The organism is Paenibacillus sp. cl123 (assembly GCF_900101595.1).
In the GTDB taxonomy this organism is placed as follows: Bacteria; Bacillota; Bacilli; order Paenibacillales; family NBRC-103111; genus Paenibacillus_G.
This window is the reverse complement of the sequence record NZ_FMYY01000010.1, coordinates 57,672-115,342: the sequence shown is the minus strand read 5'-3', so window position 1 is coordinate 115,342 and position 57,671 is coordinate 57,672. Positions and strand designations below refer to the sequence as shown.

At 57.3% G+C, this 57,671-nt stretch carries 47 protein-coding genes and 1 pseudogene (2 of these 48 cut by a window edge); 13 read left to right on the top strand and 35 right to left on the bottom strand.

What is annotated here, in order from left to right; genetic code table 11:
- The 4 genes in view from BLR08_RS17375 to BLR08_RS17360 are tightly spaced (at most 53 nt apart) and all read left to right on the top strand, a layout consistent with a single transcriptional unit that may run on beyond the window.
- On the top strand, nt 1-417 hold the 3' end of the coding sequence (locus BLR08_RS17375) for an ABC transporter permease (protein WP_072333159.1). 441 nt of this gene lie to the left of the window's left edge; 417 of the gene's 858 nt are visible here — the last part of the coding sequence; its start codon lies beyond the left edge, outside the window; it ends in the stop codon at nt 415-417.
- Between the two features lie 46 nt (nt 418-463).
- Nucleotides 464-1,504 (top strand): ABC transporter substrate-binding protein, encoded by a 1,041-nt coding sequence (locus BLR08_RS17370; protein WP_072333162.1) that lies wholly within the window; start codon nt 464-466, stop codon nt 1,502-1,504.
- A 53-nt stretch (nt 1,505-1,557) separates the two neighbouring features.
- Nucleotides 1,558-3,171, top strand: coding sequence for an FAD-dependent oxidoreductase (locus tag BLR08_RS17365; RefSeq protein ID WP_072333165.1), 1,614 nt, complete (start codon nt 1,558-1,560; stop codon nt 3,169-3,171).
- Nucleotides 3,168-3,521: a 4Fe-4S dicluster domain-containing protein gene (locus BLR08_RS17360; RefSeq protein ID WP_072333168.1), complete on the top strand. Its 354-nt coding sequence runs from the start codon at nt 3,168-3,170 to the stop codon at nt 3,519-3,521. The genes BLR08_RS17365 and BLR08_RS17360 overlap by 4 nt, the downstream gene beginning before the upstream one ends.
- A gap of 585 nt (nt 3,522-4,106) precedes the next feature.
- Here the strand turns inward: BLR08_RS17360 and BLR08_RS17355 are convergent.
- Entirely contained in the window at nt 4,107-5,009 is a 903-nt protein-coding gene (locus tag BLR08_RS17355) for a LysR family transcriptional regulator (protein ID WP_072333171.1), read from the bottom strand.
- 105 nt (nt 5,010-5,114) lie between these two features.
- Here BLR08_RS17355 and BLR08_RS17350 point away from each other — a divergent pair, with 105 nt between their 5' ends.
- A complete protein-coding gene (locus BLR08_RS17350; protein WP_072333174.1) occupies nt 5,115-5,486 on the top strand; it encodes a CidA/LrgA family holin-like protein in 372 nt (123 codons plus the stop codon).
- A complete protein-coding gene (locus tag BLR08_RS17345) occupies nt 5,486-6,169 on the top strand; it encodes an LrgB family protein (protein WP_072333177.1) in 684 nt (227 codons plus the stop codon). Before BLR08_RS17350 ends, BLR08_RS17345 begins: the two co-directional genes overlap by 1 nt.
- 577 nt (nt 6,170-6,746) lie before the next feature.
- Here BLR08_RS17345 and BLR08_RS17340 read toward each other — a convergent pair.
- The 19 genes from BLR08_RS17340 to BLR08_RS17240 form a co-directional block, all read right to left on the bottom strand.
- Nucleotides 6,747-7,571, bottom strand: a complete 825-nt coding sequence (locus tag BLR08_RS17340; RefSeq protein ID WP_072333180.1) for a PPK2 family polyphosphate kinase — start codon at nt 7,569-7,571, stop codon at nt 6,747-6,749.
- Between the two features lie 209 nt (nt 7,572-7,780).
- Complete coding sequence (locus tag BLR08_RS17335; RefSeq protein ID WP_072333183.1) at nt 7,781-9,484, bottom strand: ribulokinase; 1,704 nt, start codon at nt 9,482-9,484, stop codon at nt 7,781-7,783.
- Between the two features lie 25 nt (nt 9,485-9,509).
- Nucleotides 9,510-11,297, bottom strand: a complete 1,788-nt coding sequence (locus BLR08_RS17330; protein WP_072333187.1) for an L-fucose isomerase — start codon at nt 11,295-11,297, stop codon at nt 9,510-9,512.
- A 107-nt stretch (nt 11,298-11,404) separates the two neighbouring features.
- Nucleotides 11,405-12,391 (bottom strand): LacI family DNA-binding transcriptional regulator, encoded by a 987-nt coding sequence (locus BLR08_RS17325; protein WP_072333190.1) that lies wholly within the window; start codon nt 12,389-12,391, stop codon nt 11,405-11,407.
- A 981-nt stretch (nt 12,392-13,372) separates the two neighbouring features.
- Nucleotides 13,373-14,326: an ABC transporter permease gene (locus BLR08_RS17315; protein WP_072333196.1), complete on the bottom strand. Its 954-nt coding sequence runs from the start codon at nt 14,324-14,326 to the stop codon at nt 13,373-13,375.
- Nucleotides 14,327-14,330: 4 nt separating this feature from the next.
- Nucleotides 14,331-15,404, bottom strand: coding sequence for an ABC transporter permease (locus tag BLR08_RS17310; protein ID WP_072333199.1), 1,074 nt, complete (start codon nt 15,402-15,404; stop codon nt 14,331-14,333).
- Complete coding sequence (locus BLR08_RS17305; RefSeq protein ID WP_072333202.1) at nt 15,401-16,924, bottom strand: ABC transporter ATP-binding protein; 1,524 nt, start codon at nt 16,922-16,924, stop codon at nt 15,401-15,403. The genes BLR08_RS17310 and BLR08_RS17305 overlap by 4 nt, the downstream gene beginning before the upstream one ends.
- A gap of 150 nt (nt 16,925-17,074) precedes the next feature.
- Complete coding sequence (locus BLR08_RS17300) at nt 17,075-18,187, bottom strand: BMP family lipoprotein (protein WP_072333205.1); 1,113 nt, start codon at nt 18,185-18,187, stop codon at nt 17,075-17,077.
- Between the two features lie 488 nt (nt 18,188-18,675).
- Nucleotides 18,676-19,014, bottom strand: coding sequence for a 4Fe-4S dicluster domain-containing protein (locus BLR08_RS17295; RefSeq protein ID WP_072333208.1), 339 nt, complete (start codon nt 19,012-19,014; stop codon nt 18,676-18,678).
- On the bottom strand, nt 19,011-20,648 hold the full coding sequence (locus tag BLR08_RS17290; RefSeq protein WP_072333213.1) for an FAD-dependent oxidoreductase: 1,638 nt from the start codon (nt 20,646-20,648) through the stop codon (nt 19,011-19,013). Before BLR08_RS17290 ends, BLR08_RS17295 begins: the two co-directional genes overlap by 4 nt.
- A 173-nt stretch (nt 20,649-20,821) precedes the next feature.
- A complete protein-coding gene (locus BLR08_RS17285; protein WP_083537333.1) occupies nt 20,822-22,192 on the bottom strand; it encodes an MFS transporter in 1,371 nt (456 codons plus the stop codon).
- A 286-nt stretch (nt 22,193-22,478) separates the two neighbouring features.
- The gene (locus BLR08_RS17280) at nt 22,479-23,720 is read right to left on the bottom strand and encodes an MFS transporter (protein ID WP_072333219.1); all 1,242 of its coding nucleotides are present in this window, start codon (nt 23,718-23,720) and stop codon (nt 22,479-22,481) included.
- A 4-nt stretch (nt 23,721-23,724) separates the two neighbouring features.
- On the bottom strand, nt 23,725-24,753 hold the full coding sequence (locus BLR08_RS17275; protein WP_083537347.1) for an ROK family protein: 1,029 nt from the start codon (nt 24,751-24,753) through the stop codon (nt 23,725-23,727).
- Nucleotides 24,754-25,213: 460 nt separating this feature from the next.
- Nucleotides 25,214-26,728: an extracellular solute-binding protein gene (locus BLR08_RS17265; RefSeq protein ID WP_072333225.1), complete on the bottom strand. Its 1,515-nt coding sequence runs from the start codon at nt 26,726-26,728 to the stop codon at nt 25,214-25,216.
- A gap of 67 nt (nt 26,729-26,795) precedes the next feature.
- Nucleotides 26,796-27,671 carry a carbohydrate ABC transporter permease gene (locus tag BLR08_RS17260; RefSeq protein WP_072333228.1) on the bottom strand — a complete coding sequence of 292 codons (876 nt, stop codon included), beginning with the start codon at nt 27,669-27,671 and terminating at the stop codon, nt 26,796-26,798.
- A gap of 12 nt (nt 27,672-27,683) precedes the next feature.
- On the bottom strand, nt 27,684-28,613 hold the full coding sequence (locus BLR08_RS17255) for an ABC transporter permease (protein WP_218131582.1): 930 nt from the start codon (nt 28,611-28,613) through the stop codon (nt 27,684-27,686).
- Nucleotides 28,614-28,924: 311 nt separating this feature from the next.
- Nucleotides 28,925-31,144 carry a helix-turn-helix domain-containing protein gene (locus BLR08_RS17250; protein ID WP_072333233.1) on the bottom strand — a complete coding sequence of 740 codons (2,220 nt, stop codon included), beginning with the start codon at nt 31,142-31,144 and terminating at the stop codon, nt 28,925-28,927.
- Between the two features lie 93 nt (nt 31,145-31,237).
- Complete coding sequence (locus BLR08_RS17245; protein WP_072333236.1) at nt 31,238-31,612, bottom strand: Rieske (2Fe-2S) protein; 375 nt, start codon at nt 31,610-31,612, stop codon at nt 31,238-31,240.
- Nucleotides 31,609-32,751, bottom strand: a complete 1,143-nt coding sequence (locus tag BLR08_RS17240; protein ID WP_072333239.1) for an amidohydrolase family protein — start codon at nt 32,749-32,751, stop codon at nt 31,609-31,611. The genes BLR08_RS17245 and BLR08_RS17240 overlap by 4 nt, the downstream gene beginning before the upstream one ends.
- 249 nt (nt 32,752-33,000) lie before the next feature.
- On the opposite strand from BLR08_RS17240, the gene BLR08_RS17235 reads away from it, so the two are divergent.
- The gene (locus BLR08_RS17235; RefSeq protein WP_072333241.1) at nt 33,001-33,807 is read left to right on the top strand and encodes a helix-turn-helix transcriptional regulator; all 807 of its coding nucleotides are present in this window, start codon (nt 33,001-33,003) and stop codon (nt 33,805-33,807) included.
- 790 nt (nt 33,808-34,597) lie between these two features.
- Here BLR08_RS17235 and BLR08_RS17230 read toward each other — a convergent pair.
- The 4 genes from BLR08_RS17230 to BLR08_RS17215 all read right to left on the bottom strand — a co-directional run bounded on the left by BLR08_RS17230 (nt 34,598) and on the right by BLR08_RS17215 (nt 37,846).
- Entirely contained in the window at nt 34,598-35,665 is a 1,068-nt protein-coding gene (locus BLR08_RS17230) for a vWA domain-containing protein (protein ID WP_256257705.1), read from the bottom strand.
- Between the two features lie 2 nt (nt 35,666-35,667).
- Nucleotides 35,668-36,819, bottom strand: a complete 1,152-nt coding sequence (locus BLR08_RS17225; RefSeq protein ID WP_072333243.1) for an AAA family ATPase — start codon at nt 36,817-36,819, stop codon at nt 35,668-35,670.
- Between the two features lie 28 nt (nt 36,820-36,847).
- Complete coding sequence (locus BLR08_RS17220) at nt 36,848-37,327, bottom strand: DUF6530 family protein (RefSeq protein WP_072333392.1); 480 nt, start codon at nt 37,325-37,327, stop codon at nt 36,848-36,850.
- Between the two features lie 333 nt (nt 37,328-37,660).
- Nucleotides 37,661-37,846, bottom strand: coding sequence for a hypothetical protein (locus BLR08_RS17215; RefSeq protein ID WP_072333246.1), 186 nt, complete (start codon nt 37,844-37,846; stop codon nt 37,661-37,663).
- 188 nt (nt 37,847-38,034) lie between these two features.
- Between BLR08_RS17215 and BLR08_RS17210 the strand changes: the two genes are divergently transcribed.
- Nucleotides 38,035-38,643, top strand: a complete 609-nt coding sequence (locus tag BLR08_RS17210; protein ID WP_072333396.1) for a P-loop nucleotide/nucleoside kinase family protein — start codon at nt 38,035-38,037, stop codon at nt 38,641-38,643.
- A 100-nt stretch (nt 38,644-38,743) separates the two neighbouring features.
- Here BLR08_RS17210 and BLR08_RS17205 read toward each other — a convergent pair whose 3' ends face one another.
- Together BLR08_RS17205 and BLR08_RS17200 are read right to left on the bottom strand one after the other, a co-directional pair.
- Nucleotides 38,744-39,322 carry an NUDIX hydrolase gene (locus BLR08_RS17205; RefSeq protein WP_072333249.1) on the bottom strand — a complete coding sequence of 193 codons (579 nt, stop codon included), beginning with the start codon at nt 39,320-39,322 and terminating at the stop codon, nt 38,744-38,746.
- Nucleotides 39,323-39,439: 117 nt separating this feature from the next.
- Nucleotides 39,440-40,327 (bottom strand): helix-turn-helix transcriptional regulator, encoded by an 888-nt coding sequence (locus BLR08_RS17200; RefSeq protein ID WP_072333252.1) that lies wholly within the window; start codon nt 40,325-40,327, stop codon nt 39,440-39,442.
- Between the two features lie 129 nt (nt 40,328-40,456).
- Here BLR08_RS17200 and BLR08_RS17195 point away from each other — a divergent pair, with 129 nt between their 5' ends.
- On the top strand, nt 40,457-42,415 hold the full coding sequence (locus BLR08_RS17195) for a glycoside hydrolase family 127 protein (protein ID WP_090586278.1): 1,959 nt from the start codon (nt 40,457-40,459) through the stop codon (nt 42,413-42,415).
- 52 nt (nt 42,416-42,467) lie between these two features.
- On the opposite strand, the gene BLR08_RS17190 is transcribed toward BLR08_RS17195, so the two are convergent.
- From BLR08_RS17190 to BLR08_RS17175, 4 genes and pseudogenes are all read right to left on the bottom strand, one after another.
- Complete coding sequence (locus BLR08_RS17190) at nt 42,468-43,199, bottom strand: DNA alkylation repair protein (RefSeq protein WP_256257706.1); 732 nt, start codon at nt 43,197-43,199, stop codon at nt 42,468-42,470.
- 295 nt (nt 43,200-43,494) lie between these two features.
- Nucleotides 43,495-46,080, bottom strand: a pseudogene (gene clpB, locus BLR08_RS17185) (ATP-dependent chaperone ClpB); the annotation flags it as partial.
- A 93-nt stretch (nt 46,081-46,173) separates the two neighbouring features.
- Nucleotides 46,174-47,166, bottom strand: coding sequence for a DnaJ C-terminal domain-containing protein (locus BLR08_RS17180; RefSeq protein ID WP_072333255.1), 993 nt, complete (start codon nt 47,164-47,166; stop codon nt 46,174-46,176).
- 115 nt (nt 47,167-47,281) lie between these two features.
- A complete protein-coding gene (locus tag BLR08_RS17175) occupies nt 47,282-47,725 on the bottom strand; it encodes an Hsp20/alpha crystallin family protein (protein WP_072333257.1) in 444 nt (147 codons plus the stop codon).
- A 262-nt stretch (nt 47,726-47,987) separates the two neighbouring features.
- Here BLR08_RS17175 and BLR08_RS17170 point away from each other — a divergent pair, with 262 nt between their 5' ends.
- The 4 genes from BLR08_RS17170 (at nt 47,988) to BLR08_RS17155 (ending at nt 50,969) form a co-directional block, all read left to right on the top strand.
- Entirely contained in the window at nt 47,988-48,818 is an 831-nt protein-coding gene (locus BLR08_RS17170; protein ID WP_072333259.1) for a hypothetical protein, read from the top strand.
- A gap of 232 nt (nt 48,819-49,050) precedes the next feature.
- Complete coding sequence (locus tag BLR08_RS17165; protein ID WP_072333261.1) at nt 49,051-49,632, top strand: bifunctional transcriptional activator/DNA repair enzyme AdaA; 582 nt, start codon at nt 49,051-49,053, stop codon at nt 49,630-49,632.
- Complete coding sequence (locus tag BLR08_RS17160) at nt 49,616-50,158, top strand: methylated-DNA--[protein]-cysteine S-methyltransferase (RefSeq protein ID WP_072333263.1); 543 nt, start codon at nt 49,616-49,618, stop codon at nt 50,156-50,158. The genes BLR08_RS17165 and BLR08_RS17160 overlap by 17 nt, the downstream gene beginning before the upstream one ends.
- Complete coding sequence (locus BLR08_RS17155) at nt 50,151-50,969, top strand: 2OG-Fe(II) oxygenase (protein ID WP_256257707.1); 819 nt, start codon at nt 50,151-50,153, stop codon at nt 50,967-50,969. The genes BLR08_RS17160 and BLR08_RS17155 overlap by 8 nt, the downstream gene beginning before the upstream one ends.
- 128 nt (nt 50,970-51,097) lie before the next feature.
- Here the strand turns inward: BLR08_RS17155 and BLR08_RS17150 are convergent, their stop codons facing one another.
- From BLR08_RS17150 to BLR08_RS17130, 5 genes are all read right to left on the bottom strand, one after another.
- On the bottom strand, nt 51,098-52,594 hold the full coding sequence (locus BLR08_RS17150; RefSeq protein WP_256257708.1) for a DHA2 family efflux MFS transporter permease subunit: 1,497 nt from the start codon (nt 52,592-52,594) through the stop codon (nt 51,098-51,100).
- 104 nt (nt 52,595-52,698) lie between these two features.
- Complete coding sequence (locus BLR08_RS17145; RefSeq protein WP_072333269.1) at nt 52,699-53,946, bottom strand: multidrug effflux MFS transporter; 1,248 nt, start codon at nt 53,944-53,946, stop codon at nt 52,699-52,701.
- Nucleotides 53,947-54,116: 170 nt separating this feature from the next.
- The gene (locus BLR08_RS17140) at nt 54,117-55,715 is read right to left on the bottom strand and encodes an ABC transporter substrate-binding protein (RefSeq protein ID WP_256257709.1); all 1,599 of its coding nucleotides are present in this window, start codon (nt 55,713-55,715) and stop codon (nt 54,117-54,119) included.
- A gap of 83 nt (nt 55,716-55,798) precedes the next feature.
- On the bottom strand, nt 55,799-56,692 hold the full coding sequence (locus BLR08_RS17135; protein ID WP_072333272.1) for a carbohydrate ABC transporter permease: 894 nt from the start codon (nt 56,690-56,692) through the stop codon (nt 55,799-55,801).
- 19 nt (nt 56,693-56,711) lie between these two features.
- Nucleotides 56,712-57,671: the 3' portion of an ABC transporter permease gene (locus tag BLR08_RS17130; protein WP_083537337.1), read on the bottom strand. The gene runs 15 nt beyond the window's last position; 960 of the gene's 975 nt are visible here — the last part of the coding sequence; the start codon falls outside the window, past its right edge; the stop codon is at nt 56,712-56,714.

The window sequence follows — 57,671 nt, the reverse complement described above, 5'->3', positions numbered from 1 at the left end:
GGCTTCGGCGAAACGTCCAAGCTTGTCATGATCGCGAGCGGTTCCTTTTTTCCGATGTATATCAATACGTTCCTGGGCATCCGCAGCGTGGATCAGAAGCTATTCGACGTGGCGAGAGTATTGAATTTCAACCGGGCGCAGCAAATTTTCCGTCTGATTTTGCCGGCAAGTCTGCCCGGTATTTTGCTCGGACTGCGATTGTCCGTGGCGATCTCATGGCTCGGACTGGTTGTGGCGGAGCTGATCGGTTCCCAAGCGGGGATCGGCTTTCTGATTAATTTCGGCAAGCAGACGTCGACGACCGAGCTTATTTTTGTAGGAGTCATCATCTTCGCCGTCATCGGCAAGCTGGTCGATTCGCTGGTCCGTCTGCTGGAGAGCAGGCTGCTGAGCTGGCGGGACAGTTTTCAAGGCTAATATCCATCACTCCATTGCAAAGATTCGAGAAAAGGGGAAATCATCCATGTCATCATCTATCGTCCAAAACCGGTTACGCAAAGGGCGCTTGTTCGGCAGTATTTTTGCCTTGGCGTTTGCAATGCTGCTCACCCAAGCATGCGGCACGTCCGCTGGCACTACCGCCTCCACGGGTACAGGGGCTGCTCCGGCCGGAACGACCAAGGCTGCGGTGCCGGCTGCGCTGAACTACGGGTATATCGGTACGAGCAAGCTCAATTTTCCCGGAGGGGCTGAGGGCTGGGGGTTCTATAAAGGCATCATTCAGGAAGAGCTGAAGAAGCACGGCATCACCGAGGTCAAGCTGACCGCTTTCCCGAACGGGCCGGATCTCAGCGAGTCGCTGATCAGCGGACGCCTCGATTTCGGCAGCCTCGGCGATACGCCCGCCATCCTGGCCAAGTCGACCGGTGCGAAGACGAGATTCATTACCCAGGGAGCTACGGACAGCATCGGTTATCTGATCGGCAGGAAAAATGGCCCCGCAACGCTCGCCGAGCTGAAGGGCAAGACGGTAACCACCCAAAAGGGCTCCTTCCATCACCGGTATTTGGCCGGATTGTTGAAGGAAAACAATATTACGGATGTAAAAATCGTCCATATGCTGCGGGTCGATGCCGAAGCCGCTCTGGCGCGCGGTGAGATCGATGCGATGACCAATACCGGCGTATTTGCCTTGAAGCAAATTGACCAAGGTTATCCGCTGATCGACGACGCGACGAAGCATCCGAATCTGCTCGGGACGAGCGCAACGGTAGTGAGCGAGGAATATTTGGCCAAAAATCCGGACTTTCCGAAAATCTGGAATGAAGCGCGCTTGAAAGCGCTGAGCGATCTGAAAACAAAGCCTGCCGAATATTATAAATTTCTCGCCGAGTTGAATAACTCCACCCCCGAGCTGATGGAGAAGGTCAGCCCGATCAGCGGCATCAAGGATGTGCCGTTCACCGACGAAGGCATCAAGCTGCTGGAAGGCACCAAGAAATTCCTCGTGGAGGAGAAGCTGGCTGAGAAGGATATCGATATCAACCAGTGGATTTTGAAATAGCCCGGATACTCGGGACTGACGTACAGGAATCCATTTACAGGGGGTAGACCTATATGCAGGCAACCGGAATTACTAAGCTGGAAGCGGATGTGCTCGTCATCGGCGGCGGGCCGGCCGGCGCCTGGGCCGCCTGGAGCGCAGCCAAGAACAACGCGAGAGTCGTCCTTGTCGACAAAGGTTATCTCGGCTCCAGCGGAGCGACCGCGCCGGGAGGAACCAATCTGCTGTACCTGCCGCCCGATCCGGAGCTGCGGGAGCAGGCTGTCCAGCAGCGATACAGAGAGAGCGGTTATTTGGCTGAGCCGGCCTGGATTCACCGCGTGCTGGATCAAGTGTATGAAAGTCTTGTGCTTGTAGAAAGCTGGGGGTATCCGTTCCGGCGCGATGAGGACGGCGTTCCTCTCCGGGATCATTTACAAGGACCGGAATATATGAAGCTGATGCGCCGCCAGGTGACTCGCTCCGGGGTACGTATCCTCGACCAGTCCCCGGCACTCGAGCTGCTGGTTGACGAGAACGGAGCCGGCGGCGCGCGCGGCATCTCCCGGCTGGACGGGGGTGAATGGGAGGTGCGCGCCAACGCCGTTGTCATTGCGACCGGAGGTTGCGCCTTCCTCAGCAAGGGGCTCGGCTGCAACGTGCTGACCGGCGACGGACTGCTGATGGCGGCGGAGCTGGGCGCGGAGCTGTCCGGGATGGAATTCACCCGGCAATATGCGCCAAGCGCAGCCTTCGGCACAAACACCCGCGGGCGGCTGCTGAATTGGGCGACCTACACGGCCGAGGACGGAACGGTGCTGCAGGCCGGAGGTCCGCGCGCCGGCGACTTCCTGCCGCGTATGCTGAGCCAGGGTCCCGTCTATGCGGTACTGAATCACGCGGATACGGAGGAAAAGCGGCAAATCTTGCGCAAGTCGCATGCGATTTTCTTCCTTCCCCTGGACCGGGCCGGCATCGATCCGTTCACCGAGCGCTTCCCGCTGACGCTGCGCTATGAAGGGACGGTCCGCGGCACCGGCGGCCTCCGGCTCGTGGGTGACGACTGCACAACGACCGTGCCGGGGCTGTACGCCGCAGGCGATGCCGCCACCCGTGAGCGCGTCACGGGGGCCAAGTCGGGCGGAGGCGCGTTCAACGCCTCCTGGGCGATCAGCTCCGGCACCTGGTCCGGAGCCGGAGCAGCCCGGCACGCGCTGGCCCAAGGCCGCAGCGCGACAAGCCGGAGCCTGCAGCCTGCCGGCCGGTACGGCCTGGAGGCAGGCTCCGGTGCGACGACGGCGGCGGCGGAGATCGATGCCGCCGCCGTCGTGCAAGCTGTCCAGCGGGAGGTATTCCCGCTGGATATCAATTATTTCCGCAGCGAGCCGGTGCTGCGGGGATCGCTCGAGCGGCTGCGCAGCGTCTGGACGGACGGCTTCCGCGGGACGGTCCGCCAGACCGTGCAAGCCCGCGTTCGAACCCGCGAAGCCGCTGCGATGACCGCCACGGCGCGCTGGATGTACACCGCTGCGCTGGGGCGCCGGGAAACGCGCGGCCTGCACGCGCTGACGGAATATCCCGATGCGGATCCCGCGCAGCAGCATCGCCTCATCGTCTCCGGCATCGAGGAAATCACGATCCGGCCGGAACAAACCCAATTCGCACGTCGGGAGGTCGTTGCCCCATGATAGAGCTTGTCAGCCCGGAGCGCTGCGTCTCCTGCAGCATGTGCGTACGCGTTTGCCCGACGAACGTATTTGACCAAGGAGAGGGCGGCATCCCGCTTATCGCGAGGCAGGAAGACTGCCAAACCTGCTTCATCTGCGAAGCCTATTGCCCGGTAGACGCGCTGTATGTAGCGCCCTATGCCGATCCGCTCGACGTCCCGCCTACCGAGAAGCAGCTCACAGAAGCCAATTTGCTTGGCAGCTGGCGCGCCACCATCGGCTGGGGCAAAGGCCGGACGCGGCTTGCTGAGCTGGATACAACGCCGTTTATCGACCGGATCCTGCCACCCCGCAAGGCCGCCACTTCCTGAACCTCTCAGTCCCAGAGCGAGCCGTTCGGGCTCTGGCAAAAGGTAACTGCTTAGGTCTCTCTTTCGAGAGAGACCCGGGTAGTTGCCGATGTTCCGCGTACAATTCGCCCGTGCTTGACCGCCTGTCGAGTGCGTTTATACGGTTTTTCGCACAACTCCTCTGCTTCTGACCGCCAGTCGGGCGCATTTATACGGTTTTTCGCACAACTCCTCTGCTTCTGACCCCCTGTCTGGCGCGTTTATACGGTTTTTCGCACAACTCCTCTGCTTCTACCCCCTGTCGGGCGCATTTATACGGTTTTTCGCACAACTCCTCTGCTTCTGACCGCCTATCGGGCGCGTTTATACGGTTTTCCGTACAATTCGCCTGCTTTTGACCGCCTGTCGGGCTCGTTTATACGGTTTTTCGCACAACTCCTCTGCTTCTGACCGCCTGTCGGGCTCGTTTATACGGTTTTTCGCACAACTCCTCTGCTTCTGACCGCCTGTCGGGCTCGTTTATACGGTTTTCCATTACTTTACTTCCTCCCCCTACTCAATGCCTCACTCAGCCCCTTCCCGCACACGCCCATCCATCCGCTCACTCTACCTCCCGTCCAGCTCCATTTCCTCAAAAGAGCTTTGCACAAAATGTATCCATGCCCGCGCCGCATGGGACAAATAGCTGTCGCGACGCCAGATCATCGCCAGATGCCACGGGATTCCCGGCTCGGCCAGCGGAATCTGGGTCACGTGAGCCGGGTCCAGCGAGTCGCAGATCGTCTCGGGCAGCAGCGCGACGCCAAGTCCGGCCGCCACCATCTCGCGGATAAAATCCCATTGGGAGCTTTCGTACATCACATTGGGGCGAAATCCTGCCCGCTCGCATTCCCCGATAATAATATCATGCAAAGCGAAATCCTCTCTAAACAAGATGAACGCCTCGTGCTCCAGCTCACGCAGCGCCGCCTGTTTCCGGCCCGCCAGCCTGTGCTTCGGATGTACAATAAGCTTAAGCTTTCGCCGGATGATCGAGTGAACCTCGAACTCCTCGTCATTAGCCGGCAGCACGATGACGCCCATATCCAGCGAGCCGGCTGCGACCTCCTTCTCGATCTTCCGCGCCCCGTCCTCCACCATCAGTATGGTCAGGCCCGGATAACGGTCCCGGAACCGGCTCATGACCCCGGCGAAGAAGCTGGAGCCGGCCATCGGCGGCAGACCGATCCGGATCGAGCCTTTGCTGAGGCCCGTCAAATCCTTCAGCGCCCGGTCCAGGTTATCGAAGGCTTGCACGATGCTCCGCCCTTGCTCGCAGATCAAAGCTCCCGCATCCGTCACCTCCACCCGCTTCCCGATGCGTACGAACAGATCGACGCCCAGCTCTTGCTCCAGGCTACGGATCATCTTGCTGAGCGTCGGCTGCGTAATATGCAGCGCCTCGGCCGCCTTGGTAAAACTACGCAAACGAGCTAGCTCAATCACATATTGCAGATCGCGGACTTCCATGCTACACCTCCTAACTATAGATAAATGGAATGAAAATCATGCGATAAATTCATTTTACCAATGATAAATTCGGTTGTATACTCCTGTTAAAAGGAGTGGATCGTGATGCTCGCATTTCTCAAAGGCGTGGCGCAGGTGTTGTTTTTCGTCCTGATCTCCAGCCTGATGAACGGACTGGCCGCCCTACTGAGGCTCCCCTTGCCCGGCAGCATTCTAGGCCTGCTGCTGGTGTTTCTCCTGCTCCAGCTCAAGCTGATCCGGCTGGAGTGGATCGATCTCGGGGCCAAATGGCTGCTGGCCGAGATGCTGCTGTTTTTCATTCCTCCAGCCGCCGGGATGCTGGAATATAAATCGCTGCTGTTGGTGAACGGTCCGCGCATGCTGCTCGTCGTTGTCTGCAGCACCGTCATTGTGATGAGCTGCACCGGCCTGTTCTCGGAGCATTTCGCCAAGATCAAAGAACGGAGGCCGTCCTGATGCTGCTCTATGCTATATGTCTGCTTGGAACGGTTGCCGTCTATTGGTCGGTCAAACGCCTGTACCGAATCTATCCAAGCCTGCTTTTGACTCCTCTGCTGCTTGCTCCGATTCTTATCGTAGCCGCCTTGCTCGGATCGGGGATTTCTTATGACACATATAAGACCGGCACCGCTTGGATCAGCGGTATGATCGGACCCGCCACCGTCGCTTTGGCCGTACCGCTGTACAAACATCTGCACGTGCTGAAAAAGCACGCCCGGGTCATCGGGATCAGCGTGCTGACCGGGGCTCTTCTTTCCGTGGTCACCTCCGTTTGGCTGGCGCAAACGCTGCAGCTAAGCGAGCAGCTGGTTGACAGCCTGGCTCCCCGGTCGGCCACTACTCCGGTCGCGCTCGCCGTATCCGGGATGAACGGAGGACTTCCCGCCGTCACCGCTCTGCTTGTCCTGCTGACCGGCTTGCTGGGCATGGTGCTTGGACCGCTGCTGATCCGCCTGCTCCGTATCCGTGGCGATATCGCCCGGGGGGTCATGCTGGGCACAAGCGCGCATACGGCCGGAACCGCCAAGGCGTTCGAATACGGCGAAGCGGCCGGGGCGATTTCCAGCATCGCGATGATTTTGACCGCTTTCGTCATTCTGTGCGCGGCTCCCTGGCTGCTCCATGGGCTGGGAGGCTAGGCAAACGCGAGCTATCCTGCTAAAGCGGAGCCTTTGTTCCGTTCCGGGGCGACGTCCTGATGTATAGACAGACAAGAGGTCGGTGGCGCGGAACGTTAACGGAACTCGCAGTCCCTTAAAGTCGCTTTTTTCATGAACTTGTCATTTTTCCGGAATTCAGCGACTTTTTGACGGGCAATACGAGCGAAATATGGACTATTAGCTCTCTAAGAGGCTCTGAATTCCGTTGCAAATTCAAACGGTTGATTTCATGCACTAAGGATTGCTGAGTTCCGGTAAACTCCGCCCCGCTGCAGACACCTTGCTTCTATGCCCGCTCCTCTGACGGGGTATGCGGCTATACGTTTTCGAAAAAAATTCCCCTTATGCTTTCGGTCTACTCCGAAAATTCGGACATGTACTGAACATAGCCCAAGCTCAGACTAGTCCCATTTTCATCACCTTTAGCGCCGCCCCGCGGCATTGATGTGGACATAGGATTTTCCTTACTCTCCAAAAAAAACACTGCGTCAACGAGCCCCCCCTTCTCCTCCCTGCTTGGAGAAAAGGATGCCGCACAATCGCAGTGTTTATTTCTTCAATGATTAAGGCTGACGCCCAGCTCGGCCGCCGCTTCCGCCGCGGCCCCGGACATCCTGGGGTAAGCCAGAGGCAGCTTGCGCAGCGCGTCCGTGATGATGCTTAAGACCAGATAGTCGCGAAACCAGCGGTTGTCCGAGGGCACGATATACCAAGGCGCCTGCTTGTCAGAGCAGTGGTTGAACACATCCTCGTAAGCCTGCTGGTACTCGTCCCAATATTTCCGCTCAGCCAGATCATTCGGATCGAACTTCCAGGCCTTGGCCGGATCTTCGAGCCGCTGGCGGATTTTCTGCATCTGGAACCCCTTGGAAATATGCAGAAACAGCTTTAGAACTACCGTATCGTGTCCGGCCAACAGCTCTTCGAAATGCCTGATCAATTCAAATCGCCGCTTCGCTTCCTTCTTATCGATCTGACCGTGTACCCGCGTAATGAGCACTTCCTCGTAATACGAACGGTTGAAAGCGGTGATGTAGCCGCGGGCCGGCGTCTGGCTATGCGTTCGCCACAAAAAGTCGTGAGCGGCCTCTTCCTCTGTCGGCTTCTTGAACGAAACAGCCCTGAAGCCTTGCGGGTTGATTCCGCTCAGCACCTTGCGGATCGTCCCGTCCTTCCCGCTGCAGTCCATGCCTTGAAATATGATCAGCAGCGAATACTGCTTCTGGGCGAACAACTGGCTTTGCAGCTCGCTCAGCTCCTCCTTCAGCTTGGAGGTATGCTCACGGACATCCTCTTTGCTTTTGATCAGGCAAGTATCGGTTGGACTGTAGTCGCTTAGCCGTTTTTCTTTGTCCGGTTTCCATAGATAGGACTTGATCATCTTGCTTCGCCTCCCTGGAGCTTGCCCTGCGGCAAGCTTATCTTTGGAGATTACCCAACAGCGGATAAGTTTAAACGCGCCGTGTCCTACTCCTCGGCAAACGGGGGTTTGTTCTGCCGATCTGAGGGAGCGGGCGGCATACGGACTGGGAAAGCCGACAGGCAGATCATGCCGTACGCTCGCTGAGTCAACCCACGTGCGGTCAAGCCTTAGGGCAGGCTCCCGCTTTCCGCCTGGCTTAGCGCCTTGAGCGTGCGCATCACGCCGCCAAGCGGGCCGCCGCCGAGTCCAAATGCTTCGTGGAGCAGCCGGTACTGCGTATACAGGCTGTCGAACGCTTGCCTGCTGCGCTCCTCCGGCACAAGCTCCTCCTCCCGAAGCCGTCCCATTGCTGTGACGGCCTCCGGCAGGCTGTCATAGCCGCCGGCCTCGGCCCCGGCTGCAGCTGCGCCGCAGATGGCTGCGCCCAGAGCGACCGGCTGGCTTGAAGCGGCCAGCTTGATCGGCTTGCCGGTCACATCGGAGAAGATGCGCATGAGCAGCTTGTTTTTCGGCGGAAGACCGCCGCAGGCATACAAGGCATCGATCGCAATGCCGGCCTCCTCGAAGCATTCGATGATGCGCCTGGTCCCGAAGGCCGCCGCTTCGAGCAACGCCCGGTAGATCTCCGCCTGAGTCGTATCCAGCCGCAGACCTACAAGCAGCCCCGACAGCCGTTCGTCCAGAATCGGCGACCGCCCCCCGTTCCACCAGTCCAGCGCGAGCAGCCCGGACTGGCCCGGCAGCAGCTTGGCCGCTTCGCGCTCCAGCCAGCCGTGGACGCTTATGCCCTCGGCCTCCGCTTGCCGGCCGGCTTCGCCGACGGCGATCCGCTCCACGAACCAGGCGAACATGTCCCCGACGGCAGGCTGTCCGGCCTCGTACCCGAACAGACCGGGGATGATCCCGTCCTCGACAACGCCATTTACGCCCGGGATCAGCTCCTCCCGGTCGCTCAGCGCCATATGGCACAGCGAGGTGCCCATCGCAAGGACCATGCTGCCGGGCTTGGTTACTCCGCAGCCCAACACGGCCGCATGGGCGTCGATAATCGCGGTTGCGACGGCCGTCCCCGGCGCAAGCCCGAGATCCGCCGCCAGCTGCGGCGTAAGTCCGCCTGCCCGGTGCCCGGCCGCGTCTACCCGGCCGGCCAGCTTGGTGGAATAAAGCCCCTCCAGCCGCGGGTCAAGCTGCTTCAGAAATTCGTCCGGCGGATAGCCCTCCGTCTTATGCCATATGCCCTTGTACCCGGCGCAGCAGCTGCTTCGGGACAACCCGCCGGACAGCTGCCAGACGATCCAGTCCGCCGCTTCCACGAAATAAGCGGCCTCCTCAAATACGGCCGGCGCCTCTTCGGCCGTCTCCAGCACCTTGGGCAGCAGCCACTCGGAGGAGATGGTGCCGCCGTAGCGGGCAAGGAAAACCTCGCCTCGCTCGCGGGCCACCGCATTCACCCGCTCCGCCTGCGGCGCTGCCGCATGATGCTTCCACAGCTTCACCCAGCTGTGGGGCTGATCGCGAAATTTCTCCAGCTTGCAGAGAGGCACTCCTTCAGCCGTTACCGGCAGCATGGTGCAGGCGGTAAAATCTACGCCGAGCCCGATCACCTCTTCCGGCTTCACGCCCGCCTTCCGCATAACGGCCGGAATGGAGGTGCGCAGCACCTCCAAATAATCGTCCGGATGCTGCAGCGCCCAATCGGCCGGCAGGCTTATGCCCGTACCGGGCAGCTTCCGCGAGATGACGCCGTGCGCATAAGGGGTCACATGCGCCGCGATCTCCTCGCCGTCCGCAGCATTCACCAGCAGCGCCCGGCCGCTCTCCGTGCCGTAATCTACGCCGATCACATAGCGGTTGCGTTGATGCTGAATCATCGATTATTTCCTCCCTCTCTTCCGATCACCCGTACAAAGGCCCAAATTGCGCGCAGGCGCGGTAGTCCGCTCCTTCGGGATCAGCCGTCCCGAATTGGCTCCAGGCGCTCGGCCGGAAAATTTGCTCCTCCGGCACATTGTGCATACTGACCGGGATGCGAAGCATGGACGCAAGCGTGATCAAGCTGGAGCCGATATGTCCGTAGCTGAGCGCGCAATGATTCGAGCCCCAGGCGTTCATCACCGAATATACGTCGCGGAACGGGCCGCCGCCTGTGAGGTTAGGGACGAACCAGGTCGTCGGCCAGGTCGGATTCGTTCTTTGATCCAGTATATCATGCATGTCCTGGGGCAGCTCAACCGTATATCCTTCCGCCAGTTGGAGGACAGGACCGAGTCTCTGCACAATATTGATGCGCGCCATCGTAACAGGCATCCCGTCGGCCGTCTGGTAATCGGTGGAAAAGCCGCCGCCGCGGAAGAAGTCTACCGCCGGGCACCAGGCCGTTGCTTCCAGGCACTCCTTGACTTCCTGCTCCGTAATGTCCCAGAACGGCTTCATCGCCGGCTTGCCTTCGCGCTTCTGACGACCCGTGCCGTCCAGAGCGGCGGGTCCGGAGTTGGTCAGATGGATGACGCCATGCTGCGCCTTGCCCGTCAGCTCTTGGCCCGTCACCCGCTTAACCGCCTCCGGACTCCAATAAGTCCGCACATCCGCGAATAACTGAGCGGCATCAGTCAGCAGATGGCCCAGCAGCATCGTTGCGGCGTTCAGCGTGTCGTTCTCCGTTGAGAGAATAAACGGCTCGCGGATTCCGTTCCAGTCGAACGAAGAGGTTAGTATCGCTTCCATGAAATCTCCGTTCGGGAAATGATCCGTCCACATCCGCTGCCCCTGGAAGCCCGCCGCGATCGCATTGCGCCCCAGCGCTTCCTCGCCATAGCCCATTTCCGCCAGCTTGGGGTTGCCGATCATCAAGTCCTTCGCAATCAACGTCATTTTCACGACGGTTTCCCAATCCTTGGCCTTCTCCTCGTCCGTCCGCTTCAGCGCTTCCGGATTCACGTCTTGGCCAAGCTTGCAATGCTCCCGGGTCCATTCCAGCGCCCGCTCATACTCGTCCTGATCGTAAATTCCGCGCTCCATCCGCCTGATGAACTCAGTCATATCGACATATTCATTGCGCATGCCCAGATAGCCGCCGAAGAAAGCTTCGTCCGCGATGCAGCCCGCGATTCCCATCGACACAGAACCCATGGACAAGTACGATTTTCCACGAATCGTCGCGACCGCAAGCCCCGCCTTGGCGAACTGCAGCAGCTTCGTCCGGACGTCCTCCGGTATGCCGGCATCGCCCATGTCCTGGACATCCCGGCCATAGATGCTGAATACCGGCAGCCCCTTCTGATTATGGGCCGAATTGGCCGCGGCCAAATAAACCGCTCCCGGACGCTCCGTGCCGTTGAACCCCCAGATCGCCTTGGGCCAATGAGGCGTCGTATCGATCGTCTCCAGCGGATAACACCACGAAGGCGTGACGGTGATGGACACGCCTACTCCCGCCCGCTCGAACTTGGCTGCCGCCTGGGCGGCCTCCGCCGTTCCTCCGATGCATGTATCGGCGATAACGCATTCCACGGGCAGGCCGTTGGCATGCTTCAATTCAGCGCTGAGCAGCTCCGAGACGGTCTGGGCCATCTGCATCGTCACGCCCTCCAGCGATTCGCGGATGCCTCCCCTGCGACCGTCGATAACAGGGCGTATGCCTATTTTCGGCATATCGCCGACCAGCCGGTTGATACCTTGTGCCATTCCAATCATTCCTTCCTTAAAATGATAAGATCAGTGCTCGTTTTTATGGTAACGTTAACACATAGTTCAGTTTGTGTTAACGTTTACACATCGAATAAAAAAACGCGCTATGAGAATTTCTCAAATCGCGGAACAAACAATCGTTTCTCTCGGCCGGTCGCATCCTGCTCCAGCCGTTTGAATATAATCTCGGTCAAAGCTTCGCCGATCTGCTCAGGCTGCTGTACGATGACAGACAGCTTGTTGGCGAATAAAGCAGCCGCATCCAGCTGTCCGAACGACACGACCTCAAGCGCGTCGAGTCGCAACCCTCTTTCTCTCAGCCCGCAATAGAAGCCGTAGGTCATCTCGTTGTTCGCGGAGAAAATCGCCTCCGGCGGCTGCTGCATGCTCATGAAATAATCGCATGCCCGCATGCCCGAGGCCCGCGAATAATCGCCGGTATACACCCATTCCTCAGCCAGGCTTCTTCCTGACCGCTCATAGGCGTTCCGCACGCCCCGCAGCCGCTCGCCGGCCGTGCTAATAGTCGAAGGCCCGCCGATAATGCCGATCCGCTCGCCGTATTTGCCGAGCAGATAAGCTGCCCCTTCCTCAGCGGCCGACACATTGTCTTCGACCACCTGATCGGCATGCACGCCGGGAATGATGCGGTCCAGCAAAATTACCGTCAGCCCCGATTGCATAAGCAGCTGCAGCAGCTCTCCGTTATGCCCGGTTCCTGCCAGGATCAAGGCTTCGATTCTCATGCCTTGCAGCAGCCGGATCGCCTCCAGCTCCTTCTGCGAGTCTTCCGCCGAATCCATGTAAATCAGATGATAGCCGCGCTCCAGCAGCCGCTGCTGCGCTTGACGGCTTACCGACATGAAGTAGGGATTCGTCATATCCGGCAAGATCATCCCGACCGTACGCGTCCGCTCCTGCTTCAAGCTGCGCGCCAGCGCATTCGGCTGATAGTTAAGCTCGGCCATCACCCGCTCCACCTGCATCCGCACCGTTTCGCTGACATACCCGTTGCGGTTCATCACGCGCGAGACCGTAGCCGTAGATACGCCCGCTGCGGCCGCCACATCCTTGATCGTTATCGAGCCCATAAGTACTCCTCAATCTATAAAAACTAATAGTATAACGTTTACATATCCAAAATACCACAGCCTGCCGGAATACTCAATTCTTTTTAAAATTCCCTCGCCTGCCTGTTAGGGAGCGCAGCTGGAGTATATTGCTCTGCTAAGGCTTAACTCAGAGTCTCCCTCACAAGAGGCCCTTCAAGCAATAGCCGAAAAATCGTACAATATGCGCCAGATTGGCGATTAATATAAAGGATTTATACGAAAAAACGTACACTTGGGCCCTGCTGACGGCCAAAAACAGGAAATTTGTGCGAAAAATCGTATAGATACGTTCTACAGACGGTCAAAAGGGTGAAATGTACACGGAAAATCGTATAAGCGCGTCTAGTTGCTGAATACGCGCAGCCTAGTCCCTCTTTGATGAGACTTGTGCCGACGAAGAACTCGGCGTTCCGGCATACCCTGACGGCTTCACCGCTTCTCTTTGCCGCGAGCTCTCTTGCGAGATTTTCTGCTGTCTTTGTTCTTCATGCGAACGCATCGGTTTCCTCTCTCTTTCCGGTTCAGCCCTTCCGGTTTCTGACGTCCCATACTCCCGCACTATGGCCTCTGCTGACTCCTGTAGGTTCAGCGCGGCTTCTTTGCCGCGGTTACGAAATGATTTCGTGTGTCCCACAGCCTCCCCAGATAAGAACGTTATCTTTCTGCCCCCGACCACCCAAGTCTACAGAATTGGCCCTTGGCGGCTTTGGATTTCGTCATGTATGGGTGACTCATTCGGCTAATCCTGCCTCAAATTGGGTTCGTGTACCTTGGCCCGTGCATTTGCCTCCGGCTTCCTTCGGATTCCACCTCGCGGTGGACACCCTTGCCCTTGGCTATGGTAGGCGCTCGCCAGCCCCCTTTTGGGACTTTCACCCTAGAGATGACGCCCATGCTGGGCGTACCACGACCAAAAGCCGCCTGCAAACTCGCAGACGGCTCTTTCAGTCTTCAGCTCGCTTATCGCTTGCCCGAATCGAACACTTCCCCCGCAGCTTTAGGCGCCTGAGACGACTTCGAGAAGACGATCAGCGCGATCAAGGTCACCGCATAAGGGAATACCTTCAAAATAAACGGCGGGATGACCGCTAGCGAAGGAATCACCTGGGATACATTCGCCAGCGTGCTGGCAAAGCCGAAAAACAGCGTCGCCGCGAGCACGCCGAGCGGCCTCCACTGGCCGAAGATCAGCGCGGCCAGCGCGAGGAAGCCGAGACCGGCTACATTGCCGGTAAATTCGCCGGCGATGGTTACCATCAGGATGCCGCCGCCCAGCGCGGCGAACGCCCCTGAGATCATGACGCCGATATACCGCATCTTGCGCACGTTCACCCCGGCGGCCTCTGCCGCTTGCGGGTATTCTCCGCAGGCGCGAAGCCGCAGCCCGAACGCCGTCTTTTTCAGCGCAAACCCGCTTAATAGCACGACAGCCAGGATGATCCAGGTGGTCAGATAGGTTTTCGTAAAAAACAGCGGTCCGAGCACTGGTATATCCATCAGCCAAGGCACATCGATCGGCGGCAGACCGTTCTGGATGCGAATGTTGCCGCTGCCTGTCATATTCCGGGCCAGGAACACGGTGAGCGCGCCTGCGATCATGTTGATGGCCGTACCGCTGATAACCTGATTGGCGCTCAGATTGATGCTCGCGAAGGCATGAAGCAGCGAGAACAAGATGCCGGCCAGCACCGCCGCCAGCAAGCCGAACCAGGCGACATGCGGATTATGCGGGTAGACCTCGTTAAGCTTGACGATGACGAACGCAGTGACAAAGGATCCCACGACCATGAGGCCCTCAAGGCCGATATTGACGATCCCGCTTCGTTCGCTGAACAGGCCGCCCAGCGCCGTGATCAGGAGGGGAATTGTAAACATGATCGCATAGGGGAAAATTTGCTGAATCGTTGTCCACATGCGGCTACTCTCCCTTCCCTTTGGCTGCGGCCGCCGCGGCGGGCTTCCGCTCCCTGGCGATAAACCAGCGGATCAGCCGGTCCATCAGCACGCTGGTTGCCGCAAAGTAAATAATAATCGCGATAATCGAATCCGCAATCTCCGGCGGAATCTCCGTCATCGCGTTCATAAAGCCGCGGCCCGAATACAGCAGTCCGAAGAACAGCGCGGCCAGCATGACGCCTACCGGAGCGTTCGCGCCCAGCAGAGCGACGGCGATTCCGTCGTAGCCTTGCGACGGCAGCTGCCCGATCTGGATGCTCGAAGCATTGCCCGCATAATGCGCCACGCCTGCGAGACCGGCCAAACCGCCGGCGATAACCATCGACAGCACGACGCTGCGGTTGACCGCAATCCCGGCATATTCGGCTGCGTGTTTATTAAAGCCGACCGCCTTCAATTCGTAGCCCAGCGTCGTCTTATTGATAATGAAGGCAATGACGATCACGGTGATTACGGCCAGAAATAAGCCGAGATTCACATAAGAGCCGCCGAACATCTCCGACAGCACCGGTACGCGGAGCGTGGCCGCCTCAGGCAGCGTTTTCGACTCCGTTTCCAGAAATTCTGCCTTCAGGTAGGCCGGAACCGCATAATACACAGTCCAATAAGCGATCCAGTTCATCATGATTGTGGATACGACCTCATGGACGTTATATTTGGCCTTCAGCAGCCCCGGAATCCAAGCCCACAGCATCCCGCCGATCATGCCCGCGATCACCATAAGCAGTAGCAGCAGCGGTCTGGCCACGTCGAGATTCAAACCGACAGCCGTCGCGCAAAGGCCGCCGAACAGCATTTGACCGGCTGCTCCGATATTGAACAGCCCCGTCCGGAACGCAAACGCCACCGACAGCCCCGTAAAGATCAGCGGCGTCCCCGTAGCCAGCGTATTGCCGAAGCGCTCCAGATTTTTCAAGCCGCCTTCAAACAGAAATTTATAGCCTAGCATCGGATTATGGCCCGTCGCCAGCATCAGCACGGCGCCGGCCAGCAAGCCGAACACAACGGCCATCAGCGATATGGCGGTATTTCTCATGCCGTCTCCCCCCGTTTAACGCCAGCCATCATCAGGCCCATTTCATTTTCATTCGTTTCCTCCGCAAGCACGGTGTCCACCAGCTCGCCGTTGTTCACTACCGCCACCCGGTCGGAAACGTTCAAAATTTCATCCAGCTCAAGGGAGATGAGCAGCACGGCATTGCCTTTGTCCCGATGCTCGATCAGCCGCTTGTGAATGTACTCGATCGAGCCCACATCGAGTCCCCGGGTCGGCTGAACGGCAATCAGCAGCGTAGGATTCAGCTCGATCTCCCGCCCGATGATCGCCTTCTGCTGGTTCCCCCCGGAGAGCGAACGGGTGACGGAGGCGGCTCCTTGACCGGAGCGCACATCGTAGCCCGACAGGATCGACTCCGTATAGGACCGGATCTTCGATTTGTTCAAGATGCCGTTCTTCGAGAACGGCTCCCGGTTATAAATTTCCAGCACCATATTTTCTTCCAGCGTGTAATCAAGCACAAGACCGCGCTTCTGCCGATCCTCGGGAATATGTCCGATACCGCTTTCAATGCGCTTTCGGATCGATAGCTCCGCTATGCTCGCACCCTTGAATTCGATCAAGCCCGACTCGATCCTGCGCAGCCCGGTGATCGCTTCGACCAGTTCGGACTGTCCGTTCCCGTCCACGCCGGCGATGCCGACGATTTCGCCGGCCCGCACCTCCAGCGAGAAGGACTTGAGGCCCGGCACGTTTTTGGCCTTGTTCACGGTCAGACGATCGACTTTCAACACGACCTCTCCGGGCCTGGCCGGCGCCTTGTCCACCTTGAAGGTCACCTTCCGGCCGACCATCATCTCCGCCATCGTCTGCTCGCTCGTCGTCGCCACATCGACCGTGCCGATCGTCTTGCCCCGGCGGATGACTGTGCAGCGGTGAGCGGCCGCCTTGATTTCCTTCAGCTTGTGCGTGATGATAATGATGGATTTGCCTTCGGCGATCAGGCTGCGCATGATGTGGACCAGCTCTTGAATCTCCTGGGGAGTGAGGACAGCCGTAGGCTCGTCCAGGATAAGCACCTCGGCGTCGCGGTACAGCATCTTCAGAATTTCCACCCGCTGCTGCATCCCTACCGAAATATCTTCAATCTTGGCATAGGGATCTACATTAAGCCCGTAACGCTTGGACAGCTCCTCGATGCGCTTCGCCGCGGAAGCCAAGTCCAGCACAAGCCCCCTGCGCAGCTCGTTGCCAAGTATAATATTCTCCGTTACCGTAAAGTTGCTGACCAGCTTGAAATGCTGGTGGACCATCCCGATTCCCAGCTTGCCCGCTACATTCGGATTGGCGATCTTCGTTTCTTGCCCGCCAACCTTGATCACTCCGAGGTCAGGCTGGTACATGCCGAAGAGGATGCTCATCAGGGTCGATTTGCCCGCCCCGTTCTCACCGAGGAGGGCATGGATCTCGCCCTTTTTCAATTGAAGGGTAATATCGTCATTGGCTACGATTCCCGTAAATTCCTTGCGGATACCGAGCATTTCGACCACATATTCCATCGTTGCTACTCCTTCCCGGCTCTAGTTCAACTCCCCGAATCCATGGCTGGCGATGTTTTCCCTGCCCGCGGACAGATCCGGTCGAGGAAAAAAAGAGACGGTTTGTCCCGTCTCTTCGGTTGATTCACTGACTTTTGCGCAGCTATCGGATTATTTGATCAAGTCGCCTTTTTCGCCGGCAACTTTGATTTCGCCGCTTTTCAGCTTGGCGGCAAGATCCTTCACCTTGGCAACCGTATCGTCGCTCAGGTTCGGGTTTTTCTCAGGAATGCCTACGCCGTCGTTTTTCGCATCGAAGGTAAGCGTTTTGCCGCCAGGGAACTGGCCGTCCTTCTCTGCTTTGACCATGTCATACGCCGCATGGTCGATTTTCTTCATCGCGGACGTCAGGATGATCGACTTGCCGTCTTTGTATACGCCGTCTGCGAACTGATCGACGTCAACGCCGACAATCCATGCGGTTTTCCCGGCATTCGCGCGCGTTTTGGCTTCGTTGATCGCTCCTACGCCGACGCCGCCGGCCGCCGTGAACACGACTTTGACGCCTTTGTCGAACATTTGTGCCGCCAGCTGCGAGCCGGCCGCCACGTTATCGAAGCTGCCTTGGTAGATGACGTTCTCAGGCTTTATCGTCAGCTTCGTGCCCAGCTTCTCGTTGGCATATTTGACGCCTTGCTGGAAGCCCCAGTTGAACTTCTGAACCGCAGGAATTTCCATCCCTCCGATGAAGCCCGCTTCGCCTTCCTTCAGCTGCAGAGCCGTTGCCGCTCCCGCGAGGAAGCCAGACTCATGCTCGGCGAAGAAAATCGCGACCGTATTTTCCTTAACAACCGGCTTGTTGTCGCCGGCATGCGGAGCGCCGTCCAGAATGATGAACTTCGCGTCCTTGTATTTGTCTTGCGCTTTAAACACAGCCGTTTCGAACTTGAAGCCAGGCGTTGCGATAAATTTGAATCCGGCATCGTACAGATTGCCGATTTCCTTCAGATAGTCCGCTTCCGTAGTTCCTGCAGGCTTCAAATATTTGGTCGTCAGGCTGAACTCCTTGCCGGCCTTCTGAAGTCCTTCCCAAGTGCCTTGGTTAAACGATTTGTCGTCGATTGTACCCGCGTCGGTCACCATGCCCACTTGAAACTTCGCACCCGCAGCCGGAGCGGTCGACCCGCCTGCCGCCGGCTCCTTGGCGGCGTTATTGCTGCCGCATCCGACAACTGCCGACATCATGGCACTTACGATGGCTAATGAGATTATTCCTTTTTTCATGCGCTCTTACCCCTTTTTTCTTCATAATATTTGCAGCTTTTGCTCTCTTGCAGCTGTTGGCCCTGGTGCACCTTTATAAATTTACTCCAAAACCGTGAGCTTGTACAACCCCTGTCAACCGGATATTTTGAACATTGTTCAAAAGCCGCAGGGCACTCCGCCAATTGGAGCGGCTACATTAAATTAAATATAAGTGGAACCGCAAATTTTGTAAATAATTAGTTCCTTTGTTTCACACACTCTTCTTTTCTTACCCCTTGAAGCACAGTTGTTAAACTCAGGAAAGATCAACGGCGCTCCCAAGAGGACCCATGAGCCGCTCAAAAGCTTGAGTGAACTCCCTGCAAAGGTATTGTTCTCCATTTGCGCATTTTTTACACAGCAAACACGCCTTCCCCCAAAAATCAGGAAAGGCGTGCCTAACATAAAGCCTGTTATGAGCGGGAGGAGGCATCAACCATCCTCCCCGTCTTTTTCCGCGGACTGTGTTAGTGGGAAGCTCTCATCCGCTGGAAGATGATATAAGAGCCGTCTGCCGAGGCTGTGGACTTGCGCCCCTTGCCCCAGCCGAGATTTTCCCGGTAGCTGCCGAGCAGACCACGATCGATCAGCTCGCTTTCATCGACCCGGGTTTGTTCATCCGCCAGCGGAGCCACATACAGCGCATCGGTGGGGCAATACAGCTCGCACATGAAGCAGCTCTGGCAGTCGGATTGCCTCGCGATGACCGGGATGCCGTCTGTGGTGCGCTCGAATACATTGGTCGGGCAAACCGACACGCATTGATTGCAGCTGATGCAGCGTTCCTTGCTTAATAGCTCGATCATAGGTTAACCACCTCCGCTTCTTGGATGCCGCCCGCGCCGTCCTGCCGTCCCGGTTGTCCCTGCTGCCCTAAAGGCTTCGCCCAAGGCTGCTCCAGTCCCCCGCTCACGATGCGGTAATGCTGACTGGCATCCTGCGCCGGGAAATCCTCCCGACGGTGCATGCCCCGCGTTTCCCTGCGCTCCAGCCCGCTGGCGAACATCCACCTGGCGGTCGCCGTCATCGCCGCCGCCTCGCGGATGCGAACGACATTGCCGTCGCTTGCGCCGAGCCCCTGCTTGACCTCCCGCCACACCCGTTCGAGCCGGTTCAGCCCCTGCTGCAGCCCGGCGCCGCTGCGGAACCAGTTCCGGTCGTAAGGAAACACCTCGTTCTGCACGGCCTTGACGATCTCATGGGCATCGGATTTGCCTGCTGCCGGAGACGGCCCTGTCGGCACACCGCTCGCTTCCGACAGCCCCTTAGCCCCGCGCCCCGCCGCCTGCGCCCCTTGCTTGAGCGCATAGCCGGCAGCGCCTTCCCCGGCCCAATAGCCCGAAGACATGGCCCAAGCCGCATTGTGGCTGCCTCCGCCGGTAAAGCCGCCGCAGATCAGCTCCCTTGTTGCCGCATCGCCTGCCGCGTACAGACCCGGCACCTTCGTAGCGCAGCTCTCATCGACGATGTGAATGCCGCCCGTACCGCGGACCGTACCTTCGTATCGCAGCGTCACGGGAAATTTCTGAGTAAACGGGTCTATGCCGAGGCGATCAAACGACAAGAAGAAGTTAGGCTGCGCCTGGCGCATCGCCTTCTTGACGACGTCATCCGCCTTGTCGAGGCGGGCGTAGACCGGCTCCTTCAGCAGCGTGCGGGCAATAACGGAACGACCACGCTGGGAGCCCGCGCCCTCAATCACCCGGCCGTCCTCATAGTAGAAGGTCGCCCACACATAAAACGCCGACTTGGTCACGGGCGAGAAAGCAGGAGCCAGCGAATAGGCCGTCGAAAATTCCATGCCCGAAAAATCCGCTCCCGCTTCCGCGGCGAGCAAATATCCGTCCCCCGTCAGCACATTGGTCCCGAGCGCCTTGCTCAGAAAGGCGCAGCCGCCGGTTGCGATGACAACTGCCGCCGCCTCGACCTTCCACGTCGCTTTTGTTTGACTGTTGACGCCAGCCGCTCCGGCTACGCCATGCTGATCAGCCAGCAGCTCCAGCGCCGGACTGTGATCGAGGATGCGAACGCCCGCCCTCTGCACCTTTTTCCGCATCAGCTTCATATATTCGGGCCCCTGAACGCTCCGGCGGTGAGGCTGTCCCGTCTCGTCTACGGGGAACGGATATCCCCACGCAGCGAGGCTGTTGATGTTGGCATACGTCCGGTCCAGCACGCGCTTCATCCAGCCCCGGTCGGCCAAATACCCGCCGAGCCCTTCCCTGCTCGCCATCGCTTCCTCCCGGGCCTGCTCATCGGGCTTCACATACCAGACGCCCGTCCCCGACGGTGCCGTCGCGCCGCTTGTTCCGCAGTAACCTTTGTCGACCAGCACAACCTTGGCTCCCCGCCCGGCTGCCGTCAGCGCCGCCCAAGCGCCCGCCGGACCTCCGCCGATAATCAGCACATCCGCCTGTAAATGTATGTCGGTTGGACTCATCTCATTATGCCTCCTTCATTAATATCCGAATGTCCGCTGAAAACAAAAAGACTTCCGCTCTCCTGCGCACGCGCAAAAGATGGAAGTCTCCTTTGAAAAGGTCGACCTATACTACAACTATTCATAGTAAAATACTTGGATAAAATGAATTCTAGCATCGATCCGGTCTGCCGTCAAGGCTTAACCGTCCCGGCCCGTGCGGGCAGCAGCAGCGACAGCCATAGGATCAGCCCCCCGATAACCGCGCAGGCGACAGCCAATCCGTGCAGCTTGTCTGTCGTAATGCCATGACCGAATACGGCGCCGAGCAGACTCGAGGACAAAATCGTCCCCATGAAACGGCTTGTCATAAACAAGCCCGAGGCAATCCCGGTCTCCGCCTTCGCAACGGAAGCGAACAAGGCCGTCTGCAAACCTAGATTATGGAAGCCTGAGCTGATGCCGAGTACGGCAAGCACAAGGAATATCCAGGCGGACGGACTGTCGTCCTGCAGCGTAAGCAGCAGCAGCGTGCCCGTCAGCACGATGAGCGAGCCCATGATGAGCGGAATCTTCGAGCCGGCCCGGTCGATCCAGCGGCCTACCAGCGGCGTCACGAACACGCCGAAGCCGGATATGGCGAGCATCAGCAGCCCGACATGCTGGGAATCGAACTCCCTGACCTGCTGCAGATAGGACGGGATGCCGAACATCACGGAATAAAACACAATATTTACAAGGATAAATTGAATGTAGACCCGGGTCACCTGACGATTGCCCGCCAAAAACCGCACGTCGACAAACGGAAAACGCCGCCTGGCCTCGAACGCATAAAAGCCTGCGCTAAGCGCCAAGCCTGCACCCAGCAGCCAGAAGTTGACCCCTGTTTGGATGGAAAGGAAGAAAAACAGCCATACGACAATCAATACGACGAAAAAAACGATACCCCAGCCATCCAGCGCGCCGGGGGCTGGCTTTTGGGCAGCTCCATCCTTAGGCATCACGCGTACGGCCAGCATGAAAGAAATCAGAATGACTGGGAAATTGATCAGGAACAACGCAGGCCAGTCGCTGTAATGCAGCAAAATTCCGCCCAAGGAAGGCCCGAAGGCTGCCGAGGTGGAGCCGAATATCGACATGATGCCCAGCGTTCGGGCCAGATTCGTCGTCACGACTTGGCGGATGATGCCCATGCCTGACGGATATAAAGCAGATGTGCCGATCGCCTGAATGACGCGGAACGCCATCAGCCACCCGACGCTTGTCGAGAACGGAGCCAGCATGGAGGATACGGTGACAAGCGCCAAGCCCGTCAGGAAAAGCCGCTTGCGGCCGAACAAATCACCCAGCTTGCCCATGACGGGCTGGGCAACGGCGCTGGCGACATAGTAGGTCGCGATCAGCCAGGAGATCGCGCTGTAATCGACCGCGAACTGCTCCTGCAGTCTGGAGAAAGCGACCGCGATCATAGACGTATTGAGCGGATTCAGCATCGTGCCCAGCGCGATAGCCGTGATCAGCCAGAAGCGTCCCTTTGAAGCCATTGGTGCTGTTGTGGCAGTCATGGTTCGTAATCAGCCCCCTGATTGCTTGCATTTGCAACTATTTAGAGGCTTCGGCACTCCTCAAGCAGTGCGAGGAGCCGAATGACCTCTGTTTGTGACAGGCAAGTTATTGCTATTAAGCTAGCACGGCCCCGTTCTTTTTGTCAATGGAGCAAAGGAGGCGGGCGGACATGACTCCTACTCTGCTCGTCTGGGCAAGCAGGCCTTGGCGGGATTCGCAGCCTGCTCGCCCGGGAGCAAGCCTTGTCAAACATGTCCCCCGTCGTCCAGAACACGCCTTTGCCCCTTAATAAGAACGAACGGTCTCCATGGAGCGCATCTTTCTGAGCAGCATCCAGCTCATATACGCGCCGATCAGCGCGAGTAAACCTATAAACATAAAGCCAAGCTCCAGACCAAGCACTTGCCCGCGCTCTTGGCCCAGCCAGGCGGACGCCCAATCCTTGAATGCGGTCGTCAATCCGCCAACGGCCACATTGCCTCCCATGCTCCCGATCGCCCAGACGACAATAATAAAATTAACGGCGCCGTCCGTATTGCCCGGATAAAGCTTGGTCACACAGGCCATAACGGTCGGATAAAGCGGGGCAACGCCCAGGCCGGCCAGAACGAACAGCACAAAGAAAGAGGAGCCGAGAGCGGCCCCGGCGATACAGCATAGGCCGCACAACGCCGAAAACAGCATCATCGATTTCGCATATCCCATCCTTTCGATCAGCGGACTCAGCGCCAGACGGCTGATCATAAACACGAAGAAAAACGCGGCGAGCAGGCCGGCCGCCGAGCCGGAGGACCATCCATAGGCTTTCTCCATCAAATTGACGAGCCAGCCGGCAATGGACAGTTCAACGATTACGCTAAATGTGATGATGCCGGCCAGCAGCCACAAAATCGGATCGCGCAGATGCTCCCTGAACGACAGCCGAGCCACCGCTTCATGTCTGATTTGCTTGGGGAAGGACGATATTGCGACCAATAATATGGGCACAATGCCGAGACCCAGCATAATCGCATACATCCCCTGCCAGGTCATCGCTTCGCCGCCAACCGGCCAGCCGATAAGCTGCGCCGCACCGAGAGGGCCCAGGGTGGAGCCCATTCCAAAGCTGAAGTGGCACAAGCCCATCATGAAGACGGTATTTTGCTGAAACATCCGCGCCGCTATAATGGAAAGCACAATTTCGAGCAGACCGTTTCCGAAATACATAACAAAGTAGGAGGCTGAAAATTGCCCGTACCGGGCTGAACCGAATATGAGCAGACCGGCTAACGTCATCACGATCAGCGCTATAAGCAGGACAGCCTTGACTTCGATTTTTTGAATCAGCAAATTGGCTAACATGCAGGCCAGCAGAAAGCCGAGCGCATTGATGCTGAGCAGATAACCTACCTGAAGCTCGTTGATGCCATAATCCGCTTGAATATAAGGCAGAGCGGGGCCTTTGATATTTTCCGAAATCCCGAAAAAAACAAAGGTCAGCAATAAGGCCGTGACCGATAACGGTCTTGTCTTCTCCGTATTTAGCACAAGACTACATCCTTTTCTCAATTAATTGCAACCCGTAAGAAAGCCTCTCGAGCGTTATCGAAATCAGCCCGTTCCTGTAATCCTCGTGCATATCCGCCCTCCATACGAGTTTCGGCATATGCTCCGCCGGGATCGCTTTCAGACAGGCGCTGTGCAGCGCGCCGAGCTGCTCCGGCCCGAACAGCTCGCCTGTCAACGCAATCGTCTCCGGGTTAATGATAGCGATCAGGGAACGCAGCATTTTGACGGCGAGCGGCATGAAGTGCCGGCTGCTGTTAAGCTGAACGAGCAGCTCTTCCTGGGGCAGATCATACGGCAGAAACGCAACCTCTCCGGCGAAGTTCGTATTTCCTTTCAGGATATGCCCGTCAACCATGATGCCCGCGCCGGGCAAATTGTCCTTTAGGCATGTAACGAAAGCTATAGTTTTGTGATCCTCATACTGCTGGTTCCGATAGAAGCCGTATACCGCCGCGTTCATATCGTTCTCTATGGCAAATTCGAGTCCGTATTTGTCGCTGAGACGTGGACCCAGCGGCACATGAACGAGCTCCCGGAAATCGCACACCCCGATGACGCCCCGGCGTACGACACCGGGAATGCCGATACCGACGGCTTTAATCCGGGCATAGCGGTCGATCAGCCCGGCGACAGCTTCGTCGATCACCTCGTACGTCACCGATGCATGCTCGGCAGTGCTCTCCTCCACAACCTCGCCCATACTGTCGGCTACCGCGTAAGTCAACCAGTTGCGGCCTCCCTCCATCTTTACATACAAGCAGGCGATATAGGAAAAATTCGTATTGTACACGAACCGCCTCGCCGGGCGGCCGCCGTTCGGCTTCTCCGGCTCCGCCTCCTCCACTTCACCCGTGGCAACCAGCTCGTTAAGAATGTTGCCGCAGGTCGCCACACTGAGCCCGGTCACCTTGGCGATCGCCGATATCGTCCCCGCCCCTTCCGGCAGCGACTTGAGCGTAGTTTTCACCAGCTCTGTATTAATCTGCTTTACCCGAATGGAATTGTTAGCCATCTGAGTCAAATTGCGTTCACTCCCGCCACTTTTAATACCTATTATTAAAAGTTTTTTAATAAATATAAACTCTACTCCTGCCGCGGCCGTTCGTCAACCGTTTCTTCGGCAGCTTGTTCTTGCCCTGCTAAACGGACCGCAAAACGGGGGCCTTGCTTCGCATGGCGCGTCTCTTTCTTGACGCTGTCCTAACGCACAGACGACGAGAAGCGGATGGCGGCCCGGAGCTCTTGCGGAACCCGCTGTTCCTTTACGAAACTCAGCGACTTTTACGCCGCTTTTCGCGCGACGTTGCCATTCTTACGGAACTCGGCAACTCCTTGACGGGCAAAATCAGCAGAAAGTGGACCGGTTAGCTTGCTAAGGAGCGCTCACTTCTGAGATAAAAAAACTTCAGTCTCTCCGCAAAGAGACTGAAGTTGGTCAAGTTAACCTGCGCAGCGATGCGCTATTACTTCTATTACTTGCGCAGCGCCTCTTGCTCCGCCTTGTATATTGCTGTCGCCTGTTCGATCCACTTGCTGCCGCCCTCGGCCAAATACTTCGTCTTGAAGTCATTGTACAAGGCGTCGATATTTCCGTTCGAGGTGATCGCGAGGGTCCGGAATTCCTTCTCCATATCGGACAAAATCGTGCCGCGCTCCTTCTGTATAGCCGGCAGGTCGAAGATATAGGTGTCCTTGATCGCGTGATCCAAGACCATCTGCCGGGCCTTGCGCGTAATGTCGTTAAACAGCTGGTCGCGGAGGCCGCCGATGCGGTACATGATGACGGAATACATATACCCGCCCGCATCCCGCAGCTTCACCGCATCGTCATACGGCGGAATCCACTCAAACTTTTTGTCCGCGGTCCACTTGTGATGCATGCCTTCAAGTCCGGCCCAGGTCAGCTTGGAGCCGTCCTCGCTGACCAAATAATCGAGCGCCTTCATCGCGGCCTCCGGATTTTGGGCGGAGCTCGAAATAACCGTGAAGCTGCTGCTGTCCTCCAGCACCGGCTTCAAGTGACCGCCAACGCCGTTCGGTCCCTTGATCACCGCGTAGACGAATTGCGGCTTCGGATTTTCCACATAGCGGCTAAGCCAATTCTGCGTCGTCCCGTCCGCGTTGAAATTATATGCCCCGACCTTGCCGTTCCACAGCTTCTCGAACGATTGCAGCGTCGGCACGGTGGCGAACTCCGGATCGATCAGCCCCTGCTTATACAGGCTGTTCAAAAACTTCACCGCATCGAGGTAGCCGGGCGCCAGCATCCAGGGGATAACCTTGCCATCCACCGTCACCTGCCGGTTCAGAGGCACGCCGTACGCGGCAAAAATATGCTCCCAGGTCTGGCTCACCTCGATCGCCACGCCAAGACCGATCGTGTCCTTCAGGCCGTTGCCGTCGGGATCGTTATTGACGAAGGCGCGCAGCACCTTCTCATATTCCTCCAGCGTCGTCGGCACCTGAAGCCCCAGCTTATCCAGCCAGTCCTTGCGGATCGCCAGGGCGTTGCCGCTGAACCAGCCGTCGGGCAGCCCGTACGTCTTGCCGTCTATATAGGCAGGCCCTTTCAGAAACTTGCCTTTGTTGTCCAGCATATGTTGTCCATGGGATTTCAGCAGATCGTCCAGCGGCATGATCACTTTATTATCGACCAGCTCCTTCAGCTTCGCCTTGGGCACCTTGAAAATATCCGGCGCTTTGCGGCTGACGATCAGCGTGTTCAGACGATTTTCGTAATCGGCCGTCACCACGGATTCAACCTGCACATCGACGCCCGAACGCTTGCGGATCTCCTGGATAACCGGGTTGTCATCGGGAAAATTGGTCGCCCTGTCCATCAAAATGGTGACCTTCTGGGCTTTCGCGCTTCCGGCATCGCCCTGCCCGCTCCCGCCCCCGCTCTCCGAACCGGTACTGGTGCATGCTCCGGCAAGAAGCAGGCATAAGCTTGCGGCACTCCATTTATACATCCTATTTTTGTTCATAGGCAACCTCCCCATATTTGGCCCTTTTCTGCATGATACGATTCCTAAATTCCGGCTTGCCGGCTTATCAGCCCTTGACCGATCCGATCAAAACTCCCTTAACATAATACTTCTGCAGGAACGGGTAAATCAGCAGCATAGGCAGCATCGAAGCGACGATGGTGGCCATCTTCACCGATTCCTCCGAGATGTTTGCCATCGTTGCGCTGTCTTCAAACCCCCTGGACGATTCCATCGCGCTGAAGTTCAGCATACTGCGCAGGAATACCGGCAGCACCTCCTTGCTTTGCGTATGAATATAAATAACGGCGTCGAAATACGCATTCCAGTGAAACACGCCGTAAAATAACGAGATGGCCGCAATCACCGGCAGCGACACCGGCAAAATAATGAAAAACAGCGTGCGTACCGGCGTGGCTCCGTCCATGCTGGCCGATTCCTCCAGCTCCGGCGGCAGGGTTTGAAAATAATTTTTCATGATGAAGAAATTCCATGCGCTAATGGCGGAAGGAACGATCAGCGCCCACAAGGAATCCACAAGCCCCAGGCTGTTCACGAGCAGATAGGTAGGAATCATCCCTCCGCTGAACAGCATCGTGAAGAAAATCATCAGCGTTAGCGGCGTTCGCCACAGAAAGCGGCGGATGGACAGCGGATAAGCCAGCATCGCCGTCAGAATGACATTGATGAACGTGCCGACAAACAGCCGGAACAGCGAGTTCGAGTAGGCTTGGAAAATACCCGAGTTTTGAAACATCATCGCGTAGGAATCGAGCGCAAACCCCTTGGGAAGCAGAAACAATCCGCCTCCCATCGCCCGCTGCGGGTCGCTGAGGGAATACATCAGCACATGCCAGAACGGGTACAACGTTACGAAGGTTGCCGCAATCAGCAACCCGTTCAACACCCATTGACCCGGATGAAGCCGCTTGCTTATAGACATCTGTTTCACCTCCTAGATCAAGCCGCTGTCTTTATCGATTTTTTTGGCCAAGTAATTCGTCAACAGAACAAGGACCAGGCCGACGGTCGATTTGAACACGCCGGAGGCGGTAGCCAGATCGTACTTGGCCTCTTCGAACGCAAGCTTATACAAATACGTATCAAGAATTTCGCTGACCTCGTACACGATGGGATTATACAGCGCATAAACCTGCTCCAGACCTGCATTCAGAAAACTGCCGACATTGAAGATAAGCAGAATAACGATCGTCGTTCGCAGCCCGGGAAGCGTAATATGCCAGATCTGCCGCCATTTTCTCGCGCCGTCGACCTTCGCCGCCTCGTACAGATGAGGATCGATCGTCACGATGGTCGCCAAGTAGAGCACGGTGCCGAAGCCCGTCTCCTTCCAGACGCTCGATACGATCAGCAAGCCGCGGAAATATTCCTGGCTGCCCATCAGGTTGACGACCGGCCCCTCATAGCCGAACAGCGCAGCCAGCTCCTTCACAACGCCTGTGGAGGGCGACAGAATCGCGTACAGAATACCTCCAATGACGATCCAGGAGACGAAATGCGGCAGGTAGACGCTGGTTTGCACAATTTTCTTGAACCGGATACTCCGCACCTCATTAATCATCAGCGCCAAAATGATCGGCGCGGGAAACACGAACAGAAGCTGGTAACAGTTGATGATGATCGTATTGCGCAGCGCCCGCCGGAAGCCCGACATCTCGAACAGCGTTCTGAAGTTATCGAAGCCGACCCAGTCGCTGGCGAAGATGCCTTGATAAATATTGTAGTGCTTGAACGCGATCACAATCCCGTACATCGGCCCGTAATGAAAGACAAGGAAAAACAATAACCCCGGCAATGCCATCAGGTATAGCCACTTATCCTTCCGCAGCAGCTCGGCCGTTCGTCGCATCGGACTTGTTTGCAATGGCGACACTCCCCCTCGTTCCGTCAAAAATCGTTTATTTAACCGCTTTCATCCCGGCGAACCCATATAGACTGGCGCTTGGCTTCAGGCGGCTTCTGGCTTTTACTATATCCGCTGCCCCCGCAGGGAAACAACCTCCATGATTCCCCCACCCTACATGATTCTCACGGCTAAAAAAAGCCCCGGAACCGGCGCCCGTCACGCCGTTAAAGGCATCACCGCCTGTCCCTGGGGCTTGCATCGCACCTGGTTACCCTGCATTATTCTCACGGTCCATGCCATATTCCCGCGGCATCCGGACCGTCTGCCGCTTAAGCTCTGCGAAGCTCAAGAGGGGTCACTCCCTCCAGCTTCTTGAACGCCCGCGTAAACGAGAGTGCGTTCACATATCCTACTTCCCGGGAAATATGCTGGATGGACGCTCCCGATTCCAGCAGCAGCAGCTTGGCCTGATAAATGCGCTTCTTCATCACGTAATCCACGAAATTTTCTCCGAACTGCTCCTTGAACAAGCGGCTTAAGGTTTTGCTGTTAATATCGAAGGTTTCGCTGAGCAGGGCGAGCGACAAGTTCGGATCGGCATAATGCAGGTCGATGTAACCCCGCACTTCATTCAGCACCGCGGCGCGGCCGTTCATCTCCCGAATCGCCGCCAAGCGGACACCCGCCGCCTTCAATATCTCACAGAGCGCTTGCCCCAACTCCACGGCCAGCGTCTTCTGCTGCATGCAGCGCTCGATAGCCGGATCGAACTCCTCATTCCAAGCCTCTGCGTATTCCTCGCCGAGTTGGGCGATATCCTTTCGGATATGGTAGATCAGACAATGGAGCAGCATATCGATATCTTCCTTGGGGACAAGCAGCGTTCGGATATCGTCAAACCACGCCTCCAGACGGCTCTGCCAATCCGGCACGGCCAAACGGAAATGTCCGGCAAGATCGCGTGTGGAGACGATCATCCCCAGATGGCCGGTACGGTCCATCCGGTCGATCTCCCAGTAGCCGATGACCCGGTTGAGGCCCAGCGTAAACTTGTATTTGAGCATATGCTGAGCTTCCCCGTAAGACTCGCAGATAAGCTTGGGCTCCCAGACCGGACTGCCGACGCCGATGCTGACTGTCATCTTCAGATTGCCGTCGATCCACGCGACCCCCTGTTCGAGGATTGCCGTCAGCGTCTCTTGGGTAACGGGGCCGCTCCTGCCGACGGGATACAGCACCGCAATCTGGTTGACCGATACCCAGTCCGCCCAAGGACTGATGCCATGAGCGTCATGCGCCATCTCGATCAGCGCATTGTACATGGCAAACTTCAGCAGCGCCTGATCGCCGTCGCTAAACTGGGCGGCGAAGTCGTCGTACCCGTCCATTTCCACCACCGCCATCATGAAGCCTTCCGGCAGCTGATCGCCATAATGCGCGGACAGCAGCTGACGCGCTTCCTCCGCGGTCCCAGCGAACCCGCCTTCTCTCAGCTCGGCGAACAGCATTCTCCGCTTGATAGCCGCCGTTTCCTTGTGCCGCTGCTCGAATTCTGTGGATTGTTCGATCATCTTTTCAATCACCTGCCCGACAAAGCCAAGCTCATCCTTGTTCTTCTCGAAAGGCAGCTTGAAGTCTGCGACAAGATGATCCAGCTTGGACACAATAGCATGGACCGGCTTGTAATTGCGCCTGGTAATATAGATCATCCAGATCAGACCGAAGCCGACCACGATGGAACCGCATACAATATATAGAAGGACCATCGTATTAAGAATCCCGTTCAGCATCCCCTCGCGATAGCCGAGACGGACCGTGTAGCCGGTGTAGTCCGAGGTATATACAGCATCGGCCAGCACGCTGCCGGGGCCCGACTCGAGCAGCAGTCCGCCCGCGCCGTCGGTAACTGTCACATAGGTGCTGTCCGGATCGGACAGGCGGTGAATAAGCTGCGTCAGCTCCCGCACGTTGACATTTATGACCAGCAGTCCACCCGCTTCCCTCAGGATCGGAATCGGCCGCATGACCGATATTACCTGGTCAGGAGACTGTCCATCGAATTCCCGGTATTCCCGGACGCCGGTCCAGTCGGTGGCATCGATTTGTCCCGGCAAGACGGCATGGCGGATGAAGTCGCGGTCACCGAACCGCTCCAGCGTGGACGTAACGTTCATCGACTGCACGGATTGGTCGGAGAAGCGGTAAATATAGATCGAATCGATCATCGGATGATTGTGAGTAATCTCCCTCAGCATCACGGTCAGCTCATATGTGGTGTAATACGAGTTATGCGTCGGGTTTAGCTGAGTGAGCAGGCGAAAGCTGTTTTTGTCCAGCAGCTCGGTATACATCACCTGCTCGACCGCCTTCAGCTCACGATCGATCGCCGACTGGATGAATTTCGCCATGACGAGGCTTTCCTTCTTCACCGTTTCTCTGGATAAGTGTGTGGAGCCGATCACGATCAGCAGCACCAGAATAGTAAAGACAGAAAATAATATGGGCAAATAGGAAACCAGCAGCCGTCGGTAATACCCTTGTTGCTCCAAGTCATAGCCCCCCTTAACTCATCCGTGATCGCTAACATTGCTATAATAGCAATTGCCCCTCAATTATAAAGCATGTATTGAGGGGCTGACTATTTATATATGCACGAATACCCGGTCTTCCTCGTCCACCGATACATCATATTTCTCGACCGATACGTCGTAGGTCATCGTACGCATCTTGGGATCGACCACCATCTGTCCCGTCTTGATATCGAACTCCCACTGATGCCATGGACATCGGACGATTTCGCCTTCGCATTCATACGAGAAATCGCCGGGTCCCGATGACGTGACGAATGCCGTGGTGTGACCCGAGCATAACGCCGCCCCCTGATGGGGACATAAGTTGCGAAGCGCATAATAAGCGCCATGGATATTGTAAACCCCGATGCTGCGTCCGCCGATGGTGATAATATGCTTGGAGCCCGGCGGCAGGTCGTCTGCTTTGCCTACCAGATGCTTGGTCATGCCGTCGCTCCTTCCGTATCGCTGCTCCGGGGCGGCAAGCCGTACAGCTCAGCCGCATTCTGATAGAAAATCCGGTCCCACATGGCACTGTCCATCTTCGGAAACGCTTTGGTCGGCGAATCGAAGTCCCAGTGGGGATAGTCGCTGGCAAACAATAAACTGTGCTCGGCGTTTATCGCTTTCATCAGCGGCAGGAACAACGATTCATCCGGCGGAAGCTCGATCGGCTGCGACGAGTACTTCACATGCTTGCGGAAATATTCGCTAGGCGGCTCCTTCACCCAAGGCGTCTGGCTGCGCAGCGCCTTCCAGTCCTGATCCATCCGCCAAATATACGGCGCGAGCCACAGCATCCCCGCTTCGATGATAACGAATTGCAGCGTCGGAAAACGGTCGAACACCCCTTCGAAAATCATGCTGGCCAGATGCGCCATCATAATCTGCGTGCGGGCCATCCGGTATTCGATATAGTGATTGACATGCCCTGCGCCTGTCGGCGGGTGGTTGATCCCGATGCCCTCCATGCTGACATGAATGGCAAAGGGCAGGTTATGCCGCACGCATGCCTCGTAGATCGGATAATAAAAACGGTTGCCATAAGGCTTCTCCGCCCCGTTGGAGACGATAACCTGCACGATACTCGGATGGTCTCCGATCCGGTCGATCTCCCGGGCAGCGAGCAGCGGGTCCTGCTTCGGAATCATTACCGAGCCCTTAATCCGGCGGTCCTGGGATAAGTAATGATCGATCATATAGCTGTTGTAGGCGGTACACAGCGCGGCCGCATAATCCGGGTCCGGCGTAGTCTGGATGGCATAGTCCCCGATTCCGGTCAAAATCGCATGCTCCACCTTGTATTTATCCAGATGCTCGGCTTGAAAATAGGCCAGTATACTCGAGGTTTTACCGTCCTGCGGAAATTTCTGCTCCTGCATAACGCCTCCCTTCGCCCCATTCAAATACATCGCCCCTTGACTCGGGAGCCGCATCCCGAACGTTTCGATCTGTTCCCGGTAATGCCGGGACAAGTAGCCCATCACTTCTTCCCGCACGGAAGGAATATGAATGTCGCAATCGATAATGGATTTCTTCGCTTTCGGACTTCTGGCGGATAACGGCTTTACCGCAATATCTTCCATTTTTTTGTCCTCCTTAAGAATGCTCGGTTTGGGATAGGATCTGAATTTATCCTCATCTTACCGCACATGCCGGAGGGAGTTAATACACTTTTTAGATAACAATTTTCACTTTATTGCGGTCCGGCAAGTTCCGGACCATTGACAATGCGGCCGGCGCGGCTTTAGCATACAGAGAGATACAGCTTCGGATGAAATCGGTTGCAGGCCGTTGCGTTGACCGTAACCGCTCGGCGAGGGGGGATAAATCCGGTGAACCAGTCTATGCTCAGTCATCAGATCAAGGTGCATCAGCATATATTTGCAGGGCCTCAGAGCCGGTTCATGATGGCCGAGCAAATAAGCGCGCATCATGCGCTGTTGACCATGGAAACAGGCAGCTTCGAATTCGAGATCGGGGACGAGCAGGGAACGGCGTTTTTCGGGGACCTTGTATTTTGTCCGGCGGGGGTTAATTTCAAGCGTAGAGCTTTGTCGGATATCAGCTTCCATCATATCCAATTCGAGCTGCTGCCGGCCGCGGACGGGATGCCTGTCTTCCAGCCTCCGGCGGGCAAGCTGCGGATCAGCGATACGGAGCGGCTGAAGTCCACTTTCAATTATTTGCGCAAGCTGCAAAGCCGCAGAAGCTCGCTTCAGGTACAGCCCGAATATGTACGCAACCAGCTTGTCGCCGATCTGCTCCTGCTCTGCGAGCTGGAGCGCCTGCTGACGGACACCGCCCGGCAGCAGCCAGATCCGCTGATGAACGAGGCACAGCTCCTCATCCAGAGGCAAGCATTCGATCCCGAGTTCAGCCTGCGGGATACGGCGGCGCAGCTAGGGCTGCATCCGTCGCAGCTGACCCGGCATTTCCGGGCCGCATATGGCTTGGCCCCTGCCGCCTACATGACGAAGCTGCGGCTTGAGGAAGCCAAGCGGCTGCTGATCGAAACGAATGACACGCTCGAATCGGTCGCCACCCGCTGCGGGTATGAGAACGGCTCTTATTTCTGCCGGGTCTTTACCGAAAAGGTCGGGATAAACCCTTCGGTATTCCGGCAGCGCAATTGGATCTGAGCTGAGATCGGATAGGCAGCTCACGAACATAAAAAACTATTTAAAATAAACACGATGGAAGCGATCGTCTAATGCAGTACCTGCCATCCAAAGCCATGGGAAGAAAAGCAATCCATGGCAAAAGGATGACAGCAGAATTGATCATTGAACGTTTAAGGATGAATCCGTAATATAGGTATTATCATACATAAATACCTTATATTTCGAAGAGTGCACACGGAGAAGACCGGAAGTGGAGGCGAAATCGGATACCGTTAGGACCGGAATGCGGGTTGCTGTTTCACATTGTTGGCGGCGTTCGGAAGAGTTTATACGATTTTTCGTACAACTCCCCCATTTGGGCCGCCAGTCGGATGAGTTTTATACGATTTTTCGTACAACTCTCCCATTTGGGTCGCCAGTCGGATGAATTTTATACGGTTTTACGTACAACTCCCCCCATGTGCCGCCAGTCGGATGAGTTTTATACGGTTTTTCGTACAACTCCCCCATTTTGGCCGCCAGTCGGATGAATTTTATACGGTTTTTCGTACAACTCCCCACATGTGCCGCCATTCGGATGAGTTTTATACGATTTTTCGTACAATACCCCCATTTGAGCCGCCAATTAGGGGTGTTGTATACGATTTTTCGTACAACTCCCCCAATGGGCCGCCAGTCAGAAGAGTTTTATACGGTTTTCCATCCACTCTCCGTACTTTGACCACCAATGAAGCGCGTTTTCTACGTATGGAAGAGCCTGACTCTACTTATGGGACGCCCCGGGGGATGGGACAAACCTCATTAACGCCTACAAATGCCGAGCGATCATCCGCACAAGCTCGGCCGGCAGCCCGCTCAGCCGGGTCAAGTCCAGGCAGCGCTCCTGCCCATAGATATGGCGGATGACTTCCTTGTCCTGGCCGATCGCGGCGGCAATAAACGAGACGCCCTTCCGTTCGAATTCGGCTATCGTCTGCCGGATATCCTCGGCCGCGCGATTTCCCGTGTAGTCCTCCAGCGCCTTGGGCTGTCCGTCGCTCATGCTGATCAGCAGCCTCGTCTGCCGGGGGGAGGCTGCCAAACGTTCGGCCATGATGCGAAGCGCCATGCCATCGCGGTTATTGCTTCGGGCTCGAATCCCCATAAGCCGGTATTTGTCGCCCGGATCAGGCTTGTCATAGTCGGCATAAGCGAACACCGACATCTGCTCCAGCCGGGAAACATCCGCCGTATCGCCATAGATCAGAACCGGAATATCGCACATCCGGCAAAATTCATAAACCGCAATGACCGCCCGCTTGGCGGCTTCCAGCCTGCCGTGCGCGGACATGGACGCCGATTCGTCCACCCGCAGACCGACGGCCAGCGACGGGTTTTCCGTCGGAGGACGTTTCCGCGCGAAATATCTGAAATCCCGGTAAGCCAGGCTGTCCGCCTGAAATTTGCTGCCGAAATAATGATTCCGCGCGAACTCGGAAGCCGTCTCATGCTCCAGCAGCGGAAGCGTTTTTCTGACGATATCCCGGATAACCGGCATCAGTTCCCTGCTCAGGCGGGTATACTCCCGCTGATCCTCGTCGTTATAGCCGGGCCGGTGTACGATCAGCCTGACTTTCTTGTGTATGGAGTCGGTGACGGCTTCCCTCGCCTCCTGATTCAGCTTTTTGCGGAAATCGCGCTCACGCTGCGCGTCATCCGCCGGCATGGTTTCGGGATTTGTCTGATGGTAAACAGGTTTGCCTTCTTCGCCGGAGTCCGGGCTCTCTTGATCGGTGCCCTGCTCCGACTTGCCGTAGGAACCGGGATCGCTGTCGGGAGACTTGGTCACTACCATGCCTTCCTCATCCTTCCCGTCGTCCGCCTCGACCTCTGCCACGTCTACTTGTCCCCAGCTCCTGATCTCAAACGAGCCAAAGTTTCGTTTTTTTTTACCTCCGCTTCGAGCTCCTCCAGATTCACCGCCAAGCCGGACGCCTGCAGGGCCTCCTCCAGCAGCCGGATTTCCTCGGAGTCGGTCGTAATTTTGTAGATGACTTTATAATAAAGCGATTCCCGCGGGGACGCGCCGTCAGCCACCGCATCCGCCCAGAACAAGTAGGACCGCATCCCCGCCACGCCCTTGATCCCGTGAGCGCGGGCTGCTCCATCCAGCGTGATGATCGCATCGGCCAGCACCCCAAGCGCCGCTTGGTCTTGATAGCCTGTCTTGGCCAGCGCGCGCTCGATCATGACCTCCCTTGTCGGCAGATCCATCTTCTCCGAGTGCTGCACTCTGTCGCGCAGCGCCTCATTGAGCGGCCGGGTCCCGGTATAGCTGCGGTTCGTAGTAATGACCGCTACAAAATCCGGGTGACGGTGGACAATTTCCGTCGGCAGATTGATGCTGCCGTCCGGCTCCAGCGCGGAGTTGAGCGCCATCAGCACGGCGGCGTCCCGAATGACCGTCGGCTCCTGAATCTCAAGCAGGTAGCCGTTCCGGTACGCTCTTACGATCTCGGAAGGGTAGAAGCGGTACTCCACCTTTTCCGTCTCGGTCTGTTCGGAAGCCAGCTTCAGCAGCTGCTTCATCCTCAATGCCGCTTCCTCCCTTGTCACGGCCAGCGTCTCGGTCAAAATTTCCGTCGCGCTGCGAAAGCCGTCGCTTTCGTACAAGGCTTTCAGCGCCATCTGCTCCACCGCTCCAAGCTTCTCCAGCCCCTCGGGGGCAATGACCGGCAAGATGCTGCCGATGACATCGGATTTATCCATATCGGCGAAGCAGGTCACCTTCGTATAAGGGAGCCCGAGATTGGCCGACAATGCTTTGGCCAGCTGGGTTTTGCCGGAGCCGGCATCCCCCTCCAAAAGGATCGTGGCGATTTTCATCTCGCCGCGGTTCCAGTTGCGTTTGATTTCGCGCGATATGCGCCGCTCCTCTTCGCTTACCTTGTGGGAAGCGGGCTTCTTCCAGATCAGCCTTCTTTCGGCTTCGGTCCATTGCCGGTCAGGCGATACTTTGTAGCTTTCATTATGGCTTTCTTCGTTGTTCATCCTCATCACCTGCTTGTTTCATCATATTCTAATAACCCATTTCTTCCAAAAGAAGGGACAATACGCGCAGCCTCTCGCCGAGCATCTCTCCGTTTTCATTCAGCGCCCGGGAGAACAGCCTGATATCTTCGTCAATCATCGGATTATCCGTGCAGACGGAGATATTCATCGCATCGCCCTGCAGCCCGATCCTGTCGATGGTCGGCTGCTGCGGATCATACAAGTGCGGATACCGGTATGCATCCTGGAAATGCAGGCTCGTGCGGCAGATCAAAATGGCGAGATCCAGCACCCGGTGCACAGGCAGCTCCTCGGATTGAAGCGACCACTCTCCCCCGGTATACCGCCATACCTTGGCCAAGATATCGACCTTGTTCCGCTCATTCCACTGGGCCAGTCCGAGGGAAAGTCCTTTCGCATCCGTCTCGCGCGCCGTCCGTCCGTCGATTCGCTCATAATTTTCCGAGACGATAACAGGCTTATGCTTTAAAGAAGTTGGTATTTTCATCATGCTGGTTCCCTCTCTTCATCGAATCGGCCGGAAAGAGGCAAGTCTAGAGTCTCTTAGAGCTATAAAGCATTTCGGTACGCCCGCTCTGATTGATCTGTCCGCCGATTTCTTCATTTAATAATTTACTAATTTACTAATTTACTAAATCCACAGACAGAAATATAACACAGAAAAATTTGAAAATCAATAGGCCGCATACCTGTTGTTTCCCCTGCGGCTGAGCGGACCGCCAACACGTAAATAGCCTAAGCGTATCTCTCCCGATCGTTTCGGGTTAAAGATCTGCCTAGGCTATTGATTGAGAAGGGGGAAATCATCCGGCATAATCTGCTACAGGGCATATTCGCGGAGCAGCCGCTTCGTTTCTTCCGCTTCCAGAAATTCGGCGGGCATCATGCCCTTTTCCACCCAGCATGCCATGCACTGCTTTTCCGTCGTGCATTCGTGAGCTTTCTGACAAGTGTAGCAGAACTGGATATAATTTCTTGTTATTAAAGCTTCTTTGTTGGCTTTCATCTGGAATCACTCCTTCTTTCTTATGAGCTAAGCATAACAGAAGCCGATAAGGATTCATGTGATTTTTTTCACAATATTACTCGCATATTTTAGCCGATTCCCTTAAGCCCCTGTAGACGCCAAGCCCCCGGCCGTGCAACAATGAGATGATTGCATTCCATTACTGAGGTGATCCCGCTGCTATGACCTTGCCAAAGCTTATATTCGTCATCGGCCCCGCCGGCGCCGGTAAAACGACCGTGGCCAAAGAGCTGGCACGCCGCCTGCGCATCCCGCTGTTCGATATGGATACGCTGCTCCGGCCCGCCGCGGAGACGATCATGACGTTGTCCGGACGCGATCCGAACGATCGGGACTCCCCCGTCTACAAGCAATTCTGCCGCGACCTTGGCTACCGGATCACGATGGACGCCGCGCTGGAAAATCTGGAGCTTGGCATCGACACGCTCGTCGTAGGTCCGTTTACCAAAGAAACCGAAAACCCGCAGTGGCCGGAGCAGGAGCTGGCCCGCATCGGAGCCGCAGGTTCTCAGGTTGAGCTGAAGGTAATCAGCGTGTACTTGCAGGACGACGAGGTCTACCGGGAACGCATACGCCAAAGAGCCTCCATCCTGGACGTGTGGAAGCTGGAGAATTGGGACAGCTTCCGCCAGTCGCTCCGCCCCCGGCCTGTCCGCTGGGAGCTGCCTCCATCCGCGCTGCTTCATCTGAATAACTCCGGACCATGGACGGCCGACAAGCTGGCCAAGGCGGAGCGGTTCGTACGGGGCGGCTATGAGACGCCGCCCCGTCCATGAACCGTCAGCAGAGAGGACAGCCCTCTCTGCGCCCTCCTCCGGTTCGGTTCTGCTCCAGTTCGGCCCTCCTCCGGACCGGTCCTGCTCCGGTTCGGCTGTCTTAGCCGGAAGCCGCCGGCAGCGCCCGGAACAAGCCGTAGCCCTTGATCTGCTCCCACACCGGCTCCTTGTCGATGTTCAGACCTACAGGGGAGCTCTGCAGCCCGATGTCCACCAGCCAGCGGGTAAATCCCGCCACATTCATCGCTTCCATCTCTTCGAGACTGAAGAAGCCTGCCGCGTCAACCTCCACGCCATCCGGCTCCGGCTCGCCCGACACGTAGTCCATCGCGAAGGCAATGTACACGTTGTGGATATTGCGAGGCTGATCGCGCAGCGCCACCACGCTGGTCACGACCGCTTCTACGCCCGCCTCCTCCAGCACCTCTCTGCGCACGGTCTCCTCGATCGGCTCCAGTTGTTCGATATAACCTCCCGGATTCGTCCAATAGCCCTTGCCGGGCTCCTGGGCTCTGCGCACAAGCAGCACTTTGCCATCGCGCACGACGAGCGCCCCGACTCCTATGCTGTAATTGCCCCAATGCACAAAGCTGCACACGGGACAAGCCTTCCGGATCGTGCCGTCCACATCGCGGTTCTCCAGCGCATGTCCGCAGGACATGCAAAATTTCGCTTCCAAAGCCAACACCTCGGTGTATGAAGAATAGAGTACATTCCCCAACTATACCATACATCGGGGACGCAGAGCGCGTATTGCGCGCGGAGTTATTATGCTTCTTTGGCGTCAGCGGTCCTTTCATCTCGAAAACTGCTTCCGGAACCGCAAAGGGCTCACGCCTACCCGCTTCTTGAAGCAGCTGGTGAAGTAGGGATCGTTATGAAAGCCGACGCGCTCGGCGATCTGGGATATGGGCCACTCCGTCTTCAACAGCAGCAGCTTAGCCTGCTCGATCCGGTACCGGGAGAGAAATTCCAGCGGCGTGACGCCGTAATGACGCTTCATGCACCGCGAGATGTAGTTGTAATGAAAATGCATCGCTTCGGCCAGCGACTCGTTCGTCAGCTCTTTTTGGTAGTTTTGCTTGAGATAAGCTTCCGTTTTGCCGGCCAGCATGAAGCTTGGAGATTGCGCCTCCGCCGCTCCTCCCCGGTCCAGACGCTGCAGCAGTTCCAAAAACAGCTGCTGCTCCTGCCAGAAAGCGACGGAACGCGCTTCCACCGACAGCTCGAGCAGCCGCTCCAGGACGCGGAAACATTCCGCGGCACCTTCCAGCAAGCATGATTTGGGAATCCGCACCAAGGAACGGTTCACAAAAGGAAATGCGGCAGTCTCTTCCGCAAACCGCTCCGATTCGTTTCGGGCCGCCCGAACTCCTTCGATCCGCTCCTCCCAGCTTCCCGTCGCCTGGAAATGCACCCAATAAAACACCGTCTCTTCTTCGCATGGCCTGACCGCATAATGATACCCGTCCGGCCGCAGCAGCAGCGTCTGACCCGGCTGCAAGGACCACTGCTCCTCCTCTTCTCCAATATGCAAGACGCCGCTGACGACGAACAGCAAGTCGAAAATGCCCAGCTGCGCCCGGTTCGGATGCTGCCAGCCGGGTGCGTAAACCGATTTCCCCGACTCCAGATAATACGGGAGCGGGGGCGTCTGCCATGAAATCACTTTCGATTCGGACATCGGATGCCCACCTGCCTGTGTGAAATATTATAAAAAAGCGGTTGAAGCTCCGCATAGTTCCGCTTTAGTTTATCAGCTAGAATGGGGATGTGAAAGAGTAAATTCAGCATGCGAGGAGTGTTAATAAACATGAGCGCCCCGTTTCAAACGGAAAACCCCGCCGTACGCATCACCGATAACTTCTGGACGCCTTACTTGTCGTTGATCAGCGATACCGTCATCCCTTATCAGTGGAAAGCCTTGAACGACGAGATTCCGGATGCGGCCCCCAGCTACGCGATCCGCAACCTGCGCATTGCCGCCGGACTGGAGGAGGGAGAATTCGGAGGCATGGTTTTCCAGGACAGCGATCCGGCCAAATGGCTGGAAGCCGTCGCCTATTCGCTTGCCGCTCATCCCGACCCGCGGCTGGAGCAGCTGGCCGACGGCTTGATCGATCTGATCGTTCAAGCCCAGCAGCCGGACGGCTATCTGAATACTTACTTTACCATCGCAGTGCCGGACGGCCGCTGGACCAATCTGCATGAGTGCCATGAGCTGTATTGCGCCGGGCATATGATCGAGGCGGCCGTCGCCTATTACGAATCGACCGGCAAGCGCAAGCTGCTGGACGCAATGTGCCGCTTCGCGGATTATATCGACACGGTGTTCGGCAACGAGCCCGGCAAGCTGCAGGGCTATGACGGTCATCAGGAAATCGAGCTTGCGCTGGTGAAGCTGTACAAGGCGACCGGCGAGGAGCGGTACAGGCGGCTGAGCCAATACTTTATCGATCAGCGGGGACAGGCTCCCCATTATTTCATGGAAGAATGGCTGCGCAGAGGTAAAACCTCTTATTGGCGCCCAGGCGCCGCCTCCGCTCCCGATCCGGCGTACATGCAAAGCCATCTGCCGGTCCGTGAACAAAACGTCGCGGTCGGACACGCCGTTAGGGCCGTCTATATGTACGCCGCGATGGCGGACCTGGCTCTGCTGAATCAGGACGAGAGTCTGGCCGAAGCTTGCCGGAGGCTGTGGGCCAACCTTACGGGCAAACAAATGTACGTGACCGGCGGCATCGGCTCCACTCACCACGGCGAGGCGTTCACCTTCGACTATGATCTGCCGAATGATACGGTGTATGCGGAAACCTGCGCTTCCATCGGTCTTATTTTCTTCGCCAGGCGAATGCTGGAGCTGGAGCAAAAAAGCGACTATGCGGATGTGATGGAGCGGGCGCTGTACAATCTGGTGCTCGGCAGCATGTCGCTGGACGGAACTCGCTATTTCTACGTCAACCCGCTCGAAGTATGGCCGGAAGCCTGCAAGAAAGATCCGGGCAAGCACCATGTGAAGCCCGAACGGCAGAAATGGTTCGGCTGCTCCTGCTGCCCGCCCAATGTGGCCAGACTGCTGGCTTCCCTGGGCCAATACATCTATTCGGTCCATGGCAGCAAGCTGTTTGCCCATCTCTATATCGGCTGCGAGGCTGAATTCACAGTCGAGCAGGAAACCGTAGGCATTCGGCAGCAATCGGCGCTTCCCTGGACCGGAGAAGTGAGCTTCCAGCTTCGGCTGGCGAAACCCAAGCGCATGACGCTTGCTCTGCGGGTCCCTGCCTGGTGCAGCGGAGAAGCCGCGTTAAAGATCAATGGCGAGATATACCCGGATTCTTTGCTCCAGGTGGTCAACGGCTATACGGAAATCGACCGCCTGTGGGCCGACAACGACCTGATCGAGTGGACGATTCCCGTGTCAGCCCGCTTCCTGGAGGGTCACCCCTCCATCCGGGCTCTGGCCGGCCAAGCGGCTATTGAGCGCGGTCCTCTGGTATACTGTCTGGAGGAAGCCGATAACGGCGCGCCTCTTGCCTCGCTCGTCCTCTCCGCCGGCTCCGGACTGCGGGAGGCATTCGAGCCGAATTTGTTCGGCGGCGTATATGTAATCGAAGGAGAAGCCTGGAAAGATGATGAGGCTACGTGGCAGGAGACGCAGCTGTACCGCCGCTTGCGTCTGGAGAGCCGGCCCGCCACGTTCCGGGCCGTTCCTTACTTCCTCTGGGGCAATCGCGGACTGGGCGAGATGACCGTCTGGGCGCGGGTCCGCTAGTCGCCCAGCATACAGCCCTGCTTGCAGAAACACGGCCGAACACAAATAAGACCTATTTCCCGTACCGCTCTTCTGCTGCTGTCCGCTTTCGCCGCAAACTGCGCACCCACGCCTTCGTCTCAGCGTCGACGCGGAACGATTCCGTAATCTTCTGCAGCGTTTTATGGAACGTAAAATCATCAAGCGTATTATCGAGCAGCAATTCGGAAGCCCGACCGGGCTGCTTCACGAAGCAGACGGACAGCGCCCACGCTACCGCCATCTTCGCATAATAGCCTTCATGCCTGACCTTCTCCAGCAAGGCCAGCACCCGGTCGATGTACGTTTCGTCCGTGTAGTAGTTAAGCAGCATGACTACGCCGAAGCGCAGCTCATACTCACGGTCCGAAGATAAATACGGCTGCACAAATGCCCATACCCGTTCCTGATGCTGCCTGGCGACAACAAGGCCGGAGCAGAAGCTGTCGCAGACCGACCAGTTGTCGATCCGGGGAACGAAAGCCGCGACATAGCCAAGCAGCTCCTCGATATCCGCCTTCGCATAGCCGAGCACCATCCCCTGCAGCATGATCTCTTCGAAGCAGCCGTTGTCGTCCGACCCCGCATAAGCCCGCCAGTCGCCCTTCGCCAGCTGCTTGGCCAGCTTGCGCAGGACCGGCAGCCGGACGCCCAGCACGCCGGAGACGCCAGGCAGCAGGGAGGAGGCAAACTGCTGATAGGCCGGGTCCGCCCATGCGTTTAATTGCTCTCTGATCGCGCCTGTACCCGTGCTCGTATTCTCCACTTCCTCGGCTCCCTTCCTCTCGGTCTGTCCGCGTCTGAATGTCTTGAGGATAACTATACCTTACCCGAGAGCGCCGCGAAAGCAGCGGAGAATAAAAGAGCAATATAACGAAACATCGTCTGCCTCCTGCCCGCACAGCCCGGGATTAGGCACGCCCGCCGGCAGGCTCGACGTCCCTGGCGCTTCCTCGGTCGGATCCGGAAGTTTCGGAGGTTTTCCCAGCGTCTTTCGCAGCACCTTCCACAGCATCAGCCGCTTTTGCCCCTCCGTCCGGCCCTTGTCCGCCGCCCGGACGGACCGTCAGCTGGCCGTCCTCTGCGTCGATCCTCACCCGGCTGCCGTCTGCGATCTCGCCCGCGATAATGCCTCGGGCCAGCTTCGTCTCCAGCGCGCGCTGGATGTAGCGCTTCAGAGGCCTTGCTCCGTATACCGGATCATAACCTTCCCGTGCGAGATGCAGCTTCGCGCTATCCGTCAGCTCCAGCGCAATTCTGCGCTCGCTCAGCCGCTGCTCCAGCCCGCGCACAAGCTTGCCGACGATCCGCTCCACCTCCAGCAGGGACAGCGGCTTGAACAGCACGACATCGTCGATCCGGTTCAGGAATTCCGGCCGGAAGTGCCCGCGCAGCTCGCGCATGACGTTGGCTTGCACCTGTTCGGACAGCTGGCCGTCCTCCCTCACGCCATCGATCAGATAGGCCGACCCGATATTCGAGGTCATGATGACGATCGTATTTTTGAAATCGACCACCCGTCCCTGCGCATCGGTCAGACGTCCGTCATCCAGCAGCTGCAGCAGCGTGTTGAACACATCGGGATGCGCCTTCTCGACTTCGTCGAACAGCAGCACGGAATACGGCTGCCGGCGCACCGCCTCGGTCAGCTGCCCGCCTTCCTCATAACCGACGTAGCCCGGAGGCGCGCCGACCAGACGCGAGACCGCATGCTTCTCCATATATTCGGACATATCGATCCGGACCAGCTGATGCTCGCTGTCGAACAGCGCCTCGGCCAGCGTCTTCGCCAGCTCCGTCTTGCCGACGCCAGTCGGGCCGAGGAACAGGAAGGAGCCGATCGGCCGGTTCGGGTCCTTGATCCCGGCTCTTGCCCGCAGCACGGAGTCGGCGACCAGACGAACGGCCTCCTCCTGGCCGACGACCCGCTTATGCAGCAGCTCCTCCAACCGAAGCAGCTTATCCCGCTCGCCTTCGACAAGCCGGCTGACCGGGATGCCCGTCCAGTTGGCCACGATATCGGCGATCTCTTCTTCCGTCACTTCCTCCCGAAGCAGCCGGTGGTCCGTCTCGGCCTTGGCGCTTTCCTCCGCCTGCTTCAGCCGCTTCTCGAGCTCCGGGATGCGGCCGTAGCTCAGCTCGGCGGATTTCTCCAGATCGTATCGGTCCTCCGCCTCGGCCAGTTCCTGCCGAGCGCGCTCCAGCTCCTTGCGCAGCTGCTGGATGCCCTGGATCGCTTCCTTTTCCTGCTCCCACTTGGCCTTCAGCGTATGATGGCGCTCCTTGAAGTCGGCCAGCTCCTTCTGCAGCAGCCGCAGCCGCTCCTGGCTCGCCGCATCCGTTTCCTTGCGCAGCGCAGCCTCCTCGATCTCCAGCTGCATCATCCGCCGCGTAACCTCGTCGAGCTCGGTCGGCATGGAGTCGATCTCCGTCCGGATCATCGCGCATGCTTCGTCGATCAGATCGATCGCCTTATCCGGCAGAAAGCGGTCGGCAATATAGCGGTTCGACAGCACGCCGGCCGCGACAAGCGCGCTGTCGTGAATTTTGACACCGTGATGCAGCTCGAAGCGCTCCTTCAACCCACGCAGAATCGATACCGTATCCTCTACATCCGGCTCGCTGACCAGCACCTGCTGGAAACGCCGCTCCAGGGCAGGGTCCTTCTCGATATACTTGCGGTATTCGTCCAGCGTCGTCGCGCCGATACAGTGCAGCTCGCCGCGGGCCAGCATCGGCTTGAGCATATTGCCCGCATCCATCGCTCCCTCTGTCTTCCCGGCTCCGACGATCGTATGCAGCTCGTCGATGAACAGCAGAATTCGGCCTTCGCTGGCCTTGACCTCCTCCAGCACCGCCTTCAGCCGCTCCTCGAATTCCCCCCGGTACTTGGCCCCAGCCACCAGTGCGCCCATATCCAGCGAAAACACCGTCTTGTCCAGGAGCCCGTCCGGCACGTCTCGCTTCACAATCCGCTGGGCGAGCCCTTCGACAATGGCCGTCTTGCCGACGCCGGGCTCGCCGATCAGCACGGGATTGTTTTTCGTCTTCCGGGACAGGATGCGGATCGTGCGGCGAATTTCGGCGTCCCGCCCGATCACCGGATCAAGCTTGCCGGCGCGCACCTCGGCGACGAGATCGCGCCCATATTTCTCCAGCGCCTCGTAGGTCGCCTCGGGCTCCCGGTTCGTGACGCGCTGATGTCCCCGCACCTCGGCCAGCGCCTCGAGCAGCTTGCCGCGCTGCAAGCCGAAGGACCGCAGCAGGCTGCCGGTCTCCTGCTTATCCTCCGCCAGAGCGAGCAGCAGATGCTCGACTGACAGGTAGTCGTCCTTCAACGCGGCCGCCTCCTTCTCCGCTGCCGCGATCAGCCCGTCGAAGGCCGGCGACAAGTAAGCGCGGGGCGGCTCCCCGCCGGAGCCGCTCACCTGCGGCTTACGGGCCAGCTGCTCCTCCAGCCGGGCCCGCAAGCCCTCCGGCTGCACGCCCAGCTTCTGCAGCAGCCGCGGGGCAAGCCCCTCCTTCTGCTCCAGCAGCGCCTTCAGCAAATGCTGGAGCGTAATCTCCTGATGCTTGCGGGAGACCGCGGCCTGCTGGGCCGCCACGATGGCCTCCTGAGCCTTTTGCGTCAATCGGTTGAAATCCATCTTCATTCCTCCATTTCTCGAAACAAAGCTCTCCATAGCGTTGCATGCATGCTATCTATAGCTGTTCTTCATGTATATGCTTCTACGTATGGGTTACCCGTTAAACCGCGGTTCGAAAGGCTGCTCCTCGGCCAGCTGCCGATACAGCTCCTTGACGCGTTCCGAGCGCGGCTCGGGCACGGTAACGGTCAGCCGGACCAGCAGGTCGCCGGAAGTTCCGTCCGGCTTGCGCAAGCCTTTGCCGGCAAGCCTCAGCTTCTGCCCGCTGTCCACGCCCGCAGGCACCTTCACCCTGAGCGAGCTGCCGCCGGGCAGCCGAAGCTGCGCTTCCGTCCCAAGCGCAGCCTGCCAGGGAGCGATCCGCAGCTCGGCTGACAGCTCGTAGCCGTCGGCAGCAAACACAGGGTCCGGCTTCAGCCGAAGCGTCACGTACAGATCGCCCCGCTCGCCGTCACGCCTCGCGCGTCCCATTCTCTTCAGCCGGATGCGCTGCCCGTCCTTGATGGAGGCAGGCAGCTTCACGCTCAGCTCTTTCCCGTCCACCGTTACCTGCACCTTGCCGCCGCTCACCGCTTCGTCCAGCGTCACTGCCAGCTCCGCCTCCGCGTCGGCATGTCCCCGCGGCTCGTTCCACGGATCGCCCCCGGCGAAAAATCCGAAGCCTCCAGCTCCCCGCGAACTACCGCCGCCAAAGAAGCCGCCCAGCAAATCTTCGATATCGATGCCGGGTTCCCCCGCGCCGCCCATTCCGCCATAGCCATACCCCGTCTTGCTTCCAAACGGATTTCCTTCCCGCTGTCCGAAGCCGGAGCCATGCGCGCCTGCCGTCCCCCAGCTGCCTTGTGCGCCGGCTTGCGCGGCCTCCCGCCAGCGCTCGCCGTACCGGTCATAGCTCTTGCGGTTCTCATCGTCGGAAAGCGTCTCATACGCCTCCTGCACTTCCTTGAAGCGCCGCTCGGCTTCCGGCGTTTTGTTCACGTCGGGGTGATACTGCTTGGCAAGCTTCTTGTATGCCTTCTTGATCTCGTCTTTCCCCGCGGCGCGCGTAACGCCGAGTATTTCGTAATAATCTTTCGCAGCTTTCATCTGCGCCCCTCCTTACCGATACGGATGCATTGATCAGCTAAGGTCAAACCGATTGCTGCAGAAAAAGGTACGACAGTAAGGCTGCATACCTTCCATCGTACCTTTATCAGGACGTTTATTCGATCCCGATCCGTCTGTTTGCCGGCTCTTTCTTGGCTTTCTTCGGAATATCCAGCTTCAGCACGCCGTCCTGCAGCTTCGCCTTAATGCCTTCTTCCTCAATGCCTTCCACATAGAACTGACGGGCGAACTCGCCGTAATGCCGCTCGCGGCGGATAATCTTGCCCTGCTCGTCCTTCTCTTCCTCCACCTGGTTGCGCTTGGCCCGGATCGTCAAATATTTATCGTTTACGTCGATATCAATGTCTTCCTTCGCAAACCCCGGCAGCTCTGCTTCTATTAAATAGCCAGTATCCGTCTCGCGGATATCCGTGCGGAATGAACGCGTGTTGCTATGAAGCGGAGCCAGCAGCTCTTGGTCGAAAGCATCGTTGAAGGTTCTCAGCATTTGGCCGAGCAATTCTTCATTTCTTCTGCGGAATGGAACCAGATCGAACATACATAATCTCCTCCTCGTATAAGGTTGTTTGTTTCTTGCTATGTCCTTATTATACCCGCGAAGGCCGATATCCATCAAAAACCATATCGGTTCAAAATAAGGCGTATACGCGTAAAATCGGCGGTTTGCGTGAAGCAGCTGGCATAAATACTGACTTTCTTTGACTTTGACCTTTTCTGACTTTGTTTCGCCCATCTCGAAGCGCACAGCGAAAAATGGTACAATGGACGGTAGAAAACTTATAGCGGAAAGGCGGCACATTATGTCCGTTATCGAACCTATCCAGTATCAGCCCTTCGAAGACGAGGCTTCCCTGATCGAGCAATGCAAAAGCTGGGGACTGCTGAGCGAGAAATCTACCAAATTGAAGCTTTTTTTGTACAAAAAAAACGGGACAAGCCATAACTGCCGCATCGTGGGTATGGTCGATCCGATCACCGCGGTCATTGAATTCGACGATCAGCGGCGGCATTGCATCCACCCCTCCTATTTGAAGGAAATGCAGGCGTCCGGCTTCGTGCAGCGGCTCTCCTCCGACGCGGAAGGGCCGGCGGAAACGGCAGCCCAGGAGCCTGTCGAAGCGGCCGCGGAGCAGGCGGTTCCGACGGAAGCCGCGGAGAGCGAAAACGCAGCCGCTTCCCCAGCCCCGGCAGCGGCAGCGGAACCCGCGCCAGCCCGGGGAGCTGAACCCGTCATGGCCTCCGCGACGGAATCCGAAGCTTCTGAGCCGTCCGCGATCCCGGCGGAGAAGCCGAAGGGCAAGGCAAAGCAGGCGAAGGCTCCGAAGCTCCAGCTGCCCGAGGAAAAGGTCCGCATGACGGCCACCGTCAAAGCGTTCGTGACCGTACCGAATCATTTCTCGGATACGGATGATGAAGTTGTCGTCTATGAGCAGGTTGCGATCGCCGAGCCGGCCGTGGAGCTGGGCGAAGCCTGGTCGAGCCATAGCGCCACACTGAAGAAGCTGGAGCTGGAGGTTGGCGACCAGCTTACGTTCGAGGGCAAGCTGGTCGCCAAGAAGCTGACCAAGCACCCGGTTCCCTACAAAATCAATAACCCGGCGAAGATTCAGAAGAATTCCCCTTCTGCCTAGCTGAGCCAAGCATGAGACAGACTTCCGATTCGCGCAGCATTGCGCGATTCGGGGGTCTTTTTCTTGAAATCTCCGAACGTGCGTACAAGCTTCGCTTTCTTGGGTTACGCGCGGCTTCCACAGACGCCGTAAGACGTTCAGCCTTATTTCGTTATCTTGCTGTTCCATCGCGCGAGGCGTTCACATCTTGCTTTCATAGGTTATACTGGTAGGGAAAGCGAGGTGTTCCAGGATGATCATAACCGAGGAGAGATGGCGGGCCATACTCGAGAATAACGCCGCTTATGACGGCCAGTTTTTTTATGCCGTCCGCACGACAGGCATCTTCTGCCGGCCCTCCTGCAAGTCACGGCCTCCGCGGCCCGATCATATCAGCTTGTTCCGCACGGCGGAGCAAGCCATGTCCGGCGGGTACCGGCCCTGCAAACGCTGCAAGCCGGTCGGACAACGTCTGCCCGATGAGGAGTGGATCGGCGCGCTGACCGCATATATCGATACTCATTATGGGGAGCATCTGACCTTGGAGGGACTCGCCGACATTGCTCACGGAAGTCCGTATCATCTGCACAGAACGTTCCGCCGGATTTTGGGCGTCACGCCCGTCGCTTATATCCAGAGCAAACGCGTCGAGCGGGCGAAGCAATATTTGATCGGATCGGATAAAACCGTCTCGGCGATCGGCCAGCTCGTAGGGATGCCCAATACGCCATATTTCATTACGCTGTTCAAGAAGAAGACAGGCCGGACGCCGGCCGGCTTCCGCGAACACCATCAGAAAGCAGGGGAGGATGCCGAGCATGGAAACTCACAATGATTCAAAGCTTTACTGGTCGCTGCTCATCTACGAGGACTGGACCCTTCACCTTGCCGCCACTTTGTCCGGACTTTGCTTTGTAGGCGCCCAGCAGGGGACTATGGACGAGCTGAAGCAATGGGCGGACGCCCGGCTGCCGGATTGGCAGCTCGTACGCGACGATGCGAAGCTTGCGCCGTATGCAAGCCAGCTCATTGAATATTTGCGCGGCGAGCGCACAGCCTTCACCCTGCCCTTCGATCAACGGGGAACCTCCTTCCAGCAGGCGGTATGGCAAGCGCTCGCCGGCATCCCCTACGGTGAGACGAAGTCATACTCCGACATCGCCGCTCTCATCGGACGCCCGGCGGCCAGCCGCGCCGTTGGCGCCGCGATCGGCGCCAATCCCATTCTTATTCCGGTGCCTTGCCACCGCGTCATCGGCAAGGGCGGCGCCCTCACCGGCTACCGCGGCGGCATGGACATGAAGACGAGGCTGCTGGAGCTGGAGCAGGCCGCCGCTGCGCGAGGCGTCCGGCATGTCTGACCGCTCCGTTGAACAGTCAGACATGCCGGGCCAGCCGGCCGAGCGCCGCGCCGCGGAGTATGCGGCTGAGGTGCCTGCAGACTTTCTTGCAGGCGGCTCAGCCGCCCAGCTTGCTCGGCAGCTTGACCTTCTGGACTGGGACAGCATCGGACAGCTGCTGGATGAGGAAGGATACGCCAGGCTCCCTGCGCTGCTAGCGCCGGCGCAGTGCACACAGCTGATCGGCACGTACGGGAGGGACGCGCTGTTCCGCAGCACCATCGATATGAGCCGCTACCGGTTCGGCGTCGGGGAGTACAAATATTATGCGGCTCCGCTGCTTGCTCCGCTCCGCCAGCTCCGCGAAGGGCTGTATCCCGGTCTCGCGCAGACCGCCAACCGGTGGATGACGCGCTTGGGAGAGCCTACCGCTTACCCCTTGGAGCTGGAGGAATTTCTCGGCCTGTGCCACCGGGAGGGGCAAACGCGCTCCACGCCGCTGATCCTGAAGTACGAAGCCGGGGGCTACAACTGTCTGCATCAGGACTTATACGGGAAGGTGTATTTTCCCTTCCAGGTTGTTGTACTGCTGAACCAGCGGGGAGAAGATTACGAGGGAGGCGAGTTTCTGCTCGTCGAGCAGCGGCCCCGGGCCCAGAGCCGCGGTCAAGCCATCGCCCTGGAGCAGGGGGATGCGCTGATATTCCCGACAAGGTACCGGCCCGTTGGCGGCTCCCGCGGCACTTATCGGACGACGCTGCGCCACGGCGTCAGCACGGTTACTGCCGGGACCAGGTACAGTCTGGGCCTCGTTTTTCACGACGCGGAATAAGGTCCAGGAAGAGACAGATGCGCAAAGACGCCAGGCATTTCCCGTCGTTCCGAGAAATGCCTGGCGTCTTTCTTTTCCAAATATCTCGCCCTGCCAGGCGGCTCGCTCACTGAGCACGCACCCGTCAATCAGTGCGCAGGCGCCCGGTGCCCATTCAGCTCATTGTCGCCTTGCGGCGGAACGGCGCGCTTCAGCAGGAATGAAGCGAGCCAGGCAAGCGCCACCAGGGCGAAGGCCAGCAGGAACGCGCTTCTCATCCCCGCGATCAAGGACAATGCCTTCAGCTCGGCCGCAGGAACATTCCCTGCGTTTGCCGCGTAGCCGGCGGAGCTGATCGTCATGATCGTCACCAGCAAGGCGGTGCCGACCGCTCCCGACACCTGCTGGAGCGTGCTGATAATGGCGGTGCCGTGCGCATAAAGCGCAGGCGGCAGCTCATTGAGCGCATTGGTCATGACCGGCATCATCAGCATGGAGATACCCAGCATCAGCAGCGTGTTCATGATCATGATCGTGCTGTAGGACGTTGACAGCGTGATGGAAGCGAACTGCCACAGCGTATTGCCGATCAGCGCCAGCCCGACGATGGCCAGCCACTTGGCGCCGAATTTATCGAAAAGCCGGCCTGTGATCGGAGACATGATGCCCATCAGGATGCCGCCCGGCAGCATGACCAGCCCCGCCTCCAGCGGACTGTAGCCGAGCGCGTTTTGCAGAAAAATCGGCAGCAGCATCATGGCGGAGAACATCGCCATCATCACGATCATCATGATGACGGTCGACACGCGGAAGATGCGGTAGGTGAACGTCCGCAGATCGAGCAAGGGCTGCTTCAGCTTAAGCTGTCTCCAGGTGAACAGCGTCAATGCGGCCAGACCGATCAGAACAGGCGTCAGCACTTGAGGACTCGCCCAGCCCCCATGCCCTTCGCCCGCGCTGCTGAAGCCGTACACAATCCCTCCGAAGCCGATCGTCGAGAGCAGCAGGGACAACACGTCTATTTTCGGATTTGTCGTCTCCGTGACATTTTTAAGCTTCGCGTAAGCAAAAATAATAACGAACAACGCGATCGGCAGCACCCCGTAGAACAGCACCCGCCAGCTGAAATGCTCCACGATAATGCCGGACAAGGTAGGTCCGATGGCGGGAGCGAACGTGATCACGATCCCGATCGTCCCCATGGCGGAGCCCCGCTTCTCCAGCGGAACGACGGAGAACACCACATTGGTCAGCAGAGGAAACAGCAGCCCCGTTCCCGCAGCCTGCAGCACCCGGCCGGCAAGCAGCATACCGAAGCCCGGCGCTATGGCCGCGATGCAGGTTCCCACGAAAAACAGTCCCATGGCCGTCAGGAACAATCCCCTCGTCGTAAAACGCTGGATAAGATACGCGGTGACCGGAATCAGCACCCCGATGACAAGCAGATATCCCGTGCTCAGCCATTGGGCTTTGCTTGGCTCTATCCCGATATCGGCCATAATTTTCGACAACGCCACATTCAAGAGCGTTTCATTCAGAATCGCGACAAACACACCGAGGATCATGACCATGATGACGAGGAAATTGCCCTTGCTCCCGAATGTCCCTCCGCTTGTCTGCGATGGTTTTGCATGTACAGTACTCACTTTCTTGCTCCTCTCCTATATCTCTTGCAATGGATATGATGTTTCTTACCTATTTTAACATGTGCCCGTGGCCTGCATTTCTTCCCGATTGCTAAAGTTGATGGCTAACCCTGGCTCTCCGCAGAAGCGCGGCCCGTTTTCCCAACCGGTCCTCTGGCCAAGCCGAGATAAGACAAAAGAGCCAGCACGCTTGTCGCCAAGATGATGATCCCCAGAGGAACGGCCGTATCTTCACCTGCGATCCCTACTAAGGGCGAGGTGACCGCTCCGAGCAAAAATGGAATCAGCCCCAGCAGAGCCGCAGCGCTGCCCGCCAGTCGGCTCTGAGTCTCCATCGCGAGGGAAAACGAAGCGGTCGCCGTCATCCCGATGGAAGCGACGAAGAAAAACAGCGGAATAACCAATGCGAATAACGGCCCTTGAAACAGCACCACGAGCAGCACCGTGAAACTCGCCGCGACCGACAGCAGCAGGCCGATGACAAGAAAACGCCGTTCGGAGATCCGATGGGCAAGCCGCCCCACGACCTGCGAGCCGATGATCAGACTGATTCCGTTGGAGCCGAACAGAAAGGCGAATAATTGCGGCGACGCGCCGTAAATCTTCTGATAAATAAACGGAGTGCCGGATACGTAGGCGAACACGCCTGCGATCATAATGCCTTGAGCCAGCGCATAGCCGGCAAACTGCCGGTCCTTCATCAGCGACTTGAAGTTGCCGATCAGCTCCAGGAGATTGCTGGAGACGCGCTTCTCCTCGGGCAGCGTTTCATCCAGCTTCCACACGGTCGCCATCACGAGCAGCAGACCGGCCAGCCCGAGGAACAAAAACACTCCGTTCCATGCCGTCACCGCAATGACCCCGCTGCCGGCGACCGGAGCAAGCAGCGGCCCCAGATTGCCTACCAGCATCAGCAGGGAGAAAAACTTGGTCAGCTCATGGCCGCTGTACACATCGCGGACGATCGCCCGCGAGATCACGATGCCTGCGGCAGCCGCGAATCCTTGAATGAAGCGGACCGCGATAAAGAAGCCTATGCTGGGCGCAATCGCGCAGATCAGCGAGGCGGCCGCATACAGAATCATAGCCAGCAGCAAAGGCTTACGTCTGCCCATCACATCGCTTAGTGTACCCATGACGAGCTGCCCGACTGCCAGCCCGAGCAAACAGGCCGTCAGGCTGAGCTGCACAAGGGATGCCTGCGTGCCGAACTCCGCGGCAATTTCCGGGAAGGACGGCAAATACATATCAATCGTAAAAGGTCCGAGAGCCGAGAAGGCTCCCAGCAGCAAAGCGAATCTGACCCGGCTCCGGCCGGCGGATCCGCTCTTTACTAAAGTTTCACTGTTCATCCTCTCCTGAGTCTCCTATCCGTCTTTTTCTCTAAAAAACATATTTCTTATCCTAACAGCATTTCAGGCTGTTGAACAGCTTTTATTTATTAATTAACTATATAAAGGGAAGTTTAATTAAAACAAAAAAGCATCTGGACGATCTGTTCGCCGGATGCTTCTTCGCTTCTCTATTTCTTGGACTTGGCCTTGAACTGGTCGTAAGCCGACTGGTAAATTTCCAGGTAACGCTTGATGTTCATTTTGTCCAGCGTGCCGAGGTAGTTGTTCCATTCCTTCTCAACATCGAATGCGCCCGTCACGGCTTTGGCGAAAAACTCCGTTCGGTAATCCTTGATCGACTTATCCAGTGTTGCCAGCTCCTCCGCTTGCTCCGTCGTGAAAAACAGAGGCGGTACGATTTTGGCGGCATCGATAATGTAAGGCTCGTAATTATTTTTCGTTTCATTATATAAGGTTGTCTCCAGCGGATTGCCGTCGGCGTAGACGCTCAGCCGCCATTCATTCGTCCGCAGCGAAGGTCCCAGCTGGGCCCAGTGCACATTTTGCAGCTTGCCGAAAGTCGCGATCTGCTGCCAGGTGGCCTGCTTGCCATTGAGACCGAGCTGGCCCTGCTTCGGACGGACCCACTCCTGATCGGGACGGCCGATCGTGCTGCGCAGCGTCGCTTCCTCCGAGAGAAGGAAATCGGCCAGCCGATAGGCGGCAGCCGGATTTTTAGCCTTGTTCGTGATGACAAACTGTCCGCTGGAAGCCGCGTACGGATTATAAGCGGTCGAGCGAACGCCCCCGGGTCCCTTCAGCGGCGGCACCGACACATAATCCTTGAACCTCGGATTATCCACATCCACGAACACCGTCTGATTTTGCGAAGCAACGGCACCGACGATCGGGATCTCCGGGTTCAGACCCATCTGCTTCAGCTGGTTCCGGTCCTGTGTGAAGGTTTGCGGCGCGATCAGCCCCTCGGCGAACATCTTATTCAGGTACTTGAGCGCCTCCTTCCATTGAGGCTGATTGAACGCCACTTGCAGCTTGCCGTTCGTGACATAGAAGTGATTGAAATCCTTTTCGATGAATGCACTGGTGAGAAACAGATCCAGCGTGGAGGACGGGCCGTTGATTGCCCCTACAAGCGGAATTTCATCCGCCTTGCCGTTCCCGTTCGGGTCCTTCTCCTTGAACGCCTTGAGCACCTGATAAAACTCATCGGTTGTCGTCGGGATCTTCATGCCTAATTTGTCCAGCCACGGCTTGTAGATCCACATCTTCTGTCCCATCGAGCAATGATAGCAATCGTTGACCTGGGGCACCGAATAAATATTGCCGTCCGGCAAGGTGATGAAATCTTTCACGTAGCTGACCTGCCCGAACATCTTTTTCATCTCAACGCCGTACTTCTCAATATAAGGGTTTAGGGGGATGAATACGCCGTCCTTGCCGTATATGGACTGTTGCACCGGCGATACGTTCATACCAAGCAGCACATCGGGATATTCTCCGCTTGCCAGCGTCACATTCAGCTTCTCGGCAAACGTTTTCTCCGGAGCGATCTCCCATTCGATATGAATGTTCGTTTTCTCCTCCAGCCATTTCGTGAACTCATTGGTGCAAAGTTTTCGATGATACTGGAGCCCCTGACCATGACCTTCAGTGTCGTCTTCTCCTTCGTAATCGGGAAAACGCCCGCTTCCGTCACCTGATCGCTTTCGGCCGTCCCCGGCTTCGCATCGCCAGGATTCGCCGCAGGCTGCTGTTGCCCCGAGCAAGCGCTTACAAGCAAGGCTGCTGCCGCCGTCAACGAAATGAGTCCCATCAGCTTCTTTTTCATAGCCTATATCCCCCTTAAGATTTAGCCTTTCAAAGAACCGATCATCATGCCCTTAACAAAGTGACGTTGGATAAAAGGATAAATGATTAGTACAGGCAGCGTGGATACCACGATAAGCGAGAACTTCAACAGCTCGCGCAGCCCTTCTCTGGCCGCCTGATCGGCCACATCGGTAATCATCGAGGCGTCGACCTCGTTCTGGACCAGAATATCCCGCAGCACCAGCTGCAGCGGATACAGCTCCTGTCGCTTCAAATACAGCAGCGCGCTGAAATACTGATTCCAGTGGCCGACGGCGTAGAACAGGACGATGACCGCGATAATCGGACCGGATAACGGAATAACGATTTTGCGCACAAAGGTAAAGTCGCTGCAGCCGTCCATCTGGGCGGCCTCCAGCAGCTCGTCGGGAATCGTCGTCTGGAAGTAGGTACGGGTAATGATCACATTCCATACGCCCAGCGCCCCCGGAATAATGAGCGACCATCTGGTGTCGATCATCCCCAGCTCCTTGATGAGCAGGTACGACGGGATAAGTCCTCCCGAGAACATCATCGTGAACACGAACAGCATCATGATCGCATTGCGGGGCATAAAGTCTTTTCTGGCCAGCGGATAGGCCGCCATCAAGGTAAAAACGACATTGATCGCGGTGCCGGCCACCGTGTAGAAGATCGAATTCAGGAAGCTGGAGGTGATAAGCCGGTGCTTGAACACCGCTTCGTAGCCTGCCAGCGTAGGCTCAATCGGGTACAGCCACACCCGGCCGGAGATAACCGCCGTCGTAGAGCTGAAGGAAGCGCTAACAATATAAACCAGCGGGTACAATATCGTGATGGTAAAGATGCCAAGTATAAAGTAATTCAAATACGTAAATACCCGGTCATCCATCGTTTCTTTCATGCGTCCATTCATTAGAGGTTAGCCTCCTTTCCTACCATAGGCTGGTATCTCCCACTTTTCTCGCGATCCGGTTGACCACAACGAGAAGAATGAGGTTGATGACTGATTTGAACAAGCCGATAGCCGACGAATACGAATAGTTGATGCCCGTTGAAGCCAGTCCCACCTTGTACACAAATGTATCTATCACCTCGGAGGAACTCATATTCAGCGGATTTTGCATCAGCAATATTTTCTCGAAGCCCAAGTCCAGAATATCGCCTGTGCTCATGATCAGCAGGATGACGGCTACCGGCAAAATGCCGGGAAGGTCGATATGCCGCATGCGCTGAATCTTGTTCGCCCCGTCTACCACCGCTGCGTCATGCAGAGCCGGATCGATGGCGGCAAGGGCGGCCAAATAGATGATGCAGGAAAATCCGACATTTTGCCAAATTCCGGACCAAACGTAAATATGACTGAACATGGAAGCTTCGCCCATGAAGTTAATCGGCTCAAGCCCGAAAAATCTCATGATCAGGCTGGAGAGGCCAACCCGCGGGTCCAGCATCTGGAGAATAATGCCGACCATTACGACAACCGAGATAAAATGCGGCGCATAAGTGACCATCTGCACCGTCTTCTTGAAGAAGCGGGAATTGACATAGTTCAGACTGAGCGCCAAAATGATCGGGAACGGAAATCCGGCGAACAGCCCGTAGAAGCTGAGCAGCAGTGTATTTTTCATCACCCGGGCGAATTCATAAGAATGAAAAAAACGGATAAAATGCTTAAATCCGACCCATTCGCTTCCCAGCATCCCCTTGGTGGGAATATAATTTTTGAACGCAATGATCGCTCCGTACATCGGCACATACTTGAACACGATCAAGTATAAGAGAGGCAGCAGCATAAGTACGTAGAGCTGCCAGCGGCTGGCGACATTTTTTCTCAGCCTGTACGCGAAGCTCTGTCTGCCGGCTGCGGCAGCAGATGCGGAACGGGCCTTATC

Excerpts from the sequence above, each read along its gene's own strand:
- BLR08_RS17135 (WP_072333272.1), bottom strand. The coding sequence starts at position 56,692 with ATGAATGGACGCATGAAAGAAACGATGGATGACCGGGTATTTACGTAT.
- BLR08_RS17350 (WP_072333174.1), top strand. The coding sequence starts at position 5,115 with ATGCTCGCATTTCTCAAAGGCGTGGCGCAGGTGTTGTTTTTCGTCCTG.
- BLR08_RS17260 (WP_072333228.1), bottom strand. The coding sequence starts at position 27,671 with ATGTCTATAAGCAAGCGGCTTCATCCGGGTCAATGGGTGTTGAACGGG.
- BLR08_RS17325 (WP_072333190.1), bottom strand. The coding sequence starts at position 12,391 with ATGGGCTCGATAACGATCAAGGATGTGGCGGCCGCAGCGGGCGTATCT.
- BLR08_RS17200 (WP_072333252.1), bottom strand. The coding sequence starts at position 40,327 with ATGTCCGAATCGAAAGTGATTTCATGGCAGACGCCCCCGCTCCCGTAT.
- BLR08_RS17215 (WP_072333246.1), bottom strand. The coding sequence starts at position 37,846 with ATGAAAGCCAACAAAGAAGCTTTAATAACAAGAAATTATATCCAGTTC.
- BLR08_RS17345 (WP_072333177.1), top strand. The coding sequence starts at position 5,486 with ATGCTGCTCTATGCTATATGTCTGCTTGGAACGGTTGCCGTCTATTGG.
- BLR08_RS17175 (WP_072333257.1), bottom strand. The coding sequence starts at position 47,725 with ATGTTCGATCTGGTTCCATTCCGCAGAAGAAATGAAGAATTGCTCGGC.
- BLR08_RS17355 (WP_072333171.1), bottom strand. The coding sequence starts at position 5,009 with ATGGAAGTCCGCGATCTGCAATATGTGATTGAGCTAGCTCGTTTGCGT.
- BLR08_RS17285 (WP_083537333.1), bottom strand. The coding sequence starts at position 22,192 with ATGACTGCCACAACAGCACCAATGGCTTCAAAGGGACGCTTCTGGCTG.
- BLR08_RS17245 (WP_072333236.1), bottom strand. The coding sequence starts at position 31,612 with ATGACCAAGCATCTGGTAGGCAAAGCAGACGACCTGCCGCCGGGCTCC.
- BLR08_RS17335 (WP_072333183.1), bottom strand. The coding sequence starts at position 9,484 with ATGATTCAGCATCAACGCAACCGCTATGTGATCGGCGTAGATTACGGC.
- BLR08_RS17225 (WP_072333243.1), bottom strand. The coding sequence starts at position 36,819 with ATGAACAACGAAGAAAGCCATAATGAAAGCTACAAAGTATCGCCTGAC.
- BLR08_RS17195 (WP_090586278.1), top strand. The coding sequence starts at position 40,457 with ATGAGCGCCCCGTTTCAAACGGAAAACCCCGCCGTACGCATCACCGAT.
- BLR08_RS17165 (WP_072333261.1), top strand. The coding sequence starts at position 49,051 with ATGATCATAACCGAGGAGAGATGGCGGGCCATACTCGAGAATAACGCC.
- BLR08_RS17265 (WP_072333225.1), bottom strand. The coding sequence starts at position 26,728 with ATGAACAAAAATAGGATGTATAAATGGAGTGCCGCAAGCTTATGCCTG.
- BLR08_RS17275 (WP_083537347.1), bottom strand. The coding sequence starts at position 24,753 with ATGGCTAACAATTCCATTCGGGTAAAGCAGATTAATACAGAGCTGGTG.
- BLR08_RS17240 (WP_072333239.1), bottom strand. The coding sequence starts at position 32,751 with ATGGAAGATATTGCGGTAAAGCCGTTATCCGCCAGAAGTCCGAAAGCG.
- BLR08_RS17300 (WP_072333205.1), bottom strand. The coding sequence starts at position 18,187 with ATGAAAAAAGGAATAATCTCATTAGCCATCGTAAGTGCCATGATGTCG.
- BLR08_RS17295 (WP_072333208.1), bottom strand. The coding sequence starts at position 19,014 with ATGATCGAGCTATTAAGCAAGGAACGCTGCATCAGCTGCAATCAATGC.
- BLR08_RS17310 (WP_072333199.1), bottom strand. The coding sequence starts at position 15,404 with ATGAGAAATACCGCCATATCGCTGATGGCCGTTGTGTTCGGCTTGCTG.
- BLR08_RS17290 (WP_072333213.1), bottom strand. The coding sequence starts at position 20,648 with ATGAGTCCAACCGACATACATTTACAGGCGGATGTGCTGATTATCGGC.
- BLR08_RS17305 (WP_072333202.1), bottom strand. The coding sequence starts at position 16,924 with ATGGAATATGTGGTCGAAATGCTCGGTATCCGCAAGGAATTTACGGGA.
- BLR08_RS17365 (WP_072333165.1), top strand. The coding sequence starts at position 1,558 with ATGCAGGCAACCGGAATTACTAAGCTGGAAGCGGATGTGCTCGTCATC.
- BLR08_RS17180 (WP_072333255.1), bottom strand. The coding sequence starts at position 47,166 with ATGAAAGCTGCGAAAGATTATTACGAAATACTCGGCGTTACGCGCGCC.
- BLR08_RS17330 (WP_072333187.1), bottom strand. The coding sequence starts at position 11,297 with ATGGCACAAGGTATCAACCGGCTGGTCGGCGATATGCCGAAAATAGGC.
- BLR08_RS17370 (WP_072333162.1), top strand. The coding sequence starts at position 464 with ATGTCATCATCTATCGTCCAAAACCGGTTACGCAAAGGGCGCTTGTTC.
- BLR08_RS17360 (WP_072333168.1), top strand. The coding sequence starts at position 3,168 with ATGATAGAGCTTGTCAGCCCGGAGCGCTGCGTCTCCTGCAGCATGTGC.
- BLR08_RS17340 (WP_072333180.1), bottom strand. The coding sequence starts at position 7,571 with ATGATCAAGTCCTATCTATGGAAACCGGACAAAGAAAAACGGCTAAGC.
- BLR08_RS17220 (WP_072333392.1), bottom strand. The coding sequence starts at position 37,327 with ATGAAAATACCAACTTCTTTAAAGCATAAGCCTGTTATCGTCTCGGAA.
- BLR08_RS17145 (WP_072333269.1), bottom strand. The coding sequence starts at position 53,946 with ATGAACAGTGAAACTTTAGTAAAGAGCGGATCCGCCGGCCGGAGCCGG.
- BLR08_RS17315 (WP_072333196.1), bottom strand. The coding sequence starts at position 14,326 with ATGTGGACAACGATTCAGCAAATTTTCCCCTATGCGATCATGTTTACA.
- BLR08_RS17160 (WP_072333263.1), top strand. The coding sequence starts at position 49,616 with ATGGAAACTCACAATGATTCAAAGCTTTACTGGTCGCTGCTCATCTAC.
- BLR08_RS17170 (WP_072333259.1), top strand. The coding sequence starts at position 47,988 with ATGTCCGTTATCGAACCTATCCAGTATCAGCCCTTCGAAGACGAGGCT.
- BLR08_RS17155 (WP_256257707.1), top strand. The coding sequence starts at position 50,151 with ATGTCTGACCGCTCCGTTGAACAGTCAGACATGCCGGGCCAGCCGGCC.